The sequence below is a fragment of the Lysinibacillus sp. DFXJR4 genome, from assembly GCF_057196045.1.
Genome location: NZ_JBXUNW010000013.1, coordinates 1 through 57,671, shown reverse-complemented (window position 1 = coordinate 57,671; position 57,671 = coordinate 1). Strand labels below are relative to the sequence as shown.

56 protein-coding genes and 3 pseudogenes (1 of these 59 running past the window's edge) are annotated in these 57,671 nt (G+C 35.1%); 53 read left to right on the top strand and 6 right to left on the bottom strand.

Annotation, left to right across the window (positions count from 1 at the left end; translation table 11 throughout):
- From AC2CGN_RS19620 to AC2CGN_RS19585, 8 genes and pseudogenes are all read left to right on the top strand, one after another.
- On the top strand, positions 1-445 hold the 3' portion of the coding sequence (locus tag AC2CGN_RS19620; protein WP_484515742.1) for a sulfatase-like hydrolase/transferase. Its footprint begins 1,586 nt before the window's first position; the window shows 445 of its 2,031 coding nt (coding positions 1,587-2,031); the start codon falls outside the window, past its left edge; its stop codon occupies positions 443-445.
- A gap of 15 nt (positions 446-460) precedes the next feature.
- Positions 461-2,059 (top strand): phosphoenolpyruvate mutase, encoded by a 1,599-nt coding sequence (gene aepX, locus AC2CGN_RS19615; RefSeq protein WP_484515741.1) that lies wholly within the window; start codon positions 461-463, stop codon positions 2,057-2,059.
- The gene (gene aepY, locus AC2CGN_RS19610; RefSeq protein WP_484515739.1) at positions 2,060-3,199 is read left to right on the top strand and encodes a phosphonopyruvate decarboxylase; all 1,140 of its coding nucleotides are present in this window, start codon (positions 2,060-2,062) and stop codon (positions 3,197-3,199) included.
- Positions 3,196-3,903 carry a phosphocholine cytidylyltransferase family protein gene (locus AC2CGN_RS19605; RefSeq protein ID WP_484515738.1) on the top strand — a complete coding sequence of 236 codons (708 nt, stop codon included), beginning with the start codon at positions 3,196-3,198 and terminating at the stop codon, positions 3,901-3,903. The genes aepY and AC2CGN_RS19605 overlap by 4 nt, the downstream gene beginning before the upstream one ends.
- Positions 3,900-4,973: a phosphonoacetaldehyde reductase gene (locus tag AC2CGN_RS19600; protein ID WP_484515736.1), complete on the top strand. Its 1,074-nt coding sequence runs from the start codon at positions 3,900-3,902 to the stop codon at positions 4,971-4,973. Before AC2CGN_RS19605 ends, AC2CGN_RS19600 begins: the two co-directional genes overlap by 4 nt.
- Before the next feature lie 227 nt (positions 4,974-5,200).
- Positions 5,201-5,666: pseudogene (locus tag AC2CGN_RS19595) on the top strand (sugar phosphate nucleotidyltransferase); the annotation flags it as partial.
- 7 nt (positions 5,667-5,673) lie between these two features.
- Positions 5,674-6,879: a glycosyltransferase family protein gene (locus AC2CGN_RS19590; RefSeq protein WP_484515734.1), complete on the top strand. Its 1,206-nt coding sequence runs from the start codon at positions 5,674-5,676 to the stop codon at positions 6,877-6,879.
- A gap of 112 nt (positions 6,880-6,991) precedes the next feature.
- Positions 6,992-7,159, top strand: coding sequence for a hypothetical protein (locus tag AC2CGN_RS19585; protein ID WP_484515732.1), 168 nt, complete (start codon positions 6,992-6,994; stop codon positions 7,157-7,159).
- A gap of 358 nt (positions 7,160-7,517) precedes the next feature.
- On the opposite strand, the pseudogene AC2CGN_RS19580 reads toward AC2CGN_RS19585, so the two are convergent.
- The 3 genes and pseudogenes from AC2CGN_RS19580 to AC2CGN_RS19570 all read right to left on the bottom strand — a co-directional run bounded on the left by AC2CGN_RS19580 (position 7,518) and on the right by AC2CGN_RS19570 (position 8,630).
- Positions 7,518-7,904 (bottom strand): annotated as a pseudogene (locus AC2CGN_RS19580) (ISL3 family transposase).
- A complete protein-coding gene (locus AC2CGN_RS19575) occupies positions 7,877-8,146 on the bottom strand; it encodes a transposase (protein WP_484515802.1) in 270 nt (89 codons plus the stop codon). The pseudogene AC2CGN_RS19580 and the gene AC2CGN_RS19575 overlap by 28 nt, the downstream one beginning before the upstream one ends.
- Positions 8,067-8,630: a hypothetical protein gene (locus tag AC2CGN_RS19570; RefSeq protein WP_484515804.1), complete on the bottom strand. Its 564-nt coding sequence runs from the start codon at positions 8,628-8,630 to the stop codon at positions 8,067-8,069. Before AC2CGN_RS19570 ends, AC2CGN_RS19575 begins: the two co-directional genes overlap by 80 nt.
- A gap of 182 nt (positions 8,631-8,812) precedes the next feature.
- On the opposite strand from AC2CGN_RS19570, the gene rfbA reads away from it, so the two are divergent.
- The 26 genes from rfbA (at position 8,813) to prfB (ending at position 34,040) form a co-directional block, all read left to right on the top strand.
- On the top strand, positions 8,813-9,667 hold the full coding sequence (gene rfbA / locus AC2CGN_RS19565) for a glucose-1-phosphate thymidylyltransferase RfbA (protein ID WP_484515730.1): 855 nt from the start codon (positions 8,813-8,815) through the stop codon (positions 9,665-9,667).
- A gap of 47 nt (positions 9,668-9,714) precedes the next feature.
- Entirely contained in the window at positions 9,715-10,350 is a 636-nt protein-coding gene (locus AC2CGN_RS19560) for a NeuD/PglB/VioB family sugar acetyltransferase (RefSeq protein ID WP_484515728.1), read from the top strand.
- Positions 10,351-10,368: 18 nt separating this feature from the next.
- A complete protein-coding gene (locus tag AC2CGN_RS19555) occupies positions 10,369-10,590 on the top strand; it encodes a phosphopantetheine-binding protein (protein WP_484515726.1) in 222 nt (73 codons plus the stop codon).
- A gap of 80 nt (positions 10,591-10,670) precedes the next feature.
- Entirely contained in the window at positions 10,671-11,738 is a 1,068-nt protein-coding gene (locus tag AC2CGN_RS19550) for a 3-oxoacyl-ACP synthase III family protein (protein WP_484515724.1), read from the top strand.
- Positions 11,719-12,480: an SDR family NAD(P)-dependent oxidoreductase gene (locus AC2CGN_RS19545; protein WP_484515722.1), complete on the top strand. Its 762-nt coding sequence runs from the start codon at positions 11,719-11,721 to the stop codon at positions 12,478-12,480. The genes AC2CGN_RS19550 and AC2CGN_RS19545 overlap by 20 nt, the downstream gene beginning before the upstream one ends.
- 26 nt (positions 12,481-12,506) lie before the next feature.
- Positions 12,507-14,024, top strand: a complete 1,518-nt coding sequence (locus tag AC2CGN_RS19540; protein ID WP_484515720.1) for an amino acid adenylation domain-containing protein — start codon at positions 12,507-12,509, stop codon at positions 14,022-14,024.
- A gap of 41 nt (positions 14,025-14,065) precedes the next feature.
- Entirely contained in the window at positions 14,066-14,920 is an 855-nt protein-coding gene (locus tag AC2CGN_RS19535) for a formyl transferase (protein WP_484515719.1), read from the top strand.
- 14 nt (positions 14,921-14,934) lie between these two features.
- Entirely contained in the window at positions 14,935-15,165 is a 231-nt protein-coding gene (locus AC2CGN_RS19530; protein WP_484515717.1) for a phosphopantetheine-binding protein, read from the top strand.
- A complete protein-coding gene (locus tag AC2CGN_RS19525) occupies positions 15,162-16,232 on the top strand; it encodes a 3-oxoacyl-ACP synthase III family protein (RefSeq protein ID WP_484515715.1) in 1,071 nt (356 codons plus the stop codon). Before AC2CGN_RS19530 ends, AC2CGN_RS19525 begins: the two co-directional genes overlap by 4 nt.
- Positions 16,216-16,875 (top strand): MBL fold metallo-hydrolase, encoded by a 660-nt coding sequence (locus AC2CGN_RS19520; protein WP_484515713.1) that lies wholly within the window; start codon positions 16,216-16,218, stop codon positions 16,873-16,875. Before AC2CGN_RS19525 ends, AC2CGN_RS19520 begins: the two co-directional genes overlap by 17 nt.
- A 286-nt stretch (positions 16,876-17,161) precedes the next feature.
- On the top strand, positions 17,162-18,247 hold the full coding sequence (locus AC2CGN_RS19515) for a DegT/DnrJ/EryC1/StrS family aminotransferase (protein ID WP_484515711.1): 1,086 nt from the start codon (positions 17,162-17,164) through the stop codon (positions 18,245-18,247).
- 40 nt (positions 18,248-18,287) lie between these two features.
- Positions 18,288-19,304, top strand: a complete 1,017-nt coding sequence (gene rfbB / locus AC2CGN_RS19510) for a dTDP-glucose 4,6-dehydratase (protein WP_484515709.1) — start codon at positions 18,288-18,290, stop codon at positions 19,302-19,304.
- 199 nt (positions 19,305-19,503) lie between these two features.
- Positions 19,504-20,733, top strand: coding sequence for a motility associated factor glycosyltransferase family protein (locus AC2CGN_RS19505; protein WP_484515707.1), 1,230 nt, complete (start codon positions 19,504-19,506; stop codon positions 20,731-20,733).
- A 204-nt stretch (positions 20,734-20,937) separates the two neighbouring features.
- A complete protein-coding gene (locus AC2CGN_RS19500) occupies positions 20,938-21,147 on the top strand; it encodes a hypothetical protein (RefSeq protein WP_484515705.1) in 210 nt (69 codons plus the stop codon).
- Positions 21,148-21,616: 469 nt separating this feature from the next.
- Positions 21,617-21,754, top strand: a complete 138-nt coding sequence (locus tag AC2CGN_RS19495; RefSeq protein ID WP_484515703.1) for a hypothetical protein — start codon at positions 21,617-21,619, stop codon at positions 21,752-21,754.
- Between the two features lie 238 nt (positions 21,755-21,992).
- Positions 21,993-22,349: a flagellar protein FlaG gene (locus AC2CGN_RS19490; protein WP_484515701.1), complete on the top strand. Its 357-nt coding sequence runs from the start codon at positions 21,993-21,995 to the stop codon at positions 22,347-22,349.
- 20 nt (positions 22,350-22,369) lie between these two features.
- On the top strand, positions 22,370-24,769 hold the full coding sequence (fliD, locus tag AC2CGN_RS19485; protein WP_484515699.1) for a flagellar filament capping protein FliD: 2,400 nt from the start codon (positions 22,370-22,372) through the stop codon (positions 24,767-24,769).
- A gap of 20 nt (positions 24,770-24,789) precedes the next feature.
- Complete coding sequence (gene fliT, locus AC2CGN_RS19480; RefSeq protein WP_484515697.1) at positions 24,790-25,149, top strand: flagellar protein FliT; 360 nt, start codon at positions 24,790-24,792, stop codon at positions 25,147-25,149.
- A 76-nt stretch (positions 25,150-25,225) separates the two neighbouring features.
- Positions 25,226-25,636, top strand: a complete 411-nt coding sequence (gene fliS, locus AC2CGN_RS19475) for a flagellar export chaperone FliS (protein WP_484515695.1) — start codon at positions 25,226-25,228, stop codon at positions 25,634-25,636.
- 23 nt (positions 25,637-25,659) lie between these two features.
- Positions 25,660-25,875, top strand: coding sequence for a hypothetical protein (locus AC2CGN_RS19470; RefSeq protein WP_484515693.1), 216 nt, complete (start codon positions 25,660-25,662; stop codon positions 25,873-25,875).
- Positions 25,876-26,464: 589 nt separating this feature from the next.
- Positions 26,465-27,454, top strand: coding sequence for a tetratricopeptide repeat protein (locus tag AC2CGN_RS19465; RefSeq protein ID WP_484515691.1), 990 nt, complete (start codon positions 26,465-26,467; stop codon positions 27,452-27,454).
- Positions 27,455-28,096: 642 nt separating this feature from the next.
- Positions 28,097-28,477 carry a PilZ domain-containing protein gene (locus AC2CGN_RS19460; RefSeq protein WP_283870847.1) on the top strand — a complete coding sequence of 127 codons (381 nt, stop codon included), beginning with the start codon at positions 28,097-28,099 and terminating at the stop codon, positions 28,475-28,477.
- A 90-nt stretch (positions 28,478-28,567) separates the two neighbouring features.
- Positions 28,568-29,119: a ribosome hibernation-promoting factor, HPF/YfiA family gene (gene hpf / locus AC2CGN_RS19455; protein WP_286925724.1), complete on the top strand. Its 552-nt coding sequence runs from the start codon at positions 28,568-28,570 to the stop codon at positions 29,117-29,119.
- A 164-nt stretch (positions 29,120-29,283) separates the two neighbouring features.
- Positions 29,284-31,794, top strand: coding sequence for a preprotein translocase subunit SecA (secA, locus tag AC2CGN_RS19450; RefSeq protein ID WP_429980393.1), 2,511 nt, complete (start codon positions 29,284-29,286; stop codon positions 31,792-31,794).
- Positions 31,795-32,250: 456 nt separating this feature from the next.
- Positions 32,251-32,799: a competence protein ComK gene (locus tag AC2CGN_RS19445; RefSeq protein WP_429980394.1), complete on the top strand. Its 549-nt coding sequence runs from the start codon at positions 32,251-32,253 to the stop codon at positions 32,797-32,799.
- 136 nt (positions 32,800-32,935) lie between these two features.
- A protein-coding gene (prfB, locus tag AC2CGN_RS19440; RefSeq protein WP_484515688.1) for a peptide chain release factor 2 occupies positions 32,936-34,040 on the top strand; the annotation gives its coding sequence in 2 pieces (ribosomal slippage) (positions 32,936-33,010 and positions 33,012-34,040; 1,104 coding nt in all).
- A 181-nt stretch (positions 34,041-34,221) separates the two neighbouring features.
- Here the strand turns inward: prfB and AC2CGN_RS19435 are convergent.
- A complete protein-coding gene (locus AC2CGN_RS19435; protein ID WP_484515686.1) occupies positions 34,222-34,731 on the bottom strand; it encodes a competence protein ComK in 510 nt (169 codons plus the stop codon).
- A gap of 225 nt (positions 34,732-34,956) precedes the next feature.
- Here AC2CGN_RS19435 and AC2CGN_RS19430 point away from each other — a divergent pair, with 225 nt between their 5' ends.
- From AC2CGN_RS19430 to AC2CGN_RS19375, 12 genes are all read left to right on the top strand, one after another.
- Entirely contained in the window at positions 34,957-35,199 is a 243-nt protein-coding gene (locus tag AC2CGN_RS19430) for an IDEAL domain-containing protein (protein ID WP_054770144.1), read from the top strand.
- 303 nt (positions 35,200-35,502) lie between these two features.
- Positions 35,503-37,482: an excinuclease ABC subunit UvrB gene (uvrB, locus tag AC2CGN_RS19425; RefSeq protein ID WP_484515684.1), complete on the top strand. Its 1,980-nt coding sequence runs from the start codon at positions 35,503-35,505 to the stop codon at positions 37,480-37,482.
- Positions 37,483-37,489: 7 nt separating this feature from the next.
- Complete coding sequence (gene uvrA, locus AC2CGN_RS19420; protein ID WP_429980396.1) at positions 37,490-40,354, top strand: excinuclease ABC subunit UvrA; 2,865 nt, start codon at positions 37,490-37,492, stop codon at positions 40,352-40,354.
- A gap of 177 nt (positions 40,355-40,531) precedes the next feature.
- Positions 40,532-41,719: a DUF4097 family beta strand repeat-containing protein gene (locus AC2CGN_RS19415; RefSeq protein ID WP_484515682.1), complete on the top strand. Its 1,188-nt coding sequence runs from the start codon at positions 40,532-40,534 to the stop codon at positions 41,717-41,719.
- A 258-nt stretch (positions 41,720-41,977) separates the two neighbouring features.
- On the top strand, positions 41,978-42,664 hold the full coding sequence (gene ftsE / locus AC2CGN_RS19410) for a cell division ATP-binding protein FtsE (RefSeq protein ID WP_054770143.1): 687 nt from the start codon (positions 41,978-41,980) through the stop codon (positions 42,662-42,664).
- Positions 42,654-43,538 carry a permease-like cell division protein FtsX gene (ftsX, locus tag AC2CGN_RS19405; protein ID WP_369594638.1) on the top strand — a complete coding sequence of 295 codons (885 nt, stop codon included), beginning with the start codon at positions 42,654-42,656 and terminating at the stop codon, positions 43,536-43,538. The genes ftsE and ftsX overlap by 11 nt, the downstream gene beginning before the upstream one ends.
- A gap of 69 nt (positions 43,539-43,607) precedes the next feature.
- Positions 43,608-44,909, top strand: coding sequence for a murein hydrolase activator EnvC family protein (locus AC2CGN_RS19400; protein ID WP_484515679.1), 1,302 nt, complete (start codon positions 43,608-43,610; stop codon positions 44,907-44,909).
- Positions 44,910-45,161: 252 nt separating this feature from the next.
- A complete protein-coding gene (locus AC2CGN_RS19395; protein ID WP_484515677.1) occupies positions 45,162-45,800 on the top strand; it encodes a hypothetical protein in 639 nt (212 codons plus the stop codon).
- A 27-nt stretch (positions 45,801-45,827) separates the two neighbouring features.
- Positions 45,828-46,418 (top strand): redoxin domain-containing protein, encoded by a 591-nt coding sequence (locus tag AC2CGN_RS19390; RefSeq protein WP_484515675.1) that lies wholly within the window; start codon positions 45,828-45,830, stop codon positions 46,416-46,418.
- Positions 46,419-46,727: 309 nt separating this feature from the next.
- Positions 46,728-48,179, top strand: coding sequence for a S41 family peptidase (locus AC2CGN_RS19385; protein ID WP_484515673.1), 1,452 nt, complete (start codon positions 46,728-46,730; stop codon positions 48,177-48,179).
- Positions 48,180-48,306: 127 nt separating this feature from the next.
- Positions 48,307-49,503 carry a PDZ domain-containing protein gene (locus tag AC2CGN_RS19380; RefSeq protein WP_484515671.1) on the top strand — a complete coding sequence of 399 codons (1,197 nt, stop codon included), beginning with the start codon at positions 48,307-48,309 and terminating at the stop codon, positions 49,501-49,503.
- On the top strand, positions 49,503-49,742 hold the full coding sequence (locus AC2CGN_RS19375; protein WP_054770141.1) for a DUF2198 family protein: 240 nt from the start codon (positions 49,503-49,505) through the stop codon (positions 49,740-49,742). Before AC2CGN_RS19380 ends, AC2CGN_RS19375 begins: the two co-directional genes overlap by 1 nt.
- 48 nt (positions 49,743-49,790) lie before the next feature.
- Here AC2CGN_RS19375 and AC2CGN_RS19370 read toward each other — a convergent pair whose 3' ends face one another.
- On the bottom strand, positions 49,791-50,117 hold the full coding sequence (locus tag AC2CGN_RS19370) for an AzlD domain-containing protein (RefSeq protein ID WP_283870862.1): 327 nt from the start codon (positions 50,115-50,117) through the stop codon (positions 49,791-49,793).
- Positions 50,114-50,845, bottom strand: coding sequence for an AzlC family ABC transporter permease (locus AC2CGN_RS19365; protein ID WP_484515668.1), 732 nt, complete (start codon positions 50,843-50,845; stop codon positions 50,114-50,116). The genes AC2CGN_RS19370 and AC2CGN_RS19365 overlap by 4 nt, the downstream gene beginning before the upstream one ends.
- Before the next feature lie 124 nt (positions 50,846-50,969).
- Between AC2CGN_RS19365 and AC2CGN_RS19360 the strand changes: the two genes are divergently transcribed.
- From AC2CGN_RS19360 to AC2CGN_RS19330, 7 genes and pseudogenes are all read left to right on the top strand, one after another.
- Entirely contained in the window at positions 50,970-51,521 is a 552-nt protein-coding gene (locus tag AC2CGN_RS19360) for a helix-turn-helix domain-containing protein (protein ID WP_313372988.1), read from the top strand.
- Between the two features lie 11 nt (positions 51,522-51,532).
- Positions 51,533-52,156, top strand: a complete 624-nt coding sequence (locus AC2CGN_RS19355; protein WP_286925737.1) for a TVP38/TMEM64 family protein — start codon at positions 51,533-51,535, stop codon at positions 52,154-52,156.
- Positions 52,157-52,201: 45 nt separating this feature from the next.
- Positions 52,202-52,339, top strand: a complete 138-nt coding sequence (locus AC2CGN_RS19350) for a hypothetical protein (RefSeq protein ID WP_484515665.1) — start codon at positions 52,202-52,204, stop codon at positions 52,337-52,339.
- Positions 52,340-52,357: 18 nt separating this feature from the next.
- Complete coding sequence (locus tag AC2CGN_RS19345) at positions 52,358-52,507, top strand: hypothetical protein (RefSeq protein WP_484515663.1); 150 nt, start codon at positions 52,358-52,360, stop codon at positions 52,505-52,507.
- Positions 52,508-52,609: 102 nt separating this feature from the next.
- The gene (locus tag AC2CGN_RS19340; protein WP_484515661.1) at positions 52,610-52,759 is read left to right on the top strand and encodes a hypothetical protein; all 150 of its coding nucleotides are present in this window, start codon (positions 52,610-52,612) and stop codon (positions 52,757-52,759) included.
- A 79-nt stretch (positions 52,760-52,838) separates the two neighbouring features.
- Positions 52,839-56,348, top strand: a complete 3,510-nt coding sequence (gene addB, locus AC2CGN_RS19335; RefSeq protein WP_484515659.1) for a helicase-exonuclease AddAB subunit AddB — start codon at positions 52,839-52,841, stop codon at positions 56,346-56,348.
- A 1-nt stretch (position 56,349) separates the two neighbouring features.
- Positions 56,350-57,612, top strand: a pseudogene (locus AC2CGN_RS19330) (UvrD-helicase domain-containing protein); the annotation flags it as partial.
- Between the last annotated feature and the right edge of the window lie 59 nt (positions 57,613-57,671).

Below are 57,671 nucleotides of genomic sequence, written 5' to 3'. Positions count from 1 at the left end.
AAATTTTCTTCACGAAGGTCGTAGAAAAGTACCTTTTATATTTAAAGGCCCAACTGTTCCAAATAAAATAAGTAATGAGCTTATGTCTATTACAGATTATTTTCCAAATATGCTAGCTGCCTTAAATAATTATGAGAATACTAGTATCGAAAATGATGCAGTTATCTTAGAAGATTTTGGTGGAAAAGGAAGGGGATTTGTGACAACAGAAACATTTCATCCTAAAGCACCTTATCACATTGTGATAACTGATGATAACTTTATTTTTTCATTAAAAACTAAAAAACATATTGAGGACGACGGATTGGTTAACTTAGAAGAAATTGAAATACAATTACTTAATAATAATACTCAAGAAGACGTTACAGAAACAAATAAAGAAAAAGTAAAAGAATATATAGCTTTTGTAACAGAACGAGTGATGCACTATCAGTTTATACAATAGAAAAGAGTGATTTTAGTGAAAAAAACAACGAGACTTAAACAAATGCTAGTTTCTAATACATTAGAATTCCTAATGGAAGCACATAATGGACTTTCATCAAAAATTGTAGAAAATGCTGGTTTTAAAGGTATATGGGCTAGCGGATTATCAATATCAGCTGCATTAGGAGTACGTGATAATAACGAGGCATCATGGACACAAGTCTTAGAAGTAATTGAGTTTATGAGCGATGCCACGGAAATCCCTATTCTTTTAGATGGTGATACAGGCTACGGAAACTTTAATAATATGCGTCGTTTAGTTCGTAAACTAGAACAACGTGGGATTGCAGGGGTTTGTATTGAAGATAAGTTATTCCCAAAAACAAACTCATTTATCAATGGTGAAGCTCAGCCTTTAGCTGATATTGAAGAATTTTGTGGGAAAATTAAAGCTGCTAAAGACGCTGCAATAGATCCTGATTTTGTAGTAGTAGCACGTGTTGAAGCATTTATTGCTGGATGGGGATTAGATGAGGCAGTTAGACGTGCAGAGGCATATCGTCAAGCAGGAGCCGATGCAATTTTAATGCATAGTAAAAAAGCTAATGCATCAGAAATTAAAGCATTTATGGAAGTTTGGGATAATCGTCATCCGGTTATTATAGTACCGACAAAATATTATTCTACACCTACAGAACAGTTTAAAGACTGGGGTGTCAGTACTGTTATTTGGGCAAATCATAATGTGCGTGCTGCAATCAAAGCAATGGAACAAGTAACTCAAAAAATTTATGAGGACCAAAGTTTGATTAATGTAGAAGGAAATATTACTTCTGTCAGTCATATTTTTGAATTGCAAGGAGCAGAGGAATTAAAAGAGGCTGAAAAGAAATATTTACCTACATATGGTCAACAGATTTCTGCTGTTATTTTAGCTGCTTCGAAAGGAGAAAACTTTAATTCTTTAACAGAGCAGTTACCTAAAACATTACTATCTGTAAACAATAAATCGATATTTGATTCTCAAGTTGAATTATTAAATGAAGCAGGAATTAAGGATTTAATAGCTGTTCGTGGATTTGGAAAGGAACAATTTAAGCAATCGAATATTACGTTTGTAGACAACGATCAATTTAGTGAAACTAAAGAACTGTATTCATTAAATCTAGCGTTAGATAAGGTAAAAGATAGCGTAATCATATCGTATGGAGATATATTATTTAAACCATTTATTTTAAATGAACTATTAACTTCTACAGAAGATATAACGATTATTGTAGATTCGGATACGGAGTATGTTGCGGAAGAATATAAAGACTATATTACAGCAACTGAGAAATACAATAAGAAGAAATTTAATCAAGAAGTGTATTTAAATAATATTTCAAGTAACATTGACCCAACTGAAATTGATGGTGAATTCATTGGCTTATGTAAATTTACAACTGTGGGTATTATGCAATTGAAAACCGCAATTAAAGAGCTTAGTCAATCGAAACCGTTGGAAACATTACGTTTTAGTGAAGCTCTTTCTTACTTAGCACAAAATCATCAAATCGCAATTAAGTATATTCGTGGCTCATGGATTGATGTAGATAGTATTATTGAACTTCAAAAAGCAGGTGATATTTAAATGATTTCAATGGATTTGTTTGGCGATAAATTAGAACAGCTAGGTTTTAATTTTTATAGCGGTGTTCCATGCTCATATTTAAAACCTATGATTAATTTTGCTATCAATAAAAATCAGTTTATAATGGCCGCAAATGAAGGTGACGCCGTAGCAATTGCAGCAGGTGCCTCTTTAGGTGGTACAAAGAGCGTTTTTCTATGTCAAAACTCAGGTCTTACAAATGCAGTTTCACCATTAACGTCATTAAATTATACGTTTGAAATTCCTGTATTAGGCTTTGTAAGTTTAAGAGGTGAACCGGGATTATCAGATGAACCCCAACATGAATTAATGGGGACTATTACTGAAAAGCTACTAGAGGTTATGGAAGTTCAATATGCCTATTTATCGGCAGTTGAAGATGAAGCAATTCTCCAATTAGAGGAAGCGAATAAAGCAATTGAAATCGGGAAATCATTTTTCTTTATTGTTAAGAAGGATACATTTTCCTCAGTAAAATTAATGAAGCAGCAAACATCAAACCCTAAAAATGTTCAGTTAAATAGCAGTACTTCAAATATTCAAGATGTAAAGAGAATTGAAGCTTTAAAAGTATTGCAAAATGAAAGTGATGAAAAGACAGTATTATTAGCTACTACTGGGGTGACAGGTAGAGAATTATTTGAACTGGAAGACAAAAATAATCAATTATATATGGTTGGTTCAATGGGCTGTATTAGTTCAATTGGTTTAGGCCTAGCTCTAGTAAAGCCTAATATAAAGGTAATTGTTATTGATGGAGATGGGTCATTATTGATGCGAATGGGCTCTTTAACAACGAATGCTTATTATAGTCCGTCAAATTTATATCATTTATTGCTAGATAATGGTTTGCATGAATCGACTGGGGGACAAAAAACTGTTTCGTCTCATGTGAATTTTTTACAAATTGCACAAGGGGCAAATTATGAAATTGTAGAGCAATTAAATGATTTAAACGATTTGAAGGTATCTTTAGAGAAATGGAATGAAAATTCAAAGTTAACATTTGGTTATTTAAAAACTACAAAAGGTATTAAGGAAAATCTTGGTAGACCAACGATGACACCTAAACAAGTAAAGAATAGATTTATGAGTTTTGTGAAGGAGTGCTCAATTTGAAAACAATAGTCATTGTAGCAGCAGGTCTATCAAGTCGTCTATACCCATTAACAGAAACATGCCCTAAATGCTTATTATCATTAAATGAGGAAAGTATATTACAACGCAATCTAAGGATTTTGGAAAATAATGGTTTTGAAAGAATCATCATTATTACAGGCTATTTGAAAGAAATGATTGAAAATACTGTTGGCTCAAGAGCAGTAACGGTTTTCAATCCTTTTTATAAATATTGTAATAACATGGGTTCTCTATACTTTGCGAAAAATTTTGTTCAACAGGAACCATTTGTGTATTTGCATGGTGATGTTGTATTTAGTGAAACTTTGTTGCAACAATTCCTTAACAGCATTGATAAACAGCATTTTATCGATTTGGCTGTTGATTTTAAAGAGGCTGATGAAGAAGCGATGAAGGTACAGATAGATAATGAATCTTATTTAATTCGCTCTAGTAAAGAAATTGCTTATGAAGATAGTAAAGGTGAATGGATTGGTTTAGCAGCTATTCACCGTCCTATGGAACTATTTGAAAAAATTGAAAAGTTGTTAGTTGCAGAAAAGATGAATGTTTATGATACGTATGCTTTCACGGAATTCGCTCAAAGTGGTAAAAAAATCAAATGTTTACCAATTCATAGTGAACCGTGGGTAGAGATTGATTTTATTGAGGACTATGAAAAAGCAAAGGAATTATTTATATGAGAAAAGAATTTTATAATCCAGTCAAAATTGAATTTGGTCAAAATTCATTAGATTTTTTACCTAGATATATAAAAGAGAGAAAAACTCTTTTAATTACATCCAAGGGGTTTATTAGTCGAGGGATTGTTGAAAAGGTTATGAAAAATAATCCTACGATTGTGCAGACTATTTCAACTATTCAACCTAATCCAACGATTAATCAAATAATTGAAACGAGAAATCAACTAGATTATAAAAGCTTTGAATTGATTGTTGCATTAGGCGGGGGTAGCGTCATTGATGCGGCAAAAGCAATAGCTCCAGGTGATGAGACAAATAATTTATTAGATTTTTTAACTGATGGAATTCCTAGCAACATGGGAATAAAACCAATTATAGCAATCCCAACCACGGCGGGTACTGGGTCGGAAGTAACAATGTGGGGCACAATTTGGGATGATATAAATAAAAAGAAATATTCCATTATGGATGAACGATTATATTGTGATGCAGCAATATTAGATCCGATACTTCATTTGACAGTTCCGTATGAAGTAACGATTCAAACAGGCCTAGATGCACTTTCTCATAGTTTAGAAAGTATTTGGAATAAAAATAATAATTCTATTTCTACATTATATGCAAAACGTGCAATTAGTGAGATTTTAGAAGTTTTGCCTCTAGTAGCAAAGGATTTAAAAAATATTCAATATCGTGAAAGAATGTTGTCGGCTTCATATTATGCTGGAATTGCTTTTTCAAATACACAAACAGCTATTGCTCATGCAATGTCATATTATTTGACATTAGAAAAAGGAATTCCTCATGGTATTGCTGCGAGTATTACATTACCTTATATTATAAAAGCTTTTAGAGAATTGAATGGAACTATTGATATAAATGAAAATGAATTAGATTCAGTAGAATCCTTATTCAATAAATTGGGAGTATCGGTTAATTTAAAGGATTATGGAATTAATGGTAAGGATTTGGATAATATCCGAGGAGGGTTAATATCTACTCCGAGGGCGTCGAATAGTCTTATAAACCAAGATTTATTATTTAAAGAATTAGCATTTACATTAATGTAAAGCCCAGTGGTGATATGTTAACTATTAAAAACATAGAAACTGGAAACTCTTAAGCTACTAAGCAACTAAAAAACTGTTTTTAAGCATACTTAAATAAATCTTACATTTTTCGTACAAAAAAATAGACGTTTATAGGACTTGATCCTGTTTGTTTGATTTAGGGTGACAACATCTTTTAAGGTTAAGGTTTTACTCCTATTTTAACCCAAGCAACCCTCTTACAATAAGGGGCACTTATATTTGGTTACGCAGTGAAGGATCCTAAACGATTTGGTATCGTAGAATTTGAGCAATCATTTCAATGTTATTTCTTTAGAAGAAAAAATAGAGAATCCAAAATTAAAATATGCAATAACCGGATTATATTTTTATGATATTCAGTTATTGAAATAGTTAAAAACTTATCCCATCTGAACGAGGGGAATTAGAGATTAAGATATTAATAAGTTGTATTTAAATAAAAAAATTGAAGATTGAAATGCTAGGTCGAGGATTTACATGGTTAGATACAGGTACTTTTAGTAGCTTACTTGAAGGCAATTTGTTGAAACAATCGAAAATAGGCAAGGGGTAAAAATAGCTTGTCTGGAGGATATATCTTACAATAAAGGATGGATTACGAAAGAGCAAGTGTATAAAATGGCTCAAATGTATAAAAATAGTTATGGAAAATATTTATTAGAACTTATCTAATTTAGAATTGAGTGATACAATGTATAAATTTATGGTGTTCAAAGGGAGAAGTCAATATAATGTACTTTCATTAGGAAGCGAAGGGATTGTATGTGGTGCTCAAGAGTTAGGTCATTCCGCTTTAACAATAGATTTGAATTTAATAGATTCTCAACAATATTTATCAATAGTTGAGAATTTTAAACCTGATTTTACAATAGGATTAAATCCAACTTGTTATTATTATGAAGATAAACTTTTACACTATAATAAAACCAAAATTCCGCATTTAATATTACTTGGAGATAGCCCACATTATCATATTTATGATAGGTCTTTAGGCAATCCAAACGATGCTTTAGTACATTCTATAGTATTTGAAAAACCTTATATACAAGATTTTTCAGATTATGGTGTACAAAATGTATCATTTAAAAAATTAATTTCTGCTGCACCAAGTTATAAAATTAATTTTGAAAATAAAATATATCCACTTGTGTTTTTCGGAACTTATATAGAAGAACAAAAGATATTGTTCGAGATAGAGAACCTATCAGTAGATAAACAAATTAAAAAATCATTAGTAGAGTTGATATCTGAAATACATTACTTTATAGAAACAAATTTAACAATATTACCAAATCGGCTTGCAACGTATATAAGAGAGTATATAAAAGTCAGTTTGTCCATTAATAATAAAGAGATAGAAGATAAACTTGTAAGATTGTACTTTCCTTTTGTAGATAAATATTATAATAGTTTAATTCGAAAAATGGTATTAACTTCTTTCGCAGAGGTAGGGTTACCAATGATTGTGTTCGGTAGCAATGATACTGAAAAGCTATTAGCAAAATATCCGAATGTTAAAGTTAAACAACCAGTACATTATATAGAACATTTTAGTATTATAGCCCATAGCAAAATCAATTTAAATATTACGCCGACCAAATTTTCAATGCATGAACGAATACCAAATACATTAATGAACTCTACTTTGCTGTGCACAAATCTTATGCCGAACTTATTTGAAAACTATCCAGAAATATTGGATTCTTCTATAATATACAATTTAGATAATTTGCAAGAAACTGCAAAACTATTAAAAGAAATTATGGATAATAAAGAAATGTATAACGAAATTGTTTTTAGAGGACTAGATTTGGCTAAAAGAGAATTTACTTTTGAAAAAGAGATGGACTTTATTATTAAAGCATTTGAAGGTAAATATAAATAATTAGTAATTAATTTACCAAATTATATAATTAGAAGGTTGAGAAGATGGAAGTGTTTTATCTAACAAAAGAAACTTTAAATGGTTATTAGTGGGAGCTAAGGTTCCTATATATATGGAAGAATCATATTCAGAAGAGATGTTAAAAAATCAAATCCAACATATTAAATATGAAAAGGATTTAATAGCATTAAATGAAATCTGTGATATATCTATTAACCCAATCGTATTGGTGGAGGGTATCCAGTTGCAAGTTGTATTTCAGATGGAGTACCCGTATTAATGTGTAATTATGAATCAGATGGATTAATTTTTGTTGGTAAAGATAATACATGTGGTGAAGCGTATGATGATTTAATATAACATCTTCTAATTTGCTATAAAAATAGGGAATTTAAGTACGATTTATTAAGTAGACAGCAAAAGCAGTTAGAAAAAGTAGGTTCAAAAAATGAAACACATCTACTAATTAAATTTTTTGAAAAAACGATAAAAAGGTTTGAGCGAGAAAAAAGCTTGCGAAATAGGCTAGTATAATAAGATTCATAGATGAATTATAATATAATAATTAAATCATTTTAGGGAAATTTTGAAATCTTACTAATTAAAAGGTTCTTCACCAAAAGTCGTGGGTGACAAAATCAGCGACCTGTTTCTAAACGTAAACGAAGAAATAAACGGTCTTCATTTCGGTAGCCAAAACCTCGTCTTTTGATGAGTTTAATTTTATTATTCGTGCCTTCCATCATGCCATTTGATAGCGGTGAAATAATGGTATCTAGCAATGCTTTTTCACGGGTTATCAATGTTTTTGCGATTTTAGAAATGGCACTACAAAGATGAAATTAATATCGTTTAAACCATTCTGTTAATCGTCGTTTTGCTTGTGCCATCGTTGTCGCTTTCAGTACATAACGCATATGATTCAATGCTTGATAAATGTATTTTGTAGGCAAATCTTCCTGGTGCCACTGTGCAACAAATCCACGTTCTTCATCAGTTAATTGTTCAGGTTTTCGTGCCCACAACGGTCAATGAATGGCGATTTATGATGCTTTTTGGCTTCTCCTAAATACCTTCGTCTTCGCTGCTGAGCATCGGTGAAAAATTGTACGAGATGAAAGCGCTCCAGCGCATGATTTGCAGTTGGATAAACGACTTGTATCGCATTCACCATCGCTGGGGCGAAATCACTGACCACCGTACGAATTGGACCTGTTACTTTCTGTAAAACAGTGGTAATGGCGCCTTGATCTCGATCTGGTCGCATAATTGTGTCCTTTGCGTAAGGCGAACTCATCTACACAGATAGTTGTGGCGATTTCTTCCGTTAATTCATTAGCTGCCAGCAAGTAATACCAACGCTCAACAGTCATGTAGGGCAGTTCATATTCACGCGCTACATCAGCAATGGAACGACCGTGGCAACGCCTTACAAGTTCTTTACGAAACATAGCTGAAGACGCTTGAACAATTCCTAAACCGAAGTCATAGGTAAATGTGAGGTCGCAGGCAATACAACGATGATGTGGAATCGCCATCTCAATCCAAATAAATCCGAGATGCCAAGCATAGCCATGACGAAAACGACGTAACGTTTGTGTACGGCGAATCGTTTTCCCTTGGCAAATTGAACATGGCACTGAATAAGCACCTACAGTAACAGGAAATACATTTGGTTCTTCGTCAGATGGAAAAGAAACTTCGAAAAAAGATGGTAACGGTAATAGCATTTTGATAAACTTGGAGTACAAAGCGAAAACTCCTCTCGTGGTTTGTCTAGGCAACAATTACGATACGTGAGTTTTCGCTTTTCTTCTATAAAGGAATGTAAAATTATTGAATTAATAGAAAATCAACCACGAGTTTTGGTGAAGAACCAATTAAAAGTAATCAATGTAATAATGTAATGTTATGATAAGAGAGGTTTAACGATATGAAAGGAATAGTATTAGCAGGAGGGAACGGGACACGTCTATATCCATTGACGAAGACTCTTTCAAAACAATTGCTTCCGATTTACGATAAGCCGATGATTTATTATCCTTTATCTGTATTGATGTTAGCAGGAATTAAAGAAATATTAATAATTTCTACTCCTCATCATCTACCGCTATACAAAGATTTATTAGGAAATGGAGCCAAATGGGGTGTAAAGTTTGAATATGTTGAACAATCAGAGCCGAAAGGATTAGTTGAAGCTTTTATATTGGGAGAGAAATTTATTGGCTCAGATTCGGTTTGTTTAGTACTTGGAGATAATATTTTTTATGGTCAAGGTTTTTCGCCAATGCTGCAACAGTCGGCTAAATTAAAAGAAGGTGCAATCGTATTTGGATATCAAGTTAATGATCCGGAACGTTTCGGAGTAGTGGAATTTGATAAAGCATCTAACGTAATTTCACTTGAGGAAAAACCTGCTAGACCTAAGTCGAACTTTGCAGTTACAGGATTGTATTTCTATGATAATGATGTTATTTCTATCGCAAAAAATATTGAGCCTTCTGCAAGAGGAGAACTAGAAATAACAGATGTTAATAAAGTGTATTTACAGAGAAAAAAATTAAAAGTAAAGATTTTAGGTAGAGGTTTTTCTTGGTTAGATACTGGTACATTTGAGAGTTTATTAGAGGCTGGACAATTTGTTGAAACTATACAAAAAAGACAAGGTTTTAAAATTGCATGTTTAGAAGAAATTGCAATAAGAAACAGATGGATTAAAATTGAAGATTTGCATAACGAATCTACAGAGTTTATTAATTATTTGAAGAGTGTTACAGAAAGAAATTAATTTTAAATATCTTTTTTTAAAAAATGAAATTTGGAAGGTTTCAATTTATGAAAGATCTAATTATAATAGGTGCAGGTGGTTTTGGTAGAGAAGTTCTCAGTTATGCACTTGATGTTCAAAGATCCAGAATGTGTGACTGGCGTGTTAAAGGTTTTATAAATGATATTGAAGATGCCTTAGATAATTTTGATATAGATTTTCAAATTTTAGGGCCAATTAAAGGGCATAAAATACTACCAAATACAGTTTATATTTGTGCAATTGGAGATTCTGTTTCTCGATTAAAAGTAGGGAGAGAGTTTTTAGAAAAGGGTGCAGAGTTTATTAATTTAATAAGTCCTGACATCTATTTACGTGAAAGATTCAAAATGGGAGTAGGGAATATTTTATGTCCTGGAGCTGGCTTTGGTCCTGATGTAACTTTAGGGAATTTCACACTTGTTAATGCTGGTGTAGCAATAGGTCATGATAGTATAATAGAGGATGGGGTTACTATAGGCTCTGCATCTCAAATTGCAGGACGTTGTGAGATTAACGAAGGTGTATACATAGGGATTGGGGCAATAATTATTCCAAAGAGAAAAATTGGAGAATATGCTAATATAAGTGCGGGTGCAGTTGTTTTCACAAATGTTAAAGCTGATACAACTGTAATTGGTAACCCTGCAAAAATACTTAAATAATTTACAGGAGTGAAATTTATGACGGATCAAGAAAAATTAGCTTTATTAGAAGATATGTTAGAGGTAGAAGAAGGTTCTCTATCTTCTGATTTAAAATTAGAGGATATTGAAGAGTGGGATAGTGTAGCAATTATTTCATTCATGGCTTTAGTTGATGAAGAATTCGACAAAGCTTTAAAGGCTTCAGATATTAAAGAATTCAAAACAATAGCAGATACATTAGCAGTGATGGAAGCATAAATATAAAATGTACTTATTATCCCAGTCGATGGTAAGTACATTTTTATATGGCTATAGAATAAATAAAGGGAGAGAATAGAGTGGCAAATACTATTTTTGAAAATATAAAAATTAGTGCTATTGCATGTGCAGTACCTAAAAATATAAAAAAAATAACGGAGTTTAATGATGCAGTTGGTGAAGCAGAAGTAAAAAAATTCACAAAAACTACCGGGGTAGAACAATACCATTATGTAAATAGAAATCAGACAACATCAGATTTGTGCTATGTTGCGGCAGAAAAAATTATTGAGGAAAAGAATATTAGTAGGGAAAGTATTGATGGTATTATTTTTCTTACTCAAACTCCAGATTATATTATGCCTGCTACTTCGCATGTTTTACATAAACGTCTAAAACTATCACAGGATTGTATCGCTTTTGATGTGAATTTAGGATGCTCTGGCTATGTTTACGGATTACATATTGCTGCATCATTACTGCAAAAAGGATCGATAAAAAGAATATTGTTTTTAGCAGGTGAAGTTACTACAAATAATAATCCTGAAGCTGATGTAAAGAGTGACATGTTATTTGGTGATGCTGGAACGGCTACTTTAATTGAAGTAGGAGAAGGGAAATTAGCCACTTTATTAAAATCAGATGGTGAAGGCTATCCAGTAATTATTACTCCAGGTGCTTCAGGAAGAAATCCAATAAAAAATCCTAGTGATTATTATAAGGAATCTGCTGGAGAATTAGATGGTGCATCAGTATTTGAATTTACAATTACTGAAGTACCAAAGGTGTTTAATGAATTCTTTGAGATGAATAATGAAAATATAGAAAGCTATGACTATTTCGTTTTACATCAAGCTAATCGCTTTATGTTAAAACATATAGCAAAGAAAATTAAACTACCACTAGAAAAAATGCCGCTATCAATTGATCGTTATGGTAATACTAGCAGTGCAACAATACCATTAACAATTGTAGATCTATGTGATAATCAGCAAGTACCTCAAACAATACGATTAGCAACATCAGGGTTTGGTATTGGGTTATCATGGGGCGTAGCAACATTTGACATTGAAAGAGCGGATGTTTTACCGATGATTATTACAGAGGATTATTATGAGGAGGCATATCGTGGAAAAGACAATATTTAATCCGTTAGATTTTTCGAATAAAAAAATAATGATTACTGGTGCATCCTCTGGTATTGGTAGAGCAACTGCAATTTATCTTTCAAAATTAGGGGCTCAATTAGTATTGATAGGAAGAAATGAAGAACGTTTAAAAGAAACGTTAAGTAATCTAGAGAATAATAAACAGCACATTTTAATACAGGAAGATATAGCTGAAGCTCAAAGTATGGCTGATATATTTGAGGTTGCAGTTAAAGATGGAATAAAATTAAATGGTTTAGTTCATTCTGCGGGGATTGCTCAAGTTATTCCTTTAAATATGCTAACTGCTGAAAGAATATATAAAGAAATGAACATTAATTACATAGTATATATAGAACTAATTCGGTTATATGCCAAAAAGAAATATAGTGACAATGGAAGCATTGTAGGTATATCTTCTATTGCAAGTACTCAACCTGAACAATGCCAAACTAATTATTCAGCGTCTAAGGCAGCAGTTGATGTCTCTAGCCAAGCATTAGCAATTGAATTAGCAAAAAAAAATATAAGAATAAATACAGTATTACCAGGTGTCATTGCAACAGAAATGGTCTTAAATGCAAACGAAAGTGGAGTAGATTTAAATTCAATAAAAGAGCGCCAATTATTAGGAGAAGGTACACCTGAAGATGTTGCTGCAACCGTTACTTTTTTATTGAGTGATATGTCTAGATTTATTACCGGTAGAAAGATATTTGTTGATGGGGGAAGGTTTATTTAGAAACTAAAAAAGAGGTTGAGGTAATTATGCAAAATAATGTATTAATGTATTTAGAAGAGACAGTAAAAAAATTTCCTCACGAGAAAGCAATAGTTGATAAAAGCAGTTCAATTACTTTTAGTGAGTTAAAAAGAAAAGCATCTCATTTGATGATGGAAATTAAGAATAAAATATCTGCTAAAAATAAACCGATTATTGTTTATTTACCTAAAAGTATAGATAGTATAATCAGTTTCATTGGTATTTTGTATAGTGGTAACTTTTATAGTCCAATTGATACAAAACAGCCTATCAATCGTGTAAGCAGTATACTAGAAACTTTAGATTCAGTGTTATGTATTACTGATAGTAATAATATAGATAGTTTAATAAATTGTGGGATAAATAATTCGAGAATAATCAATTTAGATGAAATTGATTTTGAACAGGTTAAAGAATTTAATTATGAAACTTATTTAAAAATTATAGATACTGATCCTGTATATACAATGTTTACTTCTGGATCTACAGGTAAGCCAAAAGGAGTAACTATTACTAATAGAAATATAATTAACTATATTGAATGGGCAGTTTCTACGTTTAATACTAATCATACAACAATTATTGGAAGTCAGTATCCATTGCATTTTGATGTTTCTACTCTAGATTTATATTCTTGTTTAAAGACGGGTGCTACTTTGGTTTTCTTACCAGAAGAGTATTTTGCTTTTCCAATCAGATTATTAGAATTTATTAATCTACATAGAATAAATCGTTTAAATATGGTGCCATCAGCATATATTAATATTTCAAATGTTGATATATTAGAAAAAGTTTCACTAGATTTTATTAATACTATTATGTTTTGTGGAGAAGTGATGCCTGTAAAACATTTGAATAACTGGAAGAGGAACTTGCCGAATTTAAAGTTGGCTGTTAACTTATATGGACCAACTGAGGCAACTGTTAATTGTACGTATTATATAGTTGATAAAGAATATAAAAATCATGAAAAATTGCCTATAGGTTATCCTGTTTCAAATACTGAATTATATATTATAGATGAAAATAATCAATTGGTAACAGCACCAAATCAAATTGGAGAGTTGTATATTAGAGGACATTCCTTGGCACTGGGATATTGGAATGATTTAGAAAGAACAAATGAAGTTTTTATTCAAAATCCATTAGTTAAAGAATATGAAGAGAAAGTTTATAAAACTGGGGATTTAGTTTGTTATAATGAAGAGCATCTTTTAATGTATATCGGCAGAGTGGATTCCCAAATAAAACATCAAGGATATCGAATTGAATTAGGAGAAATTGAGGTAGCTGCTAATTCAATTGATAACATTGAGCATTGTTGTGTACTGTATGATTCTAATAAGAAGAAAATAATTTTATGTTATTCGGGAATAGAAAATGACAAAATAATTTTTAGTGAACTGAAAAATATCTTACCTAAATATATGATTCCCAATAAAATAATTTATTTAAACCAAATGCCGCTGAATACAAATGATAAGATAGATCGTGTATTGTTAAAAACAAAATATTTGAGTTAAATGAAATCTGTTAAATTAATATTTGTAATGGGAGATAATTAATGGGTTCAAAATATAAAAAAATAGTGTTAATTGGCTCAGGAAGTTTATTAATTAAATGTATAAAAGAACTAAAAGATTTTGATATACCAGTAACCGTTCTTAACTCAGATTCTTCAAACCTTTCTAAATTTGCAACTTTTAATTTTAACAATATAAAAATTATTGATTTAAATATAGAAGAAATATTTAAATATTTGAAGAATAAAGAAGAAAAAACAATAGTATTTTCAGTAGTTTTTAATCATATTATTCCAAAAGAAGTTGTTGAACAAACTAATCTTACAATTATAAACTATCACAATTCTTTATTACCTAATCATCGTGGAAGAAATGCAGAAGCGTGGTCTATTTTTCAACAGGACCAGTATACAGGAATTACATGGCATCTAGTAGATTCAGATATTGATACAGGAGATATAATAATTCAAAAGGAATTACAAATAGAAGAGAATATTACTTCAATAAAGTTACTTAAGAAACAAAGTGAATTAGCGTTTGAAGCTTTTCAAGAAATTTTACCGAAGGTGATAGAAGATAGTTTTATTTTGAAAAAAAATATTAAGTTAGAAGATACTTTACATCTATCTAATGAAATACCTAATAATGGGGTTTTGAATTTAGAGTGGAATATTGAAGAAATGAAAGCTTTTTTAAATTCTATGAATTATGGTGTATTAAATACTTTAGGAAAGCCTAAAGTAAAGCTTAATGGTGAGGTATATGAATGGGAGAAAGTTCGCTATTATGACACGGTAGAAAATGATCATTTTTACTATGATTATGGAAATATTTCTCTATCTATAATAAAAAATCAAAAAAAAATTAAATTAATAGGTTTACAAAAGTTATTATAAAAAGAGGTGTTACTTTGGAAACTATTCTAAAAATATTAAATGAGATAAAACCTGAGGTAGACTTTAATAATGAAGAAAATTTAATAGAGCAAGGGATTTTTGATTCTTTTGATATTATCGAAATCGTCTCCGAATTAGAAGAAGCTTTTGATATTAAAATTGATGCTCTGGATATTATTCCAGAAAACTTTTTGAATTTCGGAGCTATTGGTGATTTAGCTAAAAAAAGTGGTGCTAATATATGAAGGCTATTTTTTATAATAAGAAAGTATCTGGTATACTGGGAATAATACCTGAAAAAATTTCCTGCTTTGATGATGAAATTCAAAATTATAATTTTCCTGAAAAACAAACAAAACGATTGAAAAAAATTATGGGATTTGAAAAACATCGTTTAGTTAAAGAACAAACCTCTAGTTCAGACTTATGTTTAGTAGGAATCAATCATTTAATTAGTAAAAACCAGGTGAAAATAGAGGAAGTAGGGGCATTAATTGTAGTTACTTCAACTCCGGACTATCTTATGCCTCAAGTTAGTAGTATTATACATGGAGAAATTGGATTTCCTGAGGATGTAGTCTGTATGGATATAAATCAAGGGTGTACAGGCTTTGTTACTGGATTAATGCAAAGTTTTATGCTACTAGAATATATTCCAAAAAAGAAAATCTTATTATTCAATGTCGATGTATTAAGTAAAAAAGTATCTAAACATGATCGAAATAGTTACCCATTGATCGGTGATGCAGCTACTATTACAGTTATAGAAAATGCACCTTCAGCTAGTATCTATTATAATTTTTATAATGATGGTAAAGGTCGTGATGCTTTAATTATTCCGGCAGGAGGATCAAGATTAAAAAGTTCAGAAGCAACAGCAAAGCTTGAAGATTTAGAGAAAGATGGGAATTTACGTAGTTTAGATAATTTAAAAATGAATGGCTCAGAAGTTTTTTCTTTTGTACAAACAAAAGTTCCACCACTGATTGAAGAGATTTTGGAATATTCAAATCAAACTAAAGAAGATATTGATTGGTTTTTATTCCATCAACCTAATAAATTTATGCTAAAAAAACTGGCAGAAAAAATAGAGGTACCATATGAAAAAATGCCAATGAATTTGGTCGAAAATTATGGAAATTCTAGTGGGGCAACGATACCAATGACAATTATTCATAACTTTTCAAACAGTCTATTAAAAAATAAATTTAATTGCTGTTTAGCAGGATTTGGGTCAGGATTAAGTTGGGGAGCTATAACGATGGAGTTAGGAGAGTTAGATTTTTGTGAATTGCTTGACTCGAATTGCTAATACAAAGCTTTACACATTCCCTTTTCTTCCTATTTCCTCGAATATGTATATTCTTATTTCTGATGATGAGGCATTAATAATAGATCCTTGTAAAAATATGATGGCTTTACAGCTTATAAAAGAAAATGGAGTAAAAAAAGTTTTAATTTTTTTAACACATGAACATTATGATCATATTTCAGGAATTAATTGGTTAAAAGAAAATGTTGATTGTAAGGTATTTGCTCAAAAATTATGTGCTAATAATATTAAGGATATAAAAAAGAATTTGTCTAATCATTTCGGCGTACTAATGCAAATAGTATATGAAGTTGAAAGTGAAGTAACTTTTAGTCCTTATATATGTGAAGCAGATGTTGAATATGAAAATTATTATGAATTAGAATGGAAAGGTCATATTATTGAAATTATACATACACCAGGACATTCTGAGGGAAGTGTATGTATTTTCATAGATGAAGATAATGTTTTTGTAGGAGATAGTTTAATTAAGAAGAAGGTAATTACAAAATTGCCAGGCGGAAGTAAAAAAAGTTATAACGAAATAACATTACCATTTTTAAAGTCGTTACCTAATAATACAATGGTATTTCCAGGACATGGTGAACCTGATATATTAAAAAATTTTTTAAAATTGGTGTAATAAAGGTATTATATCAGTACAGGCATAACAAATGGGGATGGAGCAAACTTTTTAGAACATAAAGCTGTAAAAATACGAGACAGTTATTAAAGGAATGCCAAGCTATAGTGTGCAAAATATTTTTTATTTTTAAGCACATACCATTCTAATGGTGTGCACTTCTTAAAAATAAATAATTGTAAGATTAAAAAGTACTCTGTGGTAATTCCTTTTATTGTTAAATATAATATCGCGTTTTTTAGTTTTTTTATAACGGAGCTTTATTTGAAATGAGAGGATTAAAAAAATGATTTTTGTTACTCAACCTTTTTTACCACCTAAAGAAGAGTATGAAAAGTATATAACAAGTATTTGGGAATCAAAATGGCTTACAAATCAAGGTCCACTTGTACAACAATTAGAAAATGCGTTACAACAGTATTTGAATGTGCCAGAATTAAAATATGTAACAAATGGAACTATGTCATTGCAGTTGGCAATAAAGGCATTCAATTTAAAGGGTGAGATAATTACAACTCCTTTTTCATTTGTTGCAACAACAACAGCAATTACTTGGGAACAATGCACACCAATATATGTCGATATTTGCCCTAAAACTTTTTGTATTGATGCTAATAAAATTGAACAAGCAATTACTAATAAAACAACAGCAATTTTAGCAACTCATGTATATGGCATTCCTTGTAATGTGGAAAAAATTGAAGAAATAGCTAGAAAAAATAATTTAATAGTAATTTATGATGCTGCACATGCCTTTGGAGTTAGATATAAAAGGAAATCGTTGGTGAGTTATGGAGATTTATCAACATTGAGCTTTCACGCAACTAAGCTATATCATACAATTGAAGGTGGAGCTATTATAAATAATAGAGATTTTGAGCTTACTCAAAAAATAGATTCTTTAAGAAATTTTGGTTTTCAACAAGGAATACCTGTTTCGGAAGGAATAAATGCTAAAAACTCTGAATTTCATGCGGCTATGGGATTGTGTAATTTGTCCTACGTTGAAAAGATTATTTATGAGAGAAAGAGATTGACTCTAATTTATGACGACATATTATTAGAATTCGTAGAAAGACCTTACATTCCAAAGGATTGTGATTATAATTATGCTTATTATCCTATTATTTTAAAGGATGAACAAGAGTTATTAAAAGTAGAGCAAGCCTTATACAAGCAAAAAATATGTACAAGAAGATATTTTTACCCTAGTTTGAATACACTATCGTATATTAATAGTAATATGAAATGTGATATTTCCGAAAACATAGCTTCACGAATACTTTGTTTACCTTTGTATGTAGGATTAACTGAAGAACAAGTTAGGGAAATTGCAAAAATAATTAAAAATGTATGCAACTACGAGAAGTAATAATTTTGTAATAAAGGAAAAAGAAAAGAGGGAGCTAGAAATGAATATTTTAGTAACTGGTGGAGCTGGCTTTATTGGTTCAAATTTTATTCATTACATGATTAACAAATATCCTAGTTATAAGATTGTTAATTTAGACTTGCTCACGTATGCGGGAAACTTAGCTAATTTAAAAGAGGTAGAAAAGCACTCTAATTACACATTTATCCATGGGGATATTTGTAATCGTTCACTCGTAGAGGAATTATTTAATAAATATCAATTTGATGGTGTTATTCATTTTGCTGCAGAATCGCATGTAGATAATTCTATCAAAAATCCGAAAGCATTTGTTGATACAAATATTAATGGAACATTTATTTTACTTGATATTGCTCGTCAGACGTGGATGGATGCCCCATTTAAGGTGAAAGACTCATTTAAATATGCTCGGTTCCATCATATTTCAACAGATGAGGTGTATGGAACATTAGGGAAAGAGGGCTTTTTTACAGAACAAACTCCTTATGCACCTAATAGCCCGTATTCAGCAAGTAAGGCTTCTTCTGATATGTTAGTGCGAAGTTATTTTCATACATATGGAATGAATGTTGTTACTACAAACTGTTCGAATAATTATGGACCTTTACAGCACCAAGAAAAACTGATTCCAACAATTATTCGCAAGATAATTTCTGGCGAAAATATACCCATTTATGGTAATGGGGAAAATATCCGGGACTGGTTGTACGTAGAAGATCATTGTAGAGCAATTGATTTAGTCTTTCATAAAGGAGCAGTAGCTGAAACTTATTTGATTGGCGGCAATAATGAACGCACAAATATTGAGATTACAAATACTATTTGTGAAATACTTGATGAAAAATGTAATTATTTATTAGTAAAATATAACCTATCTACTTTTAAGCAATTGATTACATATGTGGAAGATCGGGCGGGACATGATTTTAGATATGCAATTGACCCGAGTAAAATTCAGCATGAATTAGGTTGGAAACTGCAATGTTCATTTGAAGAAGCGATGGAACACACAGTAGACAGTTATTTAAAAAAATAATAATTTTTAATGCGGGACGAGCTAATGATTAAGGGTCTCGCATTTTTAAGTTGTTCATCAATTGTTAAGAGATAGTGGTTTGTTTATTGGATGGGATTTTTTGTCCGGAATATTCTTTTTAAGGGAATTGAGTCAAATTTTTAAAATAGTTTTACTTTAAAGCATAATAGATAAAATTAAAATTATTGGAGGTTCGAGTATGGAAGAACAATATCATATTAGATTCGAGCACTCGAAAAATGGAGAAGTAAACTTAATTGTTAACAATGAATACTATTATAGCCGATATAATCCTAAGAAAGATGTGGACAAATTTATTTCCAATAAAATTGATAAGGATTGTCATCGATATATAATACTTGGGGTAGGATTAGGCTACCATATTGATAAATTACTGGAACAAGATAATAAAGAAATAATAGTGATTGAAACTGAGCTAGAGATATTTGAGTATGTAAAAAAATATGGGTATTTGGAAAAGTATTCATCAAATTCGCGTGTTAAATTTGCTACATCTTTTAAAGAAATAAAGTTTACAATTAATGATCGTTTAATTATTATTGCGGCTTGGAAAAGACATTTGTACAACCAAAAATTAAAGTTACTAGTAGAACAATTAGAATTCGAGTTTTCGAAAGGTTCCAATGAAGATGAAATGCTTAGTAATTTTAATATTAATTTAAAATCTACATGGTCTCCAATCAATAGGCTTCAAAATTTTTTAAATGGAAAAATGGCCATTTTAGTTTCAGCGGGACCAAATCTAGATGAACAAATTGATTTTTTAAAAAGAGCAAAAAATAGAGCATATATTTTATCAGTTAGTGCAGCGTATAAAACATTAAAAAAAAACAACATTATACCTGATGGAATTGTTGCTATTGATCAAAGAGTTGAATTTACTAGGCAACTAGATGGAAGCGCTGTTGAAATTCCATTGTTTTTATTGTCTACGGTTCACCCTAGTTTTACTAGCAATAATGCGAGAAAATTTTTATTGTTTCAAAAAGGGCTATCATTTGTTGAGGAATATACAAATATTAATGATTATCCGCTTATCGAATCTCATGGATCAGTTGCTACAGCAGGTTTAAGCTTATTACAGTATTTCAATGCTCTACAAATTATTTTTGTAGGTCAAGACTTAGCTGTGTATAAGAATAGAACGCATGCGGCAGATTCGTCATCAAATTATATTTTACCAACAGCTTCACATTATCAAACCTTAAGTAATAATGGTGAGCTAGTTCAAACCCAATTGCAGTGGCTTGTTTTTAAAAGACATATTGAAAAGATGATTCAACAAGTACCACATATAAAATATACTAATACATCTTATTTTGGCGCGGAAATTAATGGAGCCGAGTTTTGTGAATCAAATAAAATAACTTTTAAAGATATAATCTATAATTTTAACCTAGAATCCTAAAGTTAAAGTTTGAGGTTGCTTTTGTTTAATAACTTCTTGCCCATCATCAAAATGTTGCTTTACATATATATTTTAATAGAGTCACCATAATTTGAAGGAAAGGATTGAGGACGAAAAGTAATCATGAAAATATTATCACTTCATTCTTCAGTATGAAAGAATGAATTACTAACATATAGAGAACAAGTCGGGAAAAATCATAATGTGGTTGAAGAACACGATGCAACCGGCTGGATTGATTTCCCCTTACAAAATCATGAAAAATTACTAGATTCCATTAACTATGTCGCTAGTGAAATTAAAGTATGTGCAGATACTTGTCGTTATTGGTGTGGGTGGCTCTTTTTTAGGCGCCCGCACAATCTAAGAAGTGCTGAGGGACCCTATTTCGGTTTAGTTAAAGGCGGTATTTAGGTTGTTTATGTTGGACTTAAAATGAGCGGTGCTTATTATGAAAGAATTGCTTGCTTATTTAGATGGAAAGCTAGTATATGTCAATGTAATTTCGAAATTTGGCGGGACGATGGGCCCAGCACTTGCCTTTTGAGTGATGCGTTTGTATATGGAAGAGGGTTACGACAGTAAAGCGGTGGAGCGTATTATCGTTACTACAGATGTGGAAAAAGGTATTTTGAAAGATACAGACTTGTGTGATGAGTGAGGTGAACCCTTTCGATGCTTAATACCTGTACGAGAAGGGTTACGTGTATGTGTCTTTAGTGAAGTGGAGATTGTAGAGGAACAGTCTGCGTAGGAAGGTACTTTTCCGACTGCACCTTAGCCAAATCCTGAAGAGGCAGCAGCATTTACACTGGCGATGAAGCTAGGTGAAAAGGTTGGAGCAGATTTATTACTAGCAACTGATTCAGATACGATCGTTTAGGTGTGTAGGTCAAGCTACATTAGCAGATGTCACAACAGACAACTGAGGAGCTGCATTGCCAAAGGAAAATGTATGAAGTTTATTTTAGAGGGTTGCTCATGGATCGTTGTTCGTCCTTCAGGTACAGAGCCGAAATAAGCTTTATTTTGGAGTGGTCGATAAGACGAAAGATGCTGCACAGCATAAACTTGAACAGATGAAACGCTCTGTGTTGGTAATCCTGAAATAGTAGCAGAAACAATAATTTTGTAATTGATAAATGAGCACAATAATGAAGTCTAATTTTAACAATGTTTCATAAAAAACTGAAATTTTCTTTTTTTCGTCCGATTATACTAATAAGGAAATCTGTATTAGATTCAAGGAGGATGAAAAAATGCGTATTTCAGGAAATATAGATACAAGTGCAGTTACTTTCAATAAACCTATTTCTTCAGAAAAAGTAGTAAAGCAAGGAAGCGACACTACGATTCAAGATATTGCACCTACTACAGGCAATTTTGACGAAACAAAAGAAAAAGTGCAAGAAGTTGTTGTAAAAATGAATAAAATGCTTGAAGTTCATAATAACTCTTCTAAATTCGTATATCATGAAGGGTTAGAACGATATTATGTAACAGTAGTAGATCGTGAAACAGAAGAAGTAATGAAAGAGATTCCACCAAAAAAACTTCTTGATGCTTTTTATGAAATGCAAAAAATGCTTGGTATGATTGTAGATAAAAAAATATAAACGTAAATGGAGGAATTATTATGGTAATGCGAATTGGCGGACTAGCGTCTGGTATGGATATTGATGAGATAGTAAAAAAACTAATGTCTGCGGAAAGAGCACCGCTAAATAAGTTATTCCAGCAAAAGCAGAAGTACGAGTGGCAACGTGATGCATATCGAAGTGTAAATACAAAGTTGAAAACATTTGATACTTATGTTGCAGATAATTTTGTATTAAAAAACCTAATTTCTAAAACGGCTAGTAGCTCAAATTCTGACCTAGTATCAGCTACTGCAACAGGAAAAGCATCGGGATCACTTTCTATCGAAGGGGTTTCACAATTAGCATCTGCAGCTCGTGGTGTAGGTGATCAACAGATAAATGCAAACGGGTCTAGTAAAGTGAGTGACTTATTCAATGACGGTAGTACGATGCCTACAAAAATTGAATTAATGGCAATCGATTCAAGTGGAAAATTAGCTAGTAAAGCAACACCAATTGAAATAGATGCTGATACTACTATTAATCAATTAGTAAGTAAAATTAATTCTAGTAATGCTGGAGTTACTGCTATCTTTGAACAAGGTAAATTATCAATAACTGCTAAAAACACGGGATCAAATAAAGATGGCGGTGGTGAAATTCAAGTTACTGCTGGAGGAGAAGTTTTCGGTAAACTAGGGTTTTCAGCATTAGAAGGAGAAACAGCAGGAGTCCTAGCTTCGAATGGTAAAAATGCAATATTCCAAATGAACGGAATTGCGACTGAACGCTCATCAAATAGCTTTAGCATTAATGGATATAGTGTAACATTAAAAAATACATTTAATGCAGAGAATACAACTGCAGAAAGATATAATGCTGCATATTTAGAGTGGAAAAATACGAATAATGCTGCTTTTGATCAAAAAATTGATGATGCGCTTGCTGCATTTGAAACTGCTAAAAATTCATATGCTATAGCAGTAGACGCCACTAAAGATGCAAAAAATGGATTGTTTGGATCTATTGAAATTTCTACGAGTGATAAGTATGAATTTAATAAACTCAATAACCCTAAACTAGTTCGTAGTTTAGAAACAGAAGATTTCAATAAAATTAATAATAATACATTTAACACTAAAAAAGAGTATCAAGATTGGTTAAATAATCTACCTGAAAACGATACATTAAAAACAAAATTAAAAGATGCTAATGTTACGTTTGAACAGTATAAAGCAATGCAAAAATTAGGTGAAGAAAAGTTAAATAGTTTATCTACGCAAGCAATTTATGATTCAGTAGGTTTTAATGGGTTATCAACTGAAGAAAAAGATTTATTAAAGAATAATTTTAATTTCCCTTTAACAGAAGAAAATTTTAATGATCAAGTGAAAGCTTGGAAGGAATCCTTAGATCCAACTGAAAAAGCTTTAGGAGAAAAATTGTCGAAATTTAGTTCGACACAAAAGTCAAATCTACTACAGATTTCATCAAATGAATTTGATAAGATGATGACTTTAGCTAATGCAACCGCTGATGAAAAAGCTAAATTAACAGAAAAAAATAAAACCGAAAATGCACATAAATTATTAGTAGATCGTCAAAATAATGCATTAGCAGATTTCAAAGATGCCCATAAACAACAATTTGGGACAGAAGTTGATTTTAATGGTACTATTCCAGACAAAGTTACTACTCCACCTAGTACAGTTAGCCCAGTAACAATGACATCTACAACAAATGTTGATGATATGATGACGAAGATTAAAGAGTTTGTTAATACCTATAATGGTTTTATTATGGATTTAAATAACCAATTAAAACAACCTAAATATCGTGATTATACTCCTTTAACAAGTGAACAAAGAGAAAATATGTCTGAGAGCGATATTAAGCTTTGGGAAGAAAAGGCAATGAGTGGCTTACTTCGAAATGATACTATTATTCGAAATGGCTTATCAGATATGCGATCATTGGTTTACCAATCTAATCCAGGACTCCAAGATTCAAAATATAATTCTCTACTTAGTATTGGTATTACAACGACTAAAAATTATGGCGATGGCGGTACATTGGAAATCGATGAAAAAAAATTACGCGCCGCGTTAGAAGCAGATCCAGAAGCAGTGGAAAAACTCTTTAAAAATAGCGAAGGTAAAGAGAATGATATAGTTGATGGTAAAACTGTAGATACACGAGGCTATTTTGACAAACTTCGATTTGGATCAATGAAATCATTACAGGTTAATATTGAGAAAAAGGCTGGCCGCTCTACAATGACGGACGCTCAATATACAATAGGTAAAAATTTAATCGATACAGAAAGTCGTATTGATACATGGAAGAGTAAACTAAAAAGTATCGAATCTCGTTACTGGAAACAATTCACAGCCATGGAACAAGCAATTAATAGAGCAAATCAGCAATCTGGCATGTTCCAAGGTGGAGGTTTCTAACATAAGGTAGGAGAATTTTAATGCAGCAAACAAACCAACTTTTACAAGTATCAGCAAATTTATTCAAGCATTTAGGTGACATTCCAAAAGGTGAAGAGCGAGACGAATACATTGAGACAATTAACAGCCTGCTGGACAAACGTGGCACGATTATTCAAGATTTAATTCAGGAAGGCTTCCATTTTGATGAACAAAACCGCGTTCATCGGACGTTGCTTGAATTAGACAATGGGATTAAAGAGCGTTTGGCTGCTGTGATGGACGCTGTAAAACAAGATATGGCAAACCTACAGAAAACGAAAAAAAGTGAACAGCAATACTTCAATCCATATTCGAGTATTCGTGTGATGGATGGGATGTATTATGACAAAAAGAATTAACATTTACCTATTAGCTTTTCTTGGGAAAATGGTTTAAACTAGTAATTAAGTAACCTTTAAAAGGAGTTGTCCTTTATTGGCAGCAAATTTAACAGCGCAAAATGCATACAAACAAAATAGTGTGACCACTGCTTCCCCTGGTGAGCTGACATTAATGCTTTACAATGGATGCTTGAAATTTTTAGGTAAGGCTAAGCTTGCAATTAAAGAAAAGAATATTCAAGAAAAAAATAACAATCTTCAAAGAGCACAGGCCATTATTGCGGAGCTAATGTCTACATTAAATATGGACATTGACATTTCAAAGCAAATGCTCCCTCTTTACGAATATATAAATCATCGCTTAGTCGAAGCAAATATTCAAAACGATGTGGCGATTATTGAAGAGGTTGAAGGTTTGGTGACGGAATTCCGTGACACGTGGAAGGAAGTTATCCGCATTAATCGACAGCAGCAATTTGGTCAGGGAAACAACGGACAAATTTAGACAAACGAAGAGACCATCTATTGATGATGGTCTCTTTTCTTTATGCGAAAATCGCACAACAAAAATACACTAAGGGAAAGCCGATAAATAGGTGTCAATCCTCCTCCTCCTCTGAATTTACGCTTTGTTTTGGAACTCTTGAGGTACGAGCCTATGGTGAAATCATTTGGAGTCGAACTTTTGGTAAAGGCAAGCAATATGGTGTGAATTTCAATCATCAGGAAGCTGTTGAGGATTGATTATTGAAGAGTTGAAGTTGCGACGAAGACCCTAAGAGAAAGCATTAACAACTTGTTCTCCAATCCCATATGAATCATTAAAGTATAATGATTTAAGGATATCGAACTATCTATTACTGAACATTATACTAACCTCATTATGTAGTACGAAACTCCAAATAGGCTGTTACTTTCATTGTAAAAAAGGATAGAGACTCTCAAAAAATTGAGAGAACTCTTCCTTTTATCTTGGTCGTTTAACACCACCACGTCTTTTCATTTCAAAGCCATATAAATAATTTCTGGAACATTAATTCTTCCGTCTAGGCGAATTTCAATACCACCTAGCTTAAGGTGAACAGCTACATGGCTGTGATCCATTATTAGAGATTTATATCTAAGCTTTGACAATATATTTGATTAACCAAGGGTAGAAATATATAAGAAAAAAATGCTAGACTTATCGAAGAAAAATGTGGTGAATGTAATGATTAAGCATGAGATGAACAATTTTAAGTATAGATGATTAGTCAAGGTGAACCACTTATTATTAAGCGTTTATACAAGCGCGAGCTGTACCTATTTTGAATTTCTTACGAGGAGATAACGCATGTCAAAAAAACAGATCAACCCAAAATTAATTTCTGCATTAACAGGAAAAGAACTGGACTCCATTTCTCCGTCACCGGTAAACAAAGATTTAGGTGGGAAATATGTAAAAATGATTATAGATCGGAAATCAAAGATTACACCGATTTTTGGAAAAAATGAGATAATGATGAAATGTAAACGTTGCGGTCAAAAAGGAAAATATGATGTTGGTTTTATTTCTATTGATATTCCTGAAAAAAAGGAAGATATAGACAATACGATACGCCAAATGACCGGCTATTTTAGGTGTACTCATTGTAATGCTGGGGGAGAATGGGAAGATTCTAACGAAGTACTCATGCTATCTATCATGACTTTAATGGATCCTGATGAGTTTAGTGATCTTTGTCAAATAGGAAAAATGCAGCTCTACGACGGCACATCTCATCAATATGCTACAGATGGAGAGGAACATTTGTTACAAAAAATTGCGAAAGATCCGAATGATGGATTTATTTGGAATCGCTTAGGGAACCTTTATCAAAAAGGAGGGCGACCTGAATTAGCAATGGCTGCTTTTGAAAAATCAATCGAGATTGATCCTAAACAAATGGAGTCTCACTATTCGATTGGTACCCTTCTCTCTGAAGTTAATGACAATCAACAAGCTATGCATCATTTTCATCAGATGATGTTAACTGCTGAAGAATATAAGCAGATGGATGCCGAAAATTTAAGAGAGTTACTGTCATTTGGTCTCCATTCAGCGTTTGATATTTTTATTCATTCTAATGGGAAAATTCCATTATTCCCAACTACGGATGTTTTACTCTCATTTGGAAAAGAGTTAGACGGAGAGATTTATACATTGGATTTCGAAATTTATCCTGATGACTTAACTTCATTTTATCCAATTGCAGAGTCATTTATGGGAAAACGAGTAAATGAAATTCCAAAAAAGAAACGAATAAAAACAGCAGCGTCACTTTTTAAGGGAAAATCAAAGTAAAAATGTCATGCACCTTTTCCACATCCTTCTATAAATAATGGCTCAATTTTTAATGTTCATCCACTAGCAAACCTAGATGATATCACTGATATATACAAAATCTTATGATGGTAATCTAATATTTAGGATTTTTGTGGGGGACTCTTTTTCACTTAAAAAGAGAAAAAAGAATCTATTTCTTTAAGGTTCATCTATGGGGATAAACACTTGGTGAATTATCACTTGCTAAAAAAGGATTAGGATGAAGCGTTAATATACAGGAAGAACCTGCGTTTTGGCATGGCATGGATGAAATAGAACAAAAACGACAAGATTATAATGACTTTACAAATTTCGACAAGACAAGGAAATCATCTATAATAAGGTGAGCTTAAGAAGCCGGGATATTGTTGCATACACGTTCGTGCTGACCGTACGTTTCGCAGTAAAATGTGTGCGATCGTATTCTTCACGTTCATGCGGTATGCTAGGCATGAATAGCCACAGTATTCTTACTCATTTAGATCTTTGCTCGGATTATACGTAGTCGTAAAATTGGGTCTAAAAACATTACAATATGTTACTAATTCCCTCTAGATGTAAAACATGCATCGTGTCATAATCAAGCTAACTATATGTTTTGAATAATATTGGGGTGGGAATATGATATTTAAGCGTCAAGAAGGTTTTCGCTTTAAATTCGAAGAACCGGTTACAATGACTTTTGCTATATACGAGGATGGTAGGGTCAATCAAGAGCAAACAGCTATGGCTGAGTTGCTTGATATTAGTCCGCGCGGTTTAAAGATGTTTACTGAGGTGGATTTGGGCGTTAATCCTCCTCCTTTAGATCTCCGCTTTGTGCTTGATACAAGAGAGGTGCGGGCTTATGGAGAAATCATTTGGAGTCGCCCTTTTGGGACAGGTAAGCAATATGGTGTGTTTTTCAATAATCAAGGGGCAGTTGAGGATTTGATTGTCGAAGAATTAAAATTGCGTCGAAAAAAAGAAGCGGCTGAGGCAAAAATTAAAAATAATTCGTAAATTTTTTGTGAAAAAAAGAATTAATTTAGAGGTATTCCATACACTTGTGTAGAATTAATATAGTATAGCAGTTATAAAGGAGGAGTTTACATGTTAAACTTTAACATTCGTGGTGAAAATATTGAGGTAACTCCAGCTATTCGAGAGTATGTAGAGAACAAAATCGACAAAGTTGAACGTTATTTTAACGAAGATGTTAACGCCAACGCTAACGTAAATTTAAAGGTTTATAATGACAAACAAACTAAAGTGGAAGTTACTATTCCAATGAAAAATTTAACTCTTCGTGCAGAAGAGCGTCATAATGATATGTATGCTGCGGTTGATTTAATCGTTGATAAATTAGAACGACAAATTCGTAAGCATAAAACAAAGGTAAACCGTAAATTCCGTGAGCGCGAGGGTGCAGGCCTTTATTTTGCTACTACACAAGCAGCTGTAGATGCAGTACCAGAGGAAGAAGAATACTCAATTGTTCGTACAAAGCAATTTGATTTAAAACCGATGGATCAAGAAGAAGCTGTACTACAAATGAATATGCTAGGTCATGATTTCTACGTCTTTACAGATGCAGAATCAAATGGCACAAATATTGTCTATAAACGCAAGGACGGTAAATACGGCTTAATCGAAACAACTTAACCTCACAAGATAGGAGCTCTCGCTATAGCGGGAGCTTTTTATTTTAGTCTACAATCCCTATTCGAATATGGATAACAGCTTTACTAACTAGGGAGACTGTTTGCATGAAACTGTTACACAATGGTAAAATGAAATTTGAGACTATATAGGAAGTGAAAAAATTCATGGCAAACCTATTAAATAAATTATTTGATTTCAATAAACGTGATTTGAAAAAATTAGAAAAAATCGCTGACCAGGTAGAGAGCTTTGCTTCTCAAATGGAACAGCTTTCAGATGATCAATTACAAGCAAAAACGGAAGAATTTAAAAAACGCTTTGCCGATGGAGAGAAGTTAGAGTCGATTCGTGCGGAGGCTTTTGCGGTTTGTCGCGAAGCGTCGAAGCGTGTATTAGAGATGTACCCATTCCGCGTTCAAATTATGGGTGCTGCTGCACTTGATGAAGGGAATATTGCGGAAATGAAAACTGGTGAAGGGAAAACATTAACAGCTACAATGGCTGTTTATTTGAATGCCCTTACCAGTAAAGGTGTACACGTTGTCACTGTCAATGAATATTTAGCAAGCCGTGATGCTGCCGAAATGGGGGAGCTCTATAACTTCTTAGGCTTAACGGTTGGTTTAAACTTAAACAGCCTATCAAAAGAAGAGAAACGTGCGGCCTATGAAGCGGATATAACATATAGCACTAACAATGAGCTGGGCTTTGATTATTTACGTGATAATATGGTGCTCTATAAAGAGGAACGTGTACAACGTCCACTTCATTATGCGGTTATCGATGAGGTAGACTCGATTTTAATCGATGAAGCGCGTACACCATTGATTATTTCGGGGCAAGCGGGGAAATCAGCACAGCTTTATAAACAGTCGAATGCATTTGTTCGTATGTTAAATGCTGAAACGGATTACACATATGAGGAATCGACAAAAGGTGTAACGTTAACAGATGCTGGTGTTGAAAAAGCAGAGAAGGCATTTGGCATTGACAATTTATTTGATTTAACACATGTTCGTTTAAACCATGCCATTAATCAATCGTTAAAGGCACACGTAAGTATGCATAATGATGTGGATTATGTTGTCCAGGATGGCGAAATTATCATTGTTGATGGCTTTACAGGCCGTTTAATGAAAGGACGTCGCTATTCTGATGGACTACACCAAGCGATTGAGGCGAAGGAAGGCGTAGAGATTCAAAATGAGTCGATGACAATGGCGACAATCACCTTCCAAAACTACTTCCGTATGTACCAAAAGCTTTCAGGGATGACAGGTACAGCGAAAACAGAGGAAGAGGAATTCCGTAATATTTACAATATGAATGTTATAGCTATTCCAACGAATAAACCGATTGCTCGTGATGACCGTCCAGACTTAATTTTTGCTTCCATGGAAGGGAAATATAAAGCGGTGGCTGCAGATATTGCAGAACGCCATCAAGCTGGACAACCTGTTTTAGTTGGTACAGTTGCGATTGAAACATCTGAAATTATTTCGAAATTATTGGATAAACATAAAATTCCTCATAATGTTTTAAATGCGAAAAACCATGAACGTGAAGCAGAAATCATTGCGAATGCTGGTACGAAGGGTGCAGTGACAATTGCCACGAATATGGCAGGTCGTGGTACGGATATTAAACCAGGAGAAGGCGTGTTGGAGCTTGGCGGCTTAGCCGTTATTGGTACAGAGCGTCATGAATCTCGTCGTATTGATAATCAGCTTCGTGGTCGTTCTGGGCGTCAGGGGAATCCAGGGGTTACACAATTTTATCTGTCATTAGAAGATGAACTGATGCGTCGTTTCGGCTCTGATAATATGAAATCCATGATGATGCGACTTGGGATGGATGATTCACAGCCGTTGCAATCCAAGGTTGTGTCGAAGGCAGTCGAATCTGCTCAAAAACGTGTAGAAGGCAATAACTTTGATGCCCGTAAACGTTTATTACAGTATGATGATGTTTTACGTCAACAGCGTGAGATTATTTATAAAGAGCGTTATGATGTACTCGAAACAGAAAATATGCGTGAGCTTGTTGAGTCTATGATTCAAGAGACAATTGACAATGTAGTTGGTATGTTTACCCAAGGTGAGCAAAAGGATTGGAACTTAAAAGCCATTGAGGATTTTGTTGCTGCAAACTTACTCGATGAAGGTGTTCTAAAGGCAGAAGATTTCCAAGGTAAAACTGCAGAGGATATTAATCAAATGATTTCAGATGCAGTACATGTACGTTATGATGAAAAAGAGACAGATCTTACACCAGAGCGCATGCGTGAATTTGAAAAGGTTATTTTATTACGTTCAATTGATACGAAATGGATTGATCATATTGATGCAATGGATCAGTTACGTCAAGGTATCCATCTTCGTGCATATGGTCAAAATGATCCGCTTCGTGAGTATCAGCAAGAGGGCTTTGCTATGTTTGAGGATATGGTAGCTTCGATCCGAGAAGATGTAGCAAAATATGCGATGAAGGCAGAAATCCACAATAATTTAGAGCGTGAAGAAGTTGCTAAAGGTCAAGCTGTTAATCCGAAAGAGGAAGGCGGTTCAGCTCCTAAAAAGCAACCAGTTCGTAAGGCAGAAAATATTGGACGTAATGATTTATGCCCATGCGGAAGCGGTAAGAAATTTAAAAACTGCCATGGTGCAGCTCAATAATCACTTAAAAAAAGATCATTTTAGCCACGTGTTAAAATGATCTTTTTCTATATTTAAAAATAGATAATGAAGGAAAATAAGTAGAAAAAAGTCAGAATTCATAGACAATTGAAATATATGGGTATACAATAGCTGTAAATCAATAGGGATTTAGTTCAACAAAAAAATACTTTTTATCTCCTTATTCTATTTTTTATAAGTAAAATTAACTGTTCGGATTATTAAATGAGTGTATTAAGTTCTAGTGGTATTAACAGAGGAAGTTTCCCTCGTCACGATTTGTTTGAACAAGCTTTCTTTGAAGTAAAGGGGGTGGTGTTGTGTGGATACAAAAATCCTCGAGTAAACAGTCTGGAGGACCTCCTCGAGGATGTACATTGGGGTATACCAATATATATTTAGTATATTCCTTTTTACTGCTGAATATAAACATAAATTTCATAAGGGGGAATATCGATGCATAAAGAGAACATTATGAGAAGTGAAACGATGCTGTATATGCCTGTGTATGATGCCTTTGGAAACTTGTGTACACGTGTAATAGAAAGGGATAATCAATTTATATCGAAATTACCACCAACAAAATTGATGGACTTTAATTTACGTTATTTTGGCTCTAGTTTAAGAGGAGCTTTTGATGGCTCCAAAATGATTCTTGGCAAGCTCAATAAGAATCCAATCATTGTTCATGAGCAAAGTAATAATGTCTGGTTTCCAAGTAGGTCATATCGGCGACCAGAATGTATGTGGTTTGCTGTTCATCATATTGAGGATTATCAAGCATTAGATAAAAAGAACACAAAAGTGTTTTTTATGGATGGTAATGTTTTTGATGTAGACATTAGTGTGAATGTATTTGAATACCGAATTCAAAGAGCCTTTTTATTAAAATATAAACTGGAGAATCGTACTAAGCACTTACAGGTTCAATATGATCCAGTAAAAGCCTTTCAACGTATGACAACCTTCAGTCCTTTGTGTGAGAATGAAGTTCAATTTGAATAGCATCATACCCTGATTCTAAAAAAGTATGTTTTCCGACGTAAAAACGTTATAATAATAAGATACGGGGCTAGAGCAATGGCACTTTTGATTACATTTTCAAAGATAGCCTCATTAATTATGTTCGGAGGATTTAACAATGATTGAATTAGCAGATGTACGTAACGCGTTAGACATTTCAGCCAAAAAACTGGCGGATTTCAGGGGGTCTCTTTGACTTAGAAAACAAAGAGGCACGTATTCAGGAATTAGATGAAATGATGCTTGAGCCAGGATTTTGGGATGACCAACAAGCTGCGCAAGTTGTCATTAATGAAGGAAATGGCTTAAAAGCAATTGTCAATGAATATAAAGATTTAGTAGAAACACATGAAAATTTAGATATGACGCTAGAGCTTTTACGTGAAGAGCCAGATGAAGATTTGCAAGAGGAGCTAGGCAAAGAGCTAGTAGAATTCCAGCAAAAAATAGGTGATTTTGAGCTACAGCTGTTGTTGAGTGGCCCTTATGATCAAAATAATGCGATTTTGGAGCTTCATCCAGGGGCAGGAGGAACAGAGTCTCAGGACTGGGGATCTATGCTTCTTCGCATGTACACACGTTGGGCAGAAAAACGTGGCTTTAAAGTTGAAACAGTGGATTATTTACCAGGTGATGAGGCAGGTATTAAATCAGTAACATTGTCCATTAAAGGGCATAATGCATATGGATATTTACAGGCTGAAAAAGGAGTCCATCGTCTGGTGCGAATCTCTCCATTCGATTCTTCAGGTCGTCGCCATACATCTTTTGTGTCTTGCGATGTTATGCCTGAATTCGATGACAATATTGAAATCGATATTCGTACAGAGGATTTAAAGATTGATACGTATCGTGCAACAGGTGCAGGTGGTCAACATATTAATACAACAGACTCAGCTGTCCGTATTACTCACATCCCGACTGGTACAATTGTACAATGTCAGGCTGAGCGCTCACAAATTAAAAACCGTGAAAAAGCGATGACAATGTTAAAAGGAAAATTATATCAATTAGAGCTAGATAAACAACAGGAACAGCTAAATGAAATTCGTGGTGAGCAGAAAGAAATCGGCTGGGGCTCACAAATTCGCTCATATGTATTCCATCCATATTCAATGGTGAAGGATCATCGTACAAATGAAGAAACAGGCAATGTTGGAGCAGTGATGGATGGCGATTTAGATCCATTCATTAATGCATACTTACGTTCGAAAATTGGCTAATCAATTCCCTTCAAGGGCACAGAAACTTTGTGCACCTGAAGGGAATTTTTTTATCTTCATTCATCAAATATTTTTGTATTGAAAGCATAGCGGTAGCGGGGGATACAGAAGACTCCTACCTCTATGTGAATGCAGTTTTGGTTTCTTTTCAAGTGGTGTCCAAACACCTACTGAAATTAAATCAGAAAGGCGGATGATATGGGGCATCATGACTAATGCTCTTTCGTTCATTCATGTAATGCTTATAGAGCATGGATGCATTGACAAATTGTTTACTGATAGAAGCATATTGAATAGGTAATTCTATTTGTTTATCGTTTTTAAGCGTGATAATACAGCCTAATTTACTCGGTATAATATTCGAAATGGCGTGAAGTCCAATCCAAATATTATGGATGGAGTTCGGAGAATAAGTTGGTAAAAAGATACATGGGAAACCATAATCAAAGGCTACTACGATTGGTAGTTTATGTTGATTGCCAAAAAAGCGTTTAGCGGAATATTTTGCAGCCTCATAGGTTGTCCCAAGCGAGATACAGGATTTTCGTAGAATGTGCATAGGTTTACGAGTAACGATAAGCTCATTATGTTTATCAATAACCCTTGTGAAGATTTTTGCCCCATGGTGGATAGGTTCCAGTAAATAGGTGTTGAAAGAGATTAAATATCCATTGACATAATTTGTTTGCATAAATGGTGTTCCTCCTTTTCTCTTAATAGCTGTAGTGTAGAGGATAAACTCAAATATTGATAATATAGATAAAATGTAAAACCTATTGATAAATGAAGAAAACATGTAGAGAATTTGCTTCAAATGAACAGAGATTAATGACTAATCCAAGTTATTTTCAGTTCTTATGCATTGCATTTTAAATTCAATTTTCATATAATTTAGAAAAGGATCGAGGTGAGATCGTTGGATAAATATTATTCGTATACAGATTTTCTAAAAGCCGTGGGTCAGTCAAAGAAAGTTGATGAGGCAGAGAAATTATTGAACGAGATTTATTTGGATTTATTTTTAAATCATATCCAGCGTATGCATCGTGAAGAGCAGCTCATGGTTCTGATAGATAGAGCACTCGATGAAAAAGATGAAAAGGCATTTCATCTATACGCACATGAACTAACAGTATTACGCCAAGCAGCAAGTGAATAATATGACGAGCCCGCCCTCCTGAAAATTGGAGGGCGGGATTTTTTTGCGTATAAGTTAGTAAAAGAATTAACTCGTTATTGTATGAGGGGAATCTGTTTAGCTGAAAGGGCTTGAAAACTTGATGAAGCGGCTATTATAAGAGTATAAAGGTATTCCATAATTTACTTGAAGGATTCATAACAATATTGTTATTTTATCGAAAGAGAAAAGAATTTACAAACATTCGTTCGTTAAATGTTCGAAATTTTAGTGCTGCTATGCTAAAATAAATGTACAAATTGGAAGGAAAGGACGGGGGCGTGTGTGCAAGTATTTGATTTACAAGCGCCATATCAGCCTAATGGGGATCAACCACAGGCAATCGCAGAATTAGTGGAGGGTGTACGTGCGGGGAAACGTCATCAAACATTACTTGGTGCAACAGGAACAGGAAAAACGTTTACTATCTCTAACGTTATTCAGCAGATTAAAAAACCGACACTGATTATGGCACACAATAAAACACTGGCAGGTCAATTGTATAGTGAATTTAAAGAATTCTTCCCGAATAATGCTGTAGAATACTTTGTCAGCTATTATGATTATTATCAGCCAGAGGCCTATGTTCCACAAACTGATACTTATATTGAAAAAGATTCAAGTATCAATGATGAAATCGATAAATTACGTCACTCTGCCACATCTGCATTATTTGAGCGTGATGATGTTATTATTATTGCTTCTGTATCCTGTATTTATGGTTTAGGTTCTCCAGAGGAATATCGTGAAATGGTGGTATCGATTCGGACAGGCATGGAAATTGAACGCAATCAGCTACTACGCAAGCTAGTAGATGTTCAATATGAACGCAATGATGTTAGCTTTACTCGCGGAACGTTCCGAGTACGTGGAGATGTGGTGGAAATATTCCCAGCATCCCGTGATGAGCATTGTATTCGTGTGGAGTTTTTCGGTGATGAAATCGACCGTATTCGTGAAGTGGATGCGTTAACAGGGGAGATTTTATCAGATCGAGATCATGTCGCTATTTTCCCAGCATCCCACTTCGTTACACGAGAAGAAAAAATGCGGAAAGCCATTGAAAATATTGAAAAAGAGTTAGAAGAACGTCTAGCGCTTTTACGTGCCGAGGATAAATTATTAGAGGCTCAGCGTTTAGAGCAACGCACTCGCTATGATTTAGAAATGATGCGTGAAATGGGCTTTTGCTCAGGAATCGAAAATTATTCACGTCACCTAACATTACGTGAGTCAGGGGCGACTCCTTATACCCTGCTCGATTATTTTCCAGATGATTTTTTACTGGTTGTTGACGAAAGTCACGTTACACTGCCACAAGTTCGGGGAATGTACAATGGTGACCAGGCACGTAAAGGTGTGTTAGTCGAGCATGGCTTCCGTTTGCCGTCAGCGCTTGATAATCGCCCATTACGTTTTGAGGAATATGAAAAACGAGTTCATCAAGCTATTTATGTATCGGCAACACCTGGTCCCTATGAGCTTGAACATTCTCCAGAAATGGTGGAACAAATTATACGTCCAACTGGGCTGCTAGATCCGCTAATTGATGTGCGATCAATTGAAGGACAAATTGACGATTTGATTGATGAAATTCAAGACCGCATTTCGCATGATGAACGAGTACTTGTAACAACCTTAACGAAAAAAATGTCAGAGGATTTAACAGCCTATTTGAAGGAAATGGGTTTAAAGGTGGAATATCTGCATTCAGAAATTAAGACGCTCGAGCGTATTGAAATTATTCGTGAGCTTCGTAAAGGGACTTATGATGTGTTAATTGGTATTAACCTTTTAAGAGAGGGGCTAGATATTCCGGAGGTGTCACTAGTAGCAATTTTAGATGCTGACAAGGAAGGATTTTTACGCTCAGAACGTTCATTAATTCAAACGATTGGACGTGCTGCACGAAATGCCAATGGTCATGTTATTATGTACGCTGACAATATAACAGACTCTATGAAAAAGGCGATTGAGGAAACGAAGCGTCGTCGAACATTACAGATGGCGTATAACGAAGAACATGGTATTACACCGAAAACGATTGTAAAGAAAATACCTGATGTGATACGTGCGACACAAGTTGCCGAAGAAGAGGAATCCTATGTAACAAAGGCAACAAAAGGTAAAAAGCTGACAAAGGTGGAGAAGGAGCAATTATTAGCTTCACTAGAAGTAGAAATGAAGGAAGCAGCAAAAGCCCTGGATTTCGAGCGTGCTGCAGAGCTTCGCGATACAATATTTGAATTGAAGGCAGAAGGGTGAATGACTTGTGAAAAATACTGAAATCGTCGTGCAAGGCGCACGAGCACATAATTTAAAAAATATTAATGTCACAATTCCACGAGATCAATTAGTTGTATTAACAGGTTTATCAGGCTCAGGGAAATCATCATTAGCATTTGATACGATTTATGCTGAAGGGCAACGTCGTTATGTAGAGTCACTTTCTGCCTATGCCCGTCAATTTCTTGGTCAAATGGACAAACCTGATGTTGATGCGATAGAGGGATTATCTCCTGCTATTTCAATTGATCAAAAAACAACGAGCCGTAACCCCCGTTCAACAGTTGGAACGGTAACCGAAATTTATGATTATTTGCGTTTACTTTATGCTCGTATTGGCAAGCCGATTTGTCCAAATCATGGCATTGAAATTACTTCCCAAACGATTGAGCAAATGGTCGATCGCTTAATAACGTATCCAGAACGAACAAAGATGCAGCTTCTTGCGCCAATGGTATCTGGACGTAAAGGGACGCATGTAAAGCTATTGGAAGATTTAAAAAAGCAAGGCTTTGTTCGTGTCCGTATTGATGGCGAACTACGGGATTTAGATGATGCCATCGAACTTGATAAAAACAAGAAGCACTCTATTGAAGTCGTAGTTGATCGTGTTGTGATGAAGGAAGGTATTGCTGCACGTCTTAGTGATTCCTTAGAAACAGCGTTACGTTTAGCTGATGGACGGGTTCTTGTGGATGTTATGGAGCATGAGGAGCTATTATTTAGTGAGCATCATGCCTGCCCATTATGTGGATTTTCTATTGGGGAGCTAGAGCCACGCATGTTTTCATTTAATAGTCCTTTTGGTGCCTGTCCAAGCTGTGATGGGCTAGGTTCAACACAAGAGGTCGATTTAGATTTAGTAGTACCAGATTGGGGTCGTACATTATTAGAACATGCTATTGCACCATGGGAACCTACAAGCTCACAGTATTATCCGCAACTGCTAAAGGCAGTATGTGATCACTATGATATTCCGATGGATGTCCCTGTAAAGGATATTCCAAAAGAAAAAATGGATAAAATTTTATATGGTTCTGGTAAAGATAAGATTCATTTTCATTATGAGAATGAGTTTGGTAATGTCCGAGATCAAATGATTGAATTCGAGGGCGTTGTACGGAATGTTGAACGCCGTTTTAAGGAGACAACCTCTGATTATGTCCGTGAGCAAATGGAGAAATATATGGCTCAGCAGGCTTGTCCTTCTTGTAAAGGCTATCGCTTAAAGCCAGAAACATTAGCTGTGAAAATTGCGGATCAGCATATTGGAGAAGTGACACAGTATTCCATTCAGGAGGCAGATACATTTTTCAAAGAGCTGGATTTATCAGAAAAGGATATGAAAATTGCTCGCCTTGTTTTACGTGAAATTGAAGAACGTCTCGGCTTCCTTGTAAACGTAGGGTTAGATTATTTAACATTAAGTCGAGCAGCAGGAACACTTTCAGGAGGAGAAGCGCAACGCATTCGTCTTGCAACACAAATCGGCTCTCGTTTAACAGGCGTACTCTATATTTTAGATGAACCGTCCATCGGCTTGCATCAAAGAGATAATGATCGTCTTATCAGTACATTACAAAATATGCGTGATATTGGTAATACACTGATAGTTGTTGAGCATGATGAAGACACAATGCTAGCAGCGGATTATCTTATTGATGTTGGACCTGGTGCGGGAGTTCATGGAGGTCAAATTGTGGCAGCAGGTACGCCACAGGAGGTCATGGATAATGAGAAATCTTTGACTGGGCAATACTTAAGCGGTAAAAAGTTCATTCCATTACCAATTGAGCGACGTAAGCCAAATGGTCGTAAACTATCCATTAAAGGTGCCAAGGAAAATAATCTACGCAATGTAAAAGTTGATGTACCTCTTGGCCTGTTCGTATCAGTGACAGGGGTTTCTGGCTCTGGGAAATCAACGCTGATAAACGAAATTTTATATAAATCATTGGCCCAAAAGCTAAATCGATCAAAGGTTAAGCCAGGTGAGCATAAAGAAGTGACAGGGATGGAGGAGCTTGAAAAGGTTATTGATATTGACCAATCTCCAATTGGTCGTACACCTCGTTCCAACCCTGCTACTTATACAGGTGTCTTTGATGATATTCGTGATGTTTTTGCTACAACCAATGAGGCAAAGGTACGTGGCTATAAAAAAGGGCGTTTTAGCTTTAATGTTAAAGGTGGCCGCTGTGAGGCATGTCGTGGTGACGGAATTATAAAAATAGAAATGCATTTCCTGCCAGATGTTTACGTACCTTGTGAAGTCTGTCATGGTAAACGTTACAATCGTGAAACATTAGAAGTGAAGTATAAAGATAAGAGCATTGCAGATATTTTAGATATGACGATTGAAAATGCAGTGGTGTTCTTTGAAAATATTCCAAAAATCCAACGTAAGCTACAAACGATTGTCGATGTTGGATTAGGTTATATGAAATTAGGACAGCCTGCTACAACCCTATCTGGTGGTGAGGCACAGCGTGTGAAATTAGCCTCTGAATTACATCGACGTTCTACAGGGAAATCATTCTACATTTTAGATGAACCCACAACAGGCTTACATGCAGATGATATTGCACGATTGCTTGTTGTTTTGCAGCGCCTAGTAGAAAATGGTGACTCGGTATTAGTGATCGAACATAATTTAGATGTAATTAAAACAGCTGATTACATTATCGATTTAGGGCCAGAGGGTGGTGACAAGGGTGGCACAATTGTGGCAACAGGAACACCAGAAGAGGTCGCAGAGGTAAGCGGGTCTTATACTGGCAAATACTTAAAACCAATATTAGAGCGCGATCGTATGCGTATGGAAGCTGCTTTAGCAAAGGCTTCCCAATAAAGTAAAATACAAAAATCGTAACGTTCCTTTCTAAGTGATTGTTGCGATTTTTTTTACAAAGGATGCTCCAAAAAGTTCTTAGAAGCTTTAGCCCCAATTTTTTCATTTCTATGGTGAAACTTTTCACAAAATGAATCGTATAAATAATATAACGAACTGAGGGAGGCTATTTTATTTATGCAAAATGAACGTCAACGAATTTTAGAACTTGTGGAAAAAGGAACAATTTCAGCGCAAGAGGCGATTACATTATTAGAAGCATTGGAGCAACCTAGCAAGTCTACTCAAAATGTTATGAATGATGTGTCAAAAGAGGGGCAGCAATCCTCAACAGAAAAAGAGACACTCTTCAATGAACAAACTAAAGAACAGCAAAAAAAAGATACTGATTTTATGAAACATTTCCAGGATGAGATGCAGGATTTCCGTAAAGATTTAACACAGATTGGCTCAATCTTTATGGATATGATGAATACAGCCGTGAAAAAAGTAAAGGAATTTGATGTATCTTCTCCGTTTGGTGATAAAGTAGAATTTACCCATACGGAAGAAGTGACAGCTGAACATGTGGACAGTGTAATTGTTGAATTACCGAATGGCAATTTTTCTTTAGAATCTACTGAAGGTGATAGCTTCCAAGTCATTTGTAAGGTGAAGGCACCACTTATTAATGATAGTGAAGAAGAAACACGTAACCATTTCCTAGAACAATTTGTAGTAAAAGAAGATGAAGGTTCTTTAAGAATTTTAAGTCAATTAAAGCTTGTTCAAGTAAATGTTAAAGTTCTTGTACCGAAGGAGCAGTTGGAAAAATTATCAGTCCGTTTAATGAACGGTAGTGTATCTTTACAAGATATAGGCTTCGACCATTTAAAAGTGAAAACATTGAATGGTGCTATCAAGGGCTCTAAGTTTAATTTTGAAAAAGCTAAAGTAGACTCTTCAAATGGATCGATTGAATTGACGAATGTTCGTGGTAAAGATTTAGAGGCTGAAACATTAAACGGTCGTGTCTATTTAGATGGGGCATTGGATGAAATAGAAGCAAAATCGGTTAATGGACATGTCGTTGTGACAACTTGCTCTACAAACTCATCAAAAATTAAAGCACAAACAGTTGCTGGTGCAGTTGAATTGTATGTACCACGTACCATTTCATTAAGCGGAAAAATTGTCACTAATTTTGGAAAAGTAGATGTAGGTATTCAAGATGCATCAAAGATTGAATCACAAGATCAATTCTTATCCAAAGTTGTACGTTTTGATAAAGAAGTAGAAAATGCGAATCGTCTGTTTATTGAAGGCGAATCAAAAACAGGTGCAGTTTTAGTTCGCTATACAACAACTGACGAGCAGCATATTTAAGCTTAAAAAGCATTCAAGCTATGCACAAACATAGTCTTGAATGCTTTTTTTGTCTCATTTTCTGGTAATCAAAGTCGATTTTCTGTTTTCTTTGATGTCGAGTTTTATAATAATTATGGGATGACAATGGTAATGAAAGAACGAAATAGTAGGAACTGGCACGGAATGAAATGAAACTGTAATAAAAAAACAGAAATAGAGTGCTATAATAGTAAGAGAATACTTCTTACATAGGTAAGAGATTTAGGTGGTTTAAATATGATAGAAATGAAGAATGTGACAAAGAAATACCCAAATGGCGTTGTTGCGACAAATGGGATTTCCGTTAACATAAAGCAAGGAGAATTTGTGTATGTTGTTGGCCCAAGTGGTGCGGGTAAATCAACATTTATTAAATTAATGTATCGTGAAGAAAAAGCAACTTCAGGTGAAATCACGGTGAATGGGATAGATTTAGCAAATTTGAAAAATAAGAAGGTACCCTTTTTACGTCGACAGCTTGGTGTAGTTTTCCAGGACTTCAAGCTTTTACCTCGATTAAATGTCTATGAGAACGTTGCGTTTGCTTTAGAGGTAATTGAAGAGGAGCCAGTGGAAATTCGACGTCGAGTGATGGAAGTGTTAGAGCTTGTCGGGCTAAAACATAAGGCGAGAATGTTTCCAAATGAACTATCAGGGGGCGAGCAGCAACGTGTTTCGATTGCACGTTCAATCGTCAATGTTCCAAAGGTTGTGATTGCCGATGAGCCAACTGGGAATCTTGACCCTGAAACATCATGGGAGATTATGAATTTATTTGAGGAAATTAATGCACGTGGCACAACGATTGTAATGGCAACCCATAACCGTGAAATCGTGAATACGATTCGACGTCGTGTGATAGCGATTGAGGGCGGCATGATTGTCCGTGACGAGCACGGAGGTGAATACGGCTATGAAATTTAATACGGTGAAACGTCACTTCCGAGAAAGTTTCAAATCCCTTGGCCGTAATAGCTGGATGACCATTGCCTCAGTAAGTGCCGTAACAGTTACATTAATTTTAGTAGGCGTTTTTGCGCTTATTATGATGAATTTAAATAAGGTTGCTTCTGATTTAGAGAATGATGTTGAAATTAAAGTATTGATTGATGAAACAGCAGATGAGGCTTCAGAAAAAGCGCTAATTGAAAAAATTAAAAAATTGCCGGATATTGCCGAAATGACCTATTCCACGAAGGAAGAAGAGCTAACCAAATTAGTAAAGGATTTTGGGGACGATTTTAAACTATTTGAACAAAGTAATCCATTACGAAATGTTATTTACGTAAAAGCTTCAAATCCTCAGCAAACAGCTACTGTTGCAAAGAAAATTGATAAATTTGAGTATACATATGATGTTATGTATGGAGAGGGTAAGGTAGAAAAGCTTTTCAACTTCTTAAATATTAGCCGTAATGTTGGTATAGTGTTGATTTTAGGATTATTATTTACAGCTATTTTCTTAATTTCAAATACGATTCGTATTACGATTATAGCCCGTCGAGATGAAATAGAAATTATGAAGCTTGTTGGAGCAACGAATTCATTTGTTCGTATCCCATTTTTATTGGAAGGAATGTGGCTCGGGGTATTAGGCTCTATTATTCCGATTGCGGTTGTCGCAACCCTTTATCACAATGTATATAAAATTATAGCGCCTCGATTAAAAGGCGAGCTAGTGCAAGTACTTGATTTTTCACCTCTTGTGTACCAAGTAAGCGGTCTACTACTACTAATTGGTGTACTAATCGGTATTTGGGGAAGTTTCATGTCAGTGCGTAAGTTTTTAAAAATTTAGCTAGAGGATTGACAGCACTAACAACATCAATCTACATTACAAAAAAATAGTCGAAGGGGAGTTCAGTCGGTGAAAAGTAAGGCGAAAAACTCAATGAAAACACTTGCAGTAGTATCTGCACTATTTCTTTTTATCCAAACTCCATCAGCGTATGCAACTAGTTTATCGGATTTAAAAGATGAAAAAAAACAAGTGGAAACAAAGAAAAATCAATTAAATTCATCCATTAAAAATAAAACAAATGCAATCACTGCAAATGAAGACAAGCAACAAAAGCTGTTAGATCAAATTCAAACGTTGAACGCTGAAATCGACAAAACCAATAGTAATATCAAAAATGTACTTGCAGAAGTGCGCTCTACTAATGAAGAAATAAAAGCATTAGAGGATTCAATAGCAGAGCTTCTACGTAAAATTGAAGAGCGGGATTTATTGTTGCAGGATCGTGCTCGTGCAATCCAAGCGGGCGGCTCTGTTAGCTATTTAGACGTATTATTAGGATCTAATAGCTTCGTAGATTTTATCGATCGATTCTCTGCTGTGAATGCTTTATTAGATGCGGATCGTCAAATTATCCGTGATCAAAAAGAGGACAAGCAAACTTTGGAGGAACAAAAGAAGGCTTTAGAAAATAAACGTCAAAAGCTTGAAGAAAAACAAGCTGAACTTGAACGTTTAAAGGCATCCTTAGATGGACAGAAAGCAGAGAAAAATAAATTAGTAGATCAATTAGAAAAAGAGCAGGAAAAGCTCAAATCTGAAAAAGTATTACTAGAAAAAGAATATTCCGAAGCCCTTGAAATTAGTGAGGAATTACAACAAAAAATTATTGATGAACAAAATCGATTAGCGGAAATTGCTCGTCAGCAGGAAGCAAAACGCAAGGCAGCAGCTGCTGCAGCAGCAAATGCAGGCAATCATGGGAGTGGTGGTTCATCAACTGTCAATGCACCACAATCAGATGGTACATGGATTACACCTACAAATGGTCGTTTAACCTCACCGTATGGCTGGCGTAATATTGGCGCGGGTCCAGAATTCCACTATGGTGTGGATCTTGCCAATAAGACAGGAACACCCATATGGGCAGCAGCTGATGGTGTTGTATCCTACGCGGCACCACTTAGCACATATGGCAATGTAGTCATTATTACACACTCTATCGATGGCCAAATCTATACGACAGTATATGCACACTTAAATTCCTTCAATGTAAGTGTAGGTGCAGAGGTCTCTCAAGGTCAGCAAATTGCAACAATGGGTAGTACTGGTCGCGTAACAGGACCACATTTACACTTTGAGGTGCATATTGGCGCTTGGCGTGGACAAGCAGTTGGTAGTGTCAATCCGTTGAAGTATATTCCGCTGTAAAATAGTGAAGCTATACATTAGCATAGTCTAATGTATGGCTTTTTTGATGTTTAAACAAAGTAGATGAACTGCTTGTATTATACAAATCAATTCTTTAATGTTACAATTTATAATACCTATAAGGGTATATAGAAATGATGAAGTATACATTTTTAAATTACTTTCTGAAGAATTTCTTAAAACAGTGTGAAATGGCGTTTCACACAAAGAATATATGCTATGCTGAAAATATCTTTTTGTGGAGGATTTTGGGTGATTAATACGGAATGGTACTCTATTCGGACATTAACATTGCCGGCAACTGCTGTTGCTCTTCTAATGGCATTTGTCATTGTATGGCTAGTTTTACGAATGCAATTCCCTAAAAAATGGTCTGGGGTATATGCCGATGCCATTTTGACCTTTATACTTGTTTGGAAATTTAGTGTCATTGTAACTGATGCTAAAACTATTATGGCTCAACCTTTTGCATTGCTTTATTTCAATGGTGGTACAGTAGGTGTCTTATTAGCTGCTATAGCAGTATCACTGCAGCTTCTTTGGAAGAAACAAAAATTACAGTTTGATGTAATAGGAGCAAGTGCCTACAGCTGGGCAATTATTTTAACTCAATCGATTTATCAATGGCTAGTTGTAATACTGAATGATAATCCGACTAATAGTGAAATTATAACTTTAGCTGTACTAAGTGTACTAACAATCCTCATATTATGGAAAGTATCTGCTCTCAATTATGCATTATTTATCTATACAAGTGGATTAATTATTGTAGCTAACTTTCAGCCGCTTGGGTTATGGCAACCAGCTGTAGGGATCAGCGTTATATTACTTATAATGGGTTTACGGTTGCAGCTTTTTGTAAAAAAATTTGAAACGAAAGACGGCTGTTAAAAGAGCAAAAATCATTGGAGGGAAATAATGAAGAAGAAAAATATAGGGCTACTAGTTGTCATATTGTTAGTAGTTGCGATGGTTGGTACATATGTTAGACAGCAAATTGATAAGGAGCGAGAAATTGAAACAGCTTCACTAGGAAAGGAGATGGAGGAGCGGACTATTGGCTTGAAAAATGGAGACACACCACCAGACTTTACACTTACCAGCCTAGATGGAGAAAAGGTAACATTGAGTAGTCTTCGTGGAAAAAAGGTTGTTTTAAATTTTTGGGCGACTTGGTGTCCGCCATGTAAAGCAGAAATGCCGCATATGCAAAGTTATTACGAACAATATGCCAAAGACGATAATGTAGAAATTGTAGCTGTCAATTTAACCTCGGGTGAACGAGATCTGACGGCAGATGGTAAAATTGATACAGTAATGACCTTTAGAGATAGCTTCGAATTAACCTTTCCTATTGTTCTCGACCCGGAGAATTCAGTTGGTTCTGAGTACAAAATATTGACAATACCTACAACATACTTTATTGATTCTAATGGCTATATTCAACGAGCTATAAGAGGCCCGATGGATGCTGATATGTTAAAAACTTATGCGGATGCGTTAGACTAAACACACGAATAAATCTGCTCGTTTCTATTTAGAGGCGTAGCAGTTTTTTTTGATTCAGCAGAACTTTAGTGAGCGAAAGGGCAGCGACAACATCAAATGTTTTTAGGTACAGAAAACTGCCATCTACGTAAAGTCCACAGTAAATATTATAGGTTTTGCAGAGGAGATTCAAAAACTATTAGCCTAGGGCGTAATTGATGAAAACTATTGAATTAGACGCATCTGGCATTTAATAAATTATTTTGAAGCGCAATCTTGTATGTTTGAAAAAAAAAAGTCATACAGTAAAAGAGACGGAGGAGGGAAGAGTTGCGCAAAATAATGGCTGGTGTCGGAGTACTAGCTAGTAGCTTATTGCTAGGTAGTGGAATTTATTTTGACTGGTTTAATTTAGGTGGGGGGAATAAAAAGGAGCCAGTCGTCACAGAGGTTGAATCAATCAATGAAGCTATGAACTTGATTGAGGAGAAATCTGTATATAATACGAAAAAGGAATCATTGGTGGAGGGGGCACTGCGAGGTATGGCAGATGCGATTAAGGACCCTTATAGTACCTACTATTCAAAGGAGGAGGCAGAGCAGCATCGACAAATGTTAGCTGAAGAAAGAGTGGGCATTGGTATTGAGCTAGCTGAAAATAACGGCAAATTTATTGTTGTATCTCCTGTTCGTTCATCCCCAGCGGAGAAGGCAGGCATGCGCTCTCTCGACGAAATTGTACAAGTAGATGGAGTTCGAGTAGATGGGAAAAAGATGAGTGAGTTAATGCAATTAATTCAAGGGAAAAAGGGCACGAAAGTTACCATTGTCGTTTATCGTCCCAGTGAGGATAAGCATATAAAAATGACAATGGAGCGAGCTGCAATATCGAATAAAACGGTATCAAGTGAAGTAATCAAGGTAGAAAATACGTCAATCGGCTATGTGGAAATCTCTATCTTCGGTGAAAAAACGGCAAATGAATGGGTCACTGAAACGAGTAAATTACTAAGAAAAGATATTGAGGGGCTTGTTATTGATGTACGAGATAATCCAGGAGGGTATTTACATAGCGTCGCAGCGCTACTGAGCACGGTATTAGAAAATGGCAAAGTATTTGCGTATATGCAAAATGCTGAAGGTGCTATGGAACCATTAAAAACAGAAGCAAAAAGCTTTGACGAGAAATATTTACAAGCGATGTATAAAATTCCGATTGTAATTTTACAAAATGAAGGCAGTGCATCGGCTAGCGAGGTACTTGGTGGTGCCTTAAAAGGATGGGGGCGTGCATCCATCGTTGGTGTTAAGAGCTTCGGTAAAGGAACTGTACAGGAATCTTGGGCTTTATCAAATGGTGGAGAACTAAAACTATCCACAAATAAATGGCTGACACCTAAACGTGAATGGATTCATGGGCAAGGAATAGAAGCAAATTTAGTGATTGAACAAAACGAATTATTCGCCTTCCAAATGCATCCATTGTCAGGCAAGTTTAAAGTCGGGGATATGAGTGAGGAAATCTCATATACACAGAATGCTTTAAAAAAGCTAGGTTATAAAATTGATCGCCTAGATGGTTATCTGGATGAAAAGACAGAGGAAGCAGTTATGCAGTACCGAGATGAGAAAAAATTAAAGCAGGCAGAAGATAATATTTATCTAGATTCAACATTCTTTAATAGCTTAAATGATACTTTAAAGCAGTATAAAATGGATCGCCAAAATGATTTACAGTTCCAAATGGCGACAAGCTTTTTATTGCACAATATAGAACAGTAGATAATAGAAATTTGATTTGTAAAAAAGACATCCGCTGAATATCATTATGTAATGACAATATCTTTAGTTTGTACTACGCAAGTGAGTAGTCGTTTGATACAATAAATTCATAGTATTAAAGACAGAAATGGCGGGTGTTCGTATGGTTAGTGATATTTTAATTGAAGTTGTAACAGCGATTGGCCGCTTTTTACTCAATCCATTACTTTATATTGCAATTATTTTTGCAATTTTTTTAGGGTATCGTCGCGTAAAGCAGGAACGTAAATTTTTTAATAGACGCATTGTTTGGGGATGGACAGAATTAGTTGGGCAATGGAAGCATGGTTGGCTTTACGCCCTTATTATTTCACTATTAAGTGTTGGTGCCGGTTTAACAGTACCTAAAGCTTTTTTATTATGGCTGATAGCTATTTCGATTTTGGCACTAATCCTATTTTTTATAAACGCACTTTCTCCTATTTATACGATGGGACTTGCTGCTTTCGCCATATGGGGAATGTTTCATTACCATTGGACTTTTTCATGGTGGAAAATATCAGTGGAAGGTGTAAATTTATTAGAAGGTTCTATCGTAACTATTACCATTTTAACAGGCCTATGTGTGATTGCTGAGGGTATATTAATTCGTCGAACAGCCATTAAGGTAACAACGCCTTGTGTGGAAAAAACGAAGCGTGGGATGCAGGCTATTGTATATCGTTCAAGAAATGTTTGGATATTACCAATTTTCTTTGTAATGCCTGGAGAAGTTATTCCATCAGCATTACCCTATTGGCCACAATTCACATTAGGTGATAATCAATTTGCACTTGTCCTATTTCCGATAGTCATAGGATTTTCAAAGCTTGCGAGAAAAGAGTTACCGGCCTTGAAGTTGCCTAAAATAGGGAGATCAGTGCTTATACTAGGACAGCTTATCGTAATCGGTGGGTTAGCAGCATACTTGGAGCCATTTATCGGTTTTATAACCTTAGCAGTAGGTATAGTAATCCGTGTCATTATTTCCATCTATTATGCAATGCAAGATAAAACTGATATTTATGCAGTTTCACAAAGTACAAAAGGGGCCATTATCGCAGCAGTATTACCAGATTCGCCTGCTGAAAAAATGGGTCTACTTGTAGGAGAGTGTATTCGTAAAGTAAATGGACGCCCTATTTTTACTGAAGCTGAATTATATGAAGCTTTACAATTAAACGCAGCACATTGTCGTCTAGAGGTTTTAGATCGTAATAATGAAATACGCCTAACACAGCATGTAATCTATAGCAATGATCATTACCGAATCGGATTATTGCTAGCTGAGCAGAGGGATATCTAATGGATGTTTTCGGGAAAATGGTGTTAGCATTATTTGTACCTGCATTACTAGTATTATTGTTTACTAGGATTACGTTTAATCGTTATGTTGCTTTGATTCTAGCGATTGCCCTTATTGCGGCATCTGTCTATGCAGGGTATACTTCTCCACCTATTATCTTTGTGATTGATGCATTTTCGTTAACTGTAGGTTTTTGGTTAGCCAGTAAAATGAAGCATAAAAAAGATTTCAATCCTTAGTCCAATAAAGGTCAGTCCAAAGTGATATACCGCTTCGGACTGACCTTTTTACATGAAATATCGTACGGCTGCCATAATAATGACGCCTGCTACAACAGTAATAGATAAGCTTTTTGTAAGAAGTGCAATGATTAAAGTTGGGACAAATGTAAGAAATACTGGCCAATTCAATGTAACAACTTTCCCACTGTCAGTATCCAATAAGTTTTCAATAACAAGAGCACTCAAAATACAAACAGGAATAAAGCTTAGCCATTTTAGGACAATTTCTGGAAGTTTAACATTGCGAACAAAAATAAAAGGAATAACACGTGGTAACCAAGTTACTAGTGCACAGCCAATGATTAGCCATACCATATAAGCAGTTGTTGTCATTTATCTGTCACCACCCCAATTGTCGCTACAATAACTGTTGCAAGAAGAACAGCTACGTGTGAAGGTACAAGATAAGATAGACCGTACATGATAACAATCATATAGCCAATTAGCATAAGGTAATGCATAATTTTATTTTTCCCAACACTGCTAAGCTGAAGGACAAGCAATGCAACAAACATCGCTATTAAGGCAAAATCTAAACCCCATTTCTCTGGATTTGCCACCCATTGGCCTAAAAATGCGCCAGCAACACAGGAGAGAATCCAGAACAAATAGGCGGTGACATTTAACCCATCCATCCATTTTCCATACAATTTGCCTGTCTGCATTTGCTTTGTTACGGCTACACCAAAAGTTTCATCTGTTAGCAATGTACCAAATCCAACATTTCTGAGCATGGAATAGCGTGTAAAATGTGGAGCTATTGTTAAACTCATTAATAAATGGCGTAAATTTACGACAAAAATGGTTACAATGATAGCAGAAGCAGGGCTATTTGTTAAAAGGAGTGCGCAAAAGATGAATTGGGCCGACCCTGCATAAATCAATATAGTTAAAAGTGCAATTTCGAGTACTGATAAGCCAGATGCGGAACCTACAACACCGAAAGCAAGTCCTATACTAATATAACCGAGTAATGTCGGGATACAATCTTTTATGCCTTGTATAAAGCTGTCATTTGGTGAGTGAGTTGCTTCATTTCGAAGCTCTGTTGTACTTGTCATAAATAGGTCATCCCTTCTGAAAAATTTCCATGTATACTAATGATGGAATAGTTTGATAGTTCTTGATGTTTATTAAAGTATACATATGTCTGATAAAATAAACAATAGAAAATGGTGAATACTAGTGGAACAAATGAGCCGAAATTTAGCATTTCAATTAAAGAAGATTCGACAACAGCGTCATTTAAGCTTAGACGATGTTTCCAAAGCTACAGGTGTAAGTAAGGCACAACTTGCACAGATTGAAAAGGGAGAAGCCAATCCAACTGTATCAACCATTTGGAAAATTGCTGCGGGGATGCGCATTTCCTTTTCCTCTTTATTACAGCCACCAACAGCTCATTTCATGAAATATAGCAGTGATGATGCACCGCATGTAGATGAAGATGAGGGACGCTATCGGGTTTATTCGATTATTCCTTATAATCCGGAGCGTGGCTGGGAGTTTTACAAGATCGAAATGGAGCCAGGTGCATTAAGTAGGAGTGAAGCACATACAGAAGGGGTAGAAGAAACTGTAATTGTTATACAAGGACAAGCTATTATTTCTGCTGGCGATATGCATGAATTAATTAAGGAAGGGGATACATTGGTATTCTCAGGTCATCAGCCCCATGAATATAAAAATACTTCAGAAACGTTAACGATTTTACATTTAATTTTGCAGTATAAATAGAGGTGTCGATTTTGAATGAATGGTTTACTGTAGAAAATATTGAACATGTAGCAGCACAGTATCGGACGCTGGGCCCAGTCATTGGATTGCTATTACCTTTTATAGAAGCATTCTTACCGTTTTTACCTTTAGTTGTCTTCGTTGTGGCCAATGCTAGCGCGTTTGGTTTATGGTTTGGTTTCTTATTATCGTGGTTAGGCTCTGTAGCTGGGTCATATGCTGTATTTTTACTTGTACGACATTTTGGCAAGCACCCGAAGCTACAATTTGTAACAGGGAGTAGTAAGGTCAAGAAGCTAATTAAATGGGTTGATATGAATGGAATTAGCCCACTGTTTGTGTTACTTTGTTTTCCTTTTACACCGTCTGTAATTGTCAACATAGTAGCTGGACTCTCCCATATTCATAAAAAATATTATTTAGTGGTGCTATTGGCAGGTAAGTTCGTTATGATCTTAGGAATGAGCGTGCTTGGTTATGATTTAAAATCGTTACTAACAAGCCCTGTAAGACTAATTATTGCAGCAATTGCCATTGTCTTACTTTGGTGGATCGGCAAGCTTATAGAGAAGCGATTAAATGCACGTGTGGAGAGAGATCTAAAGCAGGTGCGAAAAATGACGAAACATCATTAAGTAAGGAAGTTGAATATACACATCTAACCCCTTGTATCATGTAAAATGAGAGAAGGGGTTTTTATCTTATTCCTAGGAAAGGCAGCTAGTGTTCAGAGAAAAAGTGCTCCGATTCTAGTGGGGGGCGCTCGGGTTGAAGTGGAAAGTGCTCCGTTTCAAGTGGGAAGTGCTCGGGTCGTGTAGGAAAGTGCTCCGCTCCTAGTGAAAAAGGCTCAGGTTGAAGAGGAAAGTGCTCCGCTCCAAGTTGGAAGCGCTCGGGTTGAAGAGAAAATTGCTCCGCTCCAAGTTGGAATCGCTCGGGTTGAAGTGAAAGCTGCTCCGCCCCAATTGGAAACAGCTCGGGTTGTGTAGAAAAGTGCTCCGATCCCAGTGAAAAAGGCTCAGGATGAAGAGGAAACTGCTCCGCTCTAAGTAAGAAGTGCTCAGGTTGAAGAGAAAACCGCTCTGCTCCCAGTGAAAAGCGCTCGGGTTAAAGAGGAAAGTGCTCCGCTTCAAGTGGGAATCGCTCGGGTTGAAGAGAAAACCGCTCTGCTCCCAGTGGGAATCGCTCGGGTTGAAGAGAAAATCGCTCCGCTTCAAGTTGGAAGCGCTCAGGTAGAATAGAAAAGTGACTAGGTTTAATTGACATAAAACATTCAAAATACAGGTTTATCAATAAATAGATATAGGAGGGGAACCTTATATGACATTGCGCATTGTTTCAGGGCGATCAGGAACTGGTAAATCAACATTTATTCATCAAGAGATTGTTGAGCAATTAAAATCAGAGCCATTGGGGCATCCGATTTTTGTGATTGTTCCTGACCAAATGTCTTATTCGACGGAGTATGAGCTAACGAATAAGTATGGCTTACAGGGGTTAATCCGTGCACAGGTCATGACATTTAAACGATTAGCATGGCTTGTATTACAGGAAACTGGCGGTATTGCACGAAAAGAAGTTAATGGATATGGCTATCGAATGCTTATTCGTAAACTGTTAGAGGAACAAAAAGATGAGTTTTCATTATTTCGTCAAGCTGCTGGAAAAAGAGGTTTTACAGAGGAAATAGAGACATTATTACGTGAGTTTAGTCGTTATAGTGTCAATAGCTCGGTGCTAGCAGAAGTAACTGCATCCTTAAAAGCCGTGGATGCTCCGCATACATTACAAGCTAAAACTAATGACTTACAGGTAGTTTTACAAGCTTTAGAGGATCGGCTTGGTACGACTTATGTCGATAGTGAGGGCTATTATCCAATCTTAACCGAGCATTTGAAAGATTCTGAGACGATGAAGCAAGCTACTATTTATATAGATGGATTTACAGCTTTTACTGTGCGAGAGTTGGAGCTAGTCAAGGAGCTATTAAAGGTGACGAAACAAGTTACAGTTGTTCTGCCCTTTGATCATATTGATGAAGCTTATGATGAGCAGTCTTTATTTCATGAAGCTGCATTAACCAATAAACGATTACACGATATTGCAAATGAAGAGGGTATTGAAGTTGATGCACCATTACATTTTTACTATACGTATCGTTTTCAATCTAAAGATTTACAGCATGTCGAAGAAGAATTTTCGAAATTGGTACCCCAATCAATAGAAACTTCTGGTGATGTTAAGGTGCTTGAAGCATCCAATCGACGTGCTGAGATACATGCCATTGCCCGGGAAATAACAAAGCTGACAAAGGAGGATGGCTATCGTTATCAAGATATTGTGCTTCTTTATAGACAAGCAGAAGTTTATGATCCACTTATTTCTACAATTTTTCAGCAATATGAAATTCCTACTTTTACAAATTCTAAAAAAACCATGCTTCATCATCCATTAATAGAGCTTAGTCGTTCTGTTTTGGAAGTGGTTACTTCTAATTGGAAGTACGAACCGATTTTCCGTAGTGTCAAAACGGATTTATTTTTCCCATTACACGCTGAGCTAAATGTTTGGCGTGAGCGTGCAGATCGTTTAGAGAATTATTGCTTAGCACAGGGTATTTATGGTGAGCGGTGGTTTGAGGAATCTCGATGGTTTTTCAAAAAATATCGTGGTCTTGAATTCCATTCTAAGGTACAAACAGATGAGGAACGTGCTATGCAGGCGGAAATAGAGGCTATTCGAGATGAAATTCGACAACCACTAAAATTGTTACAAGACAGGCTAGAAGTAGCGACAACAGGTAGAGATGTAGCGACTGCATTATTTCAAATAATTGAGGATTTAAAGGTCTATGATAAGCTGCAGACTTTGAAAGATCGTGAACTGGATCGAGGTGATGCCTTAGCAGCTAGCGAACATGACCAAGCATGGAAAGAATGGATCGCTGTGCTTGATCAATTTGTGTATATGTTTGGGGAACAACAAATGACTGTCGAGGAAGCAGCAAAAATTCTAGATGAGGGCTTTGATACATTAGAATTTTCTCGCATTCCACCTACCTTAGATGAAGTAATGGTAGCGACGGTTGATTTAGCTCGTTTATCAAATATCAAAGTTGCTTTCGTTTTAGGCATCAATGATGGAATCTACCCAACACGTATGGAGTATGAGGGATTATTATCAGATGTTGAACGTGAATGGTTTAACCAAATTGGGTATGAGCTTGCACCGACATCTAAAAATCGTTTACTCCAAGAAAATTTCTTAGTATATCGAGCTTTAACGACACCTTCTGATAAATTGTTCTTGTCCTATCCTACAGCGGATGAAGAAGGGAAGGCGTTATTATCTTCACTTTATATAAAAAAAATAATCGGCAATGGAAATACACCAGGTCTTTTAAGTGGGGTAGCTGTTGAGCGGGTTGTTATGGATCCAATTGAATTACTAGAAGATAATCCACTACCATATTTACGTCATCCACGCACAGCTTTAGCCCATCTTATGATGCAACTACGACAAGCTGAGCATAGCCGTGAGCTTGCGCCAGAATGGCTGGCATTAGAAAAATTTTATGAGCAGGATCCATATTGGGCACTGATTTTTGAACGGGTTCTCCAACCTATTACGCATAAAAATGAAGCACAACCACTTGAAACATATATTACACAGGAGTTATACGGTCAAAAACTAACATCCAGTGTTTCTCGAATTGAAAAATATTTCAGATGTCCATTTTCGCATTTTACAACCTATGGGCTTCGGTTAGAGGAACGTGCAGAATATAGATTAGAAACCTTTGCAATGGGTGATTTATTCCATGAAGCACTGAAATGGATTACAGAAGAGACACATCGACAACAGCTGTCGTGGGTACGTTTAACGAAACAGCAAATTAAACAATTGGCACGCCAAGCAGTGGAGCAAATTGTGCCAGTCTTTTCTCATCAAATCCTACTATCCAGTGCGCGTTATCGTTATATTCAACGTAAGCTTATCCGTATTGTTGAACGAACAATGACGGCATTGACACAGCATGCAAATGTTTCCCACTTTAAGCCAATTGCTATTGAGGCATCATTTGGACCAGGTCAACATGAACAGCTTCCTCCTCTTGAAATCGATTTAGCTGGTGGGAAGAAAATGTTTATGCGTGGCCGTATTGATCGAGTGGATAGCGCGTCTATCGATGATCGCTCATATTTACGCATCGTCGATTATAAATCTTCAGCTCGTGATTTAGATTTAAATGAAGTTTACTATGGACTATCTTTACAGGTCCTTACTTATTTAGATGTAGCGATGGAAAACAGCTCTTATTGGCTACCAGGCGAAACAGAGCCAGCAGGGGTACTGTATGTACATGTTCATAACCCAATGTTAAAGCTTGACAAGGATTTAAGTGATAGTGAAATAGAAGAGGATCGTTTAAAGCAATATAAAATGAAGGGACTGCTATCAGAGAATGCAGAGGCCATTTTATCAATGGACGAGCAGTTGGAAGAATTGAGTGGGCATTCGAAAATCATTCCTGTATATATGAAAAAAGATGGAACACCATCCGAATCTCAGTCACGGATAGTTCCTGTTAACGATATGAAAAATTTGCAGCATTTTGTGCGTCGAAAGCATCAAGAGGCTGGCAATGGTATTCTATCTGGAGATACTTCTATCAGTCCGTATAAATTAAAATCAAAAACAGCCTGTGATTATTGTCAGTTTTCTGCTGTTTGTCAATTTGATCCTTCTGATGGCAAGCAAAGCTATCGACAATTAATGCAAGCGAAGCCAAATGAAATTGTTGAAAAAATACGAAAGGAGATGAAGTAACTTGGTACAAGCAATACCTGAAAAACCAATGAATGTTACATGGACTGATGACCAATGGAAGGCTATCTATGCAAGTGGACAGGATACACTTGTGTCTGCAGCGGCAGGTTCTGGGAAAACAGCTGTACTGATTAATCGTATGATTGAAAAGGTCATTGCAATAGAGAATCCGATTAACGTAGATGAGCTGTTAGTTGTGACCTTTACCAATGCCTCTGCAGCAGAGATGCGTCATCGAATGGCTGAGGCGCTTGAAAAGGCAATTGCAGAAAACCCTACTTCCAATCATTTAAGACGCCAGCTTAGTCTAGTTAATAAAGCACAAATTTCAACATTACATTCGTTCTGCCTAGCCATTGTAAAACAGTATGCCTATTTATTAGACATTGATCCAGGCTTTCGTATTGCAAATGAGGCAGAGGTTGCCTTGTTGAGAGATGATATTTTAGCAGATGTACTTGAAGCCGCATATGATTCTGAGGATGAGGAGCAAGTTCAAGCAATCTTTCGTTTAGTCGATAGTTTTACATCGGATCGTGATGATCAAGCTATTGAAACGTTAATTAGCAAGCTCTATGATACATCTTGCGTTCATGCAGTACCGAAAAAATGGTTGAACAGTCTTCCTAAAACATATGAGTTAGCGGAGGATGTGACGATTGATGATTTAGAGTTGTCGAAATATGTGAAATTAACCGTAAAGCATAGTCTTGAAGAAGCATTTGTATTAATTTCTGAAATGCGAGTAATAACGTTACAGCCAACAGGACCAGCACCCTATGCTGAAACGGCAGAAATTGATTTTGCAATGATTCAGGAAGGCATTCGTATTAGCCAAAAGGGGACATGGCAGGAGCTCTTTGATTACTTTGCCACTGTCAAATGGTCAACGTTAAAGCGAGTGTCAAAGGATGCTTTAGTGGATGGGGAATTACAGGAGCTTGCAAAGAAAAAGAGAGAGGCTGCTAAAAAAATTGTTAACAAAATAAAAGAAACCTATTTTGTTAGAACGCCTGCTCGCCTGCTAGAGGAAATTCGTTTAATGGCCCCAACGATTGGCACATTAGTGGGACTGACAAATGTGTTTAGTGAACAGTTTCGTCTAGCAAAATTAGAACGGGGAATTATTGATTTCTCAGATTTAGAGCATTTTGCCCTCCAAATTTTATCAGAGGAAGTAAATGGAGATATACAGCCATCACCTGTTGCTATGGATTTAAAAAAGCGCTTTAAAGAAGTACTTGTGGATGAGTATCAAGATAGTGCGACACGTTGCTAATTGAAAAGATTAGCCACTAGCATATTTGCTAGGAGAACTAAGAA

Excerpts from the sequence above, each read along its gene's own strand:
- aepY (WP_484515739.1), top strand. The coding sequence starts at position 2,060 with ATGATTTCAATGGATTTGTTTGGCGATAAATTAGAACAGCTAGGTTTT.
- AC2CGN_RS19600 (WP_484515736.1), top strand. The coding sequence starts at position 3,900 with ATGAGAAAAGAATTTTATAATCCAGTCAAAATTGAATTTGGTCAAAAT.
- AC2CGN_RS19585 (WP_484515732.1), top strand. The coding sequence starts at position 6,992 with ATGGAAGAATCATATTCAGAAGAGATGTTAAAAAATCAAATCCAACAT.
- AC2CGN_RS19575 (WP_484515802.1), bottom strand. The coding sequence starts at position 8,146 with ATGCGACCAGATCGAGATCAAGGCGCCATTACCACTGTTTTACAGAAA.
- rfbA (WP_484515730.1), top strand. The coding sequence starts at position 8,813 with ATGAAAGGAATAGTATTAGCAGGAGGGAACGGGACACGTCTATATCCA.
- AC2CGN_RS19560 (WP_484515728.1), top strand. The coding sequence starts at position 9,715 with ATGAAAGATCTAATTATAATAGGTGCAGGTGGTTTTGGTAGAGAAGTT.
- AC2CGN_RS19555 (WP_484515726.1), top strand. The coding sequence starts at position 10,369 with ATGACGGATCAAGAAAAATTAGCTTTATTAGAAGATATGTTAGAGGTA.
- AC2CGN_RS19540 (WP_484515720.1), top strand. The coding sequence starts at position 12,507 with ATGCAAAATAATGTATTAATGTATTTAGAAGAGACAGTAAAAAAATTT.
- AC2CGN_RS19535 (WP_484515719.1), top strand. The coding sequence starts at position 14,066 with ATGGGTTCAAAATATAAAAAAATAGTGTTAATTGGCTCAGGAAGTTTA.
- AC2CGN_RS19525 (WP_484515715.1), top strand. The coding sequence starts at position 15,162 with ATGAAGGCTATTTTTTATAATAAGAAAGTATCTGGTATACTGGGAATA.
- AC2CGN_RS19515 (WP_484515711.1), top strand. The coding sequence starts at position 17,162 with ATGATTTTTGTTACTCAACCTTTTTTACCACCTAAAGAAGAGTATGAA.
- rfbB (WP_484515709.1), top strand. The coding sequence starts at position 18,288 with ATGAATATTTTAGTAACTGGTGGAGCTGGCTTTATTGGTTCAAATTTT.
- AC2CGN_RS19505 (WP_484515707.1), top strand. The coding sequence starts at position 19,504 with ATGGAAGAACAATATCATATTAGATTCGAGCACTCGAAAAATGGAGAA.
- AC2CGN_RS19490 (WP_484515701.1), top strand. The coding sequence starts at position 21,993 with ATGCGTATTTCAGGAAATATAGATACAAGTGCAGTTACTTTCAATAAA.
- fliD (WP_484515699.1), top strand. The coding sequence starts at position 22,370 with ATGGTAATGCGAATTGGCGGACTAGCGTCTGGTATGGATATTGATGAG.
- fliT (WP_484515697.1), top strand. The coding sequence starts at position 24,790 with ATGCAGCAAACAAACCAACTTTTACAAGTATCAGCAAATTTATTCAAG.
- AC2CGN_RS19470 (WP_484515693.1), top strand. The coding sequence starts at position 25,660 with ATGATGGTCTCTTTTCTTTATGCGAAAATCGCACAACAAAAATACACT.
- AC2CGN_RS19465 (WP_484515691.1), top strand. The coding sequence starts at position 26,465 with ATGTCAAAAAAACAGATCAACCCAAAATTAATTTCTGCATTAACAGGA.
- AC2CGN_RS19460 (WP_283870847.1), top strand. The coding sequence starts at position 28,097 with ATGATATTTAAGCGTCAAGAAGGTTTTCGCTTTAAATTCGAAGAACCG.
- hpf (WP_286925724.1), top strand. The coding sequence starts at position 28,568 with ATGTTAAACTTTAACATTCGTGGTGAAAATATTGAGGTAACTCCAGCT.
- secA (WP_429980393.1), top strand. The coding sequence starts at position 29,284 with ATGGCAAACCTATTAAATAAATTATTTGATTTCAATAAACGTGATTTG.
- AC2CGN_RS19445 (WP_429980394.1), top strand. The coding sequence starts at position 32,251 with ATGCATAAAGAGAACATTATGAGAAGTGAAACGATGCTGTATATGCCT.
- AC2CGN_RS19435 (WP_484515686.1), bottom strand. The coding sequence starts at position 34,731 with ATGCAAACAAATTATGTCAATGGATATTTAATCTCTTTCAACACCTAT.
- AC2CGN_RS19415 (WP_484515682.1), top strand. The coding sequence starts at position 40,532 with ATGCAAAATGAACGTCAACGAATTTTAGAACTTGTGGAAAAAGGAACA.
- ftsE (WP_054770143.1), top strand. The coding sequence starts at position 41,978 with ATGATAGAAATGAAGAATGTGACAAAGAAATACCCAAATGGCGTTGTT.
- ftsX (WP_369594638.1), top strand. The coding sequence starts at position 42,654 with ATGAAATTTAATACGGTGAAACGTCACTTCCGAGAAAGTTTCAAATCC.
- AC2CGN_RS19390 (WP_484515675.1), top strand. The coding sequence starts at position 45,828 with ATGAAGAAGAAAAATATAGGGCTACTAGTTGTCATATTGTTAGTAGTT.
- AC2CGN_RS19380 (WP_484515671.1), top strand. The coding sequence starts at position 48,307 with ATGGCGGGTGTTCGTATGGTTAGTGATATTTTAATTGAAGTTGTAACA.
- AC2CGN_RS19375 (WP_054770141.1), top strand. The coding sequence starts at position 49,503 with ATGGATGTTTTCGGGAAAATGGTGTTAGCATTATTTGTACCTGCATTA.
- AC2CGN_RS19370 (WP_283870862.1), bottom strand. The coding sequence starts at position 50,117 with ATGACAACAACTGCTTATATGGTATGGCTAATCATTGGCTGTGCACTA.
- AC2CGN_RS19365 (WP_484515668.1), bottom strand. The coding sequence starts at position 50,845 with ATGACAAGTACAACAGAGCTTCGAAATGAAGCAACTCACTCACCAAAT.
- AC2CGN_RS19350 (WP_484515665.1), top strand. The coding sequence starts at position 52,202 with ATGAGAGAAGGGGTTTTTATCTTATTCCTAGGAAAGGCAGCTAGTGTT.
- addB (WP_484515659.1), top strand. The coding sequence starts at position 52,839 with ATGACATTGCGCATTGTTTCAGGGCGATCAGGAACTGGTAAATCAACA.